Origin of the sequence: Cohnella endophytica (assembly GCF_003628305.1) — a bacterium.
GTDB lineage: Bacteria > Bacillota > Bacilli > Paenibacillales > Paenibacillaceae > Cohnella > Cohnella endophytica.
The window spans coordinates 1-57671 of sequence record NZ_RBZM01000013.1 but is presented as its reverse complement, the minus strand read 5'-3'; the positions used below and the strand labels follow the sequence as shown (position 1 = coordinate 57671).

The 57671-nt window shown below is 53.0% G+C and carries 23 protein-coding genes (1 of these 23 running past the window's edge); 22 read left to right on the top strand and 1 reads right to left on the bottom strand.

Annotation, left to right across the window (positions count from 1 at the left end; all coding sequences use genetic code 11):
* The 15 genes from D7Z26_RS24720 to D7Z26_RS24630 form a co-directional block, all read left to right on the top strand.
* Positions 1–1515, top strand: partial view of an S-layer homology domain-containing protein gene (locus tag D7Z26_RS24720; protein WP_158602434.1) — the 3' portion only. Its footprint begins 2796 nt before the window's first position; 1515 of the gene's 4311 nt are visible here — the last part of the coding sequence; its start codon lies beyond the left edge, outside the window; the stop codon is at positions 1513–1515.
* Between the two features lie 210 nt (positions 1516–1725).
* Positions 1726–7839, top strand: coding sequence for an Ig-like domain-containing protein (locus D7Z26_RS27600; protein WP_199731777.1), 6114 nt, complete (start codon positions 1726–1728; stop codon positions 7837–7839).
* Between the two features lie 193 nt (positions 7840–8032).
* The gene (locus tag D7Z26_RS24690) at positions 8033–11155 is read left to right on the top strand and encodes a hybrid sensor histidine kinase/response regulator (RefSeq protein WP_158602433.1); all 3123 of its coding nucleotides are present in this window, start codon (positions 8033–8035) and stop codon (positions 11153–11155) included.
* Positions 11152–12285, top strand: coding sequence for a response regulator (locus tag D7Z26_RS24685; RefSeq protein ID WP_120979708.1), 1134 nt, complete (start codon positions 11152–11154; stop codon positions 12283–12285). The genes D7Z26_RS24690 and D7Z26_RS24685 overlap by 4 nt, the downstream gene beginning before the upstream one ends.
* Before the next feature lie 158 nt (positions 12286–12443).
* Complete coding sequence (locus D7Z26_RS24680) at positions 12444–15941, top strand: Ig-like domain-containing protein (protein WP_120979707.1); 3498 nt, start codon at positions 12444–12446, stop codon at positions 15939–15941.
* 53 nt (positions 15942–15994) lie between these two features.
* Entirely contained in the window at positions 15995–17860 is a 1866-nt protein-coding gene (locus D7Z26_RS24675) for an S-layer homology domain-containing protein (protein ID WP_158602432.1), read from the top strand.
* Positions 17861–18103: 243 nt separating this feature from the next.
* Positions 18104–23224, top strand: a complete 5121-nt coding sequence (locus tag D7Z26_RS24670) for an InlB B-repeat-containing protein (RefSeq protein WP_120979705.1) — start codon at positions 18104–18106, stop codon at positions 23222–23224.
* Positions 23225–23305: 81 nt separating this feature from the next.
* Entirely contained in the window at positions 23306–24211 is a 906-nt protein-coding gene (gene rbsK / locus D7Z26_RS24665) for a ribokinase (protein WP_120979704.1), read from the top strand.
* A 48-nt stretch (positions 24212–24259) separates the two neighbouring features.
* On the top strand, positions 24260–24457 hold the full coding sequence (locus D7Z26_RS24660) for a hypothetical protein (protein WP_120979703.1): 198 nt from the start codon (positions 24260–24262) through the stop codon (positions 24455–24457).
* A 159-nt stretch (positions 24458–24616) separates the two neighbouring features.
* Positions 24617–28495 (top strand): S-layer homology domain-containing protein, encoded by a 3879-nt coding sequence (locus D7Z26_RS24655; protein ID WP_120979702.1) that lies wholly within the window; start codon positions 24617–24619, stop codon positions 28493–28495.
* A 310-nt stretch (positions 28496–28805) separates the two neighbouring features.
* Positions 28806–30674: a sensor histidine kinase gene (locus D7Z26_RS24650; protein ID WP_158602431.1), complete on the top strand. Its 1869-nt coding sequence runs from the start codon at positions 28806–28808 to the stop codon at positions 30672–30674.
* A gap of 185 nt (positions 30675–30859) precedes the next feature.
* The gene (locus D7Z26_RS24645; protein WP_120979700.1) at positions 30860–36697 is read left to right on the top strand and encodes an S-layer homology domain-containing protein; all 5838 of its coding nucleotides are present in this window, start codon (positions 30860–30862) and stop codon (positions 36695–36697) included.
* Positions 36698–36830: 133 nt separating this feature from the next.
* On the top strand, positions 36831–37358 hold the full coding sequence (locus D7Z26_RS24640; protein WP_120979699.1) for a DinB family protein: 528 nt from the start codon (positions 36831–36833) through the stop codon (positions 37356–37358).
* A gap of 341 nt (positions 37359–37699) precedes the next feature.
* A complete protein-coding gene (locus tag D7Z26_RS24635; RefSeq protein WP_120979698.1) occupies positions 37700–39757 on the top strand; it encodes a glycosyl hydrolase family 18 protein in 2058 nt (685 codons plus the stop codon).
* 247 nt (positions 39758–40004) lie between these two features.
* Positions 40005–40712, top strand: a complete 708-nt coding sequence (locus D7Z26_RS24630; RefSeq protein ID WP_120979697.1) for a DNA alkylation repair protein — start codon at positions 40005–40007, stop codon at positions 40710–40712.
* Positions 40713–40797: 85 nt separating this feature from the next.
* On the opposite strand, the gene D7Z26_RS24625 is transcribed toward D7Z26_RS24630, so the two are convergent.
* Complete coding sequence (locus D7Z26_RS24625; protein ID WP_120979696.1) at positions 40798–42027, bottom strand: aminopeptidase; 1230 nt, start codon at positions 42025–42027, stop codon at positions 40798–40800.
* Positions 42028–42359: 332 nt separating this feature from the next.
* Between D7Z26_RS24625 and D7Z26_RS24620 the strand changes: the two genes are divergently transcribed.
* The 7 genes from D7Z26_RS24620 to D7Z26_RS27875 form a co-directional block, all read left to right on the top strand.
* Positions 42360–43367: a L,D-transpeptidase family protein gene (locus tag D7Z26_RS24620; protein WP_158602430.1), complete on the top strand. Its 1008-nt coding sequence runs from the start codon at positions 42360–42362 to the stop codon at positions 43365–43367.
* Between the two features lie 89 nt (positions 43368–43456).
* A complete protein-coding gene (locus D7Z26_RS24615) occupies positions 43457–47776 on the top strand; it encodes an S-layer homology domain-containing protein (protein ID WP_120979694.1) in 4320 nt (1439 codons plus the stop codon).
* Between the two features lie 326 nt (positions 47777–48102).
* The gene (locus tag D7Z26_RS24610) at positions 48103–52767 is read left to right on the top strand and encodes a GLUG motif-containing protein (RefSeq protein ID WP_120979693.1); all 4665 of its coding nucleotides are present in this window, start codon (positions 48103–48105) and stop codon (positions 52765–52767) included.
* Between the two features lie 55 nt (positions 52768–52822).
* On the top strand, positions 52823–53212 hold the full coding sequence (locus tag D7Z26_RS24605) for an iron chaperone (protein ID WP_120979692.1): 390 nt from the start codon (positions 52823–52825) through the stop codon (positions 53210–53212).
* Between the two features lie 38 nt (positions 53213–53250).
* A complete protein-coding gene (locus tag D7Z26_RS24600; protein ID WP_120979691.1) occupies positions 53251–54171 on the top strand; it encodes a DMT family transporter in 921 nt (306 codons plus the stop codon).
* Positions 54138–54470, top strand: coding sequence for an S-layer homology domain-containing protein (locus D7Z26_RS28030; RefSeq protein WP_325050475.1), 333 nt, complete (start codon positions 54138–54140; stop codon positions 54468–54470). Before D7Z26_RS24600 ends, D7Z26_RS28030 begins: the two co-directional genes overlap by 34 nt.
* 117 nt (positions 54471–54587) lie before the next feature.
* Positions 54588–57671 (top strand): carbohydrate-binding protein (locus D7Z26_RS27875; protein WP_158602429.1); only part of this gene is annotated, 3084 nt, incomplete at its 3' end.

Here is a 57671-nt window from a genome sequence, read left to right as displayed (position 1 = left end):
GGTTCCGTTACTTTCAAAAAAGGAAATACGACGCTTGGCACGGCGACGTTGGACGAGCACGGAAAAGCGGAATGGACGACGACGGCTCTGCCTGTCGGCGAAAACGGAGAGATTACGGCGGAATATACGGGGGCGGGCGATCATCTCGGAAGCGCGTCAGCCGACTTGACCGTGACGGTTACGCCCGCGCCATCGAGCGGCTCTGCGCCGGCCAAAGAAGAGATCAAAGTCGACGTGCAGAGCGGCGCCGGCACGAACGGCGCGGTCGTCGCGCAGACGATCATCACCCGTACGACGGACGCAAGCGGCAAGAAAAAAGACGAAGTGAGCCTGACGCCGGAACAAGCCGGGGATGTGATTCGCCAATTGCAGCAGGGCGGCGCCCGTTCGGCAACGCTCGTCATTTCCGACGCGAAGGACGAAGTCGCGGAATTGAACGTCAAGCTCCCGAAAGCGGCTACCGATAAACTCGCGGGAGAGAAGGTCGGATTGTCTATTTTCGCTAACGACGTTCATATCGGCATCCCGAGCGGCTCGATGCAAGGACTGTCCGACGATACGTATTTCCGCGTCGTTCCGATCAAGCAAGAGGACGAGCGCAAGGCGGTCGAACAGCGCGCGAAAACCGAACAAGCGGCGAAACTTGCGATCGGGACCGGAGGCCTTAGCGTCATCGGACGTCCGATGACGATCGAGACGAACATGCAGAGCCGTCCGGTAGAACTCGTGCTTCCGCTCGGAAACGCAAATCTTACCGAAGAACAGAAAAAAGATCTCGGCATCTTCATCGAGCATAGCGACGGGACGAAAGAATTCGTGCGGGGCGAATTGGTCAGCTACAATTCATCAGGCGCGCTTGGCCTGCGAATTACGGTGAGCAAATTCAGCACGTTTACGATCGTGAATCTGCCCGGTTGGAGCGTCGCGTTGTCCGCCACGGCGCATAACCCGTACATTTTCGGCTATGGCGACGGCACTTTCAGGCCGAACAGCGCGATCACCCGCGCCGAATTGGCAGCGATTCTGGTGCGCGCTTTCCCTGTGAAATCCGCGAATACGGCACTTTCTTTCGCGGATGTGCCGGACAAGCACTGGGCGCGTTCGGCGATCGCCCAGACTACGGCGGCAGGACTGCTGAAAGGGTATCCTGACGGCACCTTCAAACCGGATCAGGCGATAACGAGAGGCGAGATGGCCAGTATTGCGGCCAGGCTGCTTGGCGGCTCCGATGCGAACGGCGCAGGCGACAAAGGCGGCAGCTTCGCCGACATTAAAGGTCACTGGGCGCAGGCTTCCATCGAAAGGGTGCAAGCTGCGGGTATAATCGTCGGTAATAGCGACGGCAATTTCCATCCTGACGACAAGCTTACGCGCGCCCAGGCGGTAGTTATCGTCAATAAGCTGCTCGGATGGAAGCCTCAAGCTTCCGAACCTGCGAAATGGACGGATGTTCCTGCGGCGCACTGGGCGTTTGACGCGATCCAGGAAGCCTCCGGCCAGGCCGTGAAGCATTAGACGCCATTAAAACATAGCCATTTGCAGCGAACGCTGCCGGAAATGGCCTATACCAAACAGGGAGACGCGGCTGATGAGGCCGCCGTCTCCCTGTTTAGTATTAAATCGTCCGACGCGGGTTCCTTTTTATGTGTTGCAACAATTTTGCAACATCACCCCTTTTATAATCATCGTACAGTAAATCAGCATGAAGGCGGGTGGAGGATAACAATGATCAAACGTTGGATATCGATCGTCATCGTATTTTCTATAATTTTGGCTACAATTCCTCAAAAAGCTTTTGCAGATTCTCTTGACGGGTGGAATATCCGGAGTCCGTTGCCTACGAGTGATCAATTAAGCAGCATCGCATTCGGAAAGAGCACATACGTGGCGGTAGGGATCAATGGAACGATTGTGACCTCTCCCGACGGAGTAAATTGGACGAAACGATCAAAATCAAGTATCAACACCTATCAACTGCTTGGCGTCACATTCGGGAACGGTATTTTTGTGGCGGTAGGGGTAAACGGAACGATTCTAACCTCCAGCGACGGAGTGGACTGGACGAACCAATCAAGCGGTACGACCAAATATTTAACGAGCGTCGCCTATGGAAACAACAAGTATGTGGCGGTAGGGGCTAATGGAACTCTTGTAACTTCGAGCGACGGAACGAATTGGACGGCGAATCAAGCGCTCGGTCAATCGAATGCTCCTGAAGGCGTCACTTTTGGGAACAACAAGTTCGTGGCTGTTGGTGGTGGCGGAATAACCTGGACCTCCAGCAACGGAACGAGCTGGACGGTGAACCCAACAATCGGTTCTCCGATATTTCTATATGGGGTTTCCTATGGAAGTACCAAATATGTGGCGGTAGGTATAGATGGAGCCATCTGGGCTTCTGGCGACGGAACGACTTGGACGAAGCAAACGAGCAATACTTCGAATACTCTAAATGATGTCGGTTTCGTCAACAGCACGTTTGTGGCAGTGGGTGACAATGGAACGATTGTGACCTCCAGTAACGGAACGAGTTGGACGAACCGGACAAGCGGCTCTGGCACAACAAATAATTTGCAGGGCGTAACTTTCGCAAGCGGCAAATATGTTGCGGTAGGGGCGTTAGGAACGTTATTGAACTCCAGCAATTTGACGAACTGGACGAATCAAATGACAGGCTTTACGGCTAATCTAGGCGGGGTTGCCTACGGTAAAGGGACGTATGTAGCGGTAGGGGAGAAAGGCGTGGTCCTAACCTCCACCGATGGAGTTAACTGGACGAGTCGAACGAGCGGAATTACGAGCACCTTAGTTGACGTCACCTACGGAAATGGCATTTTTGTGGCTACAGGGGGGGGCGGGGAGATTGTGACTTCCAGCGACGGAGCGAGCTGGACGAGTCGAACGAGCGGCGTTACGGTTACTATAAATGGCGTCACCTACGCCAACGGCAAGTTTCTGGCCGTAGGGTACAATCAAAATATTTTGACCTCCATTGACGGAGAGATCTGGACGAGAACGAACGGCCCCGTGAGTTCTCCGCTAAGAGCAATCACCTACGGAAATGGCACATTCGTGGCGGTGGGAGACGTGGGAGTAACCGCGAACTCCAGCAACGGAGCAACTTGGTCTAGCCGATCGATGGGCAGTTCGATTTATCTATATGGAGTCGGCTATGGAAATGGCACGTTTGTGGCGGTCGGGCAAACTGGAAAGATTGCAACCTCCAGCAACGGGGCGATCTGGACGAGTCAAACAAGCGGAACTACGAATCTACTATCCGGCGTAACCTACGGAAACGGCTCCTTTGTGGCGGTGGGAGAGAAGGGGACGATATTGACCTCCAGCAACGGAGTGAATTGGACAAATCGTTCAATCGACACTGCCAGTGGTCTATTAGGTGCTGCATTTGGAAACAACACCTTTATGTTAATAGGGGGAGGCGGTCTGATCGTGCAAACCGATCCCGTGCCTCAGCCCATTAATAGCGTAAGCGTCAGTCCGGATAGCGCGAGCGTAATGCAAGGAGGAAGCAAGCAACTTGCGGTTGCGGTAGATGCGAATGTTGGCTTCGCAACGACGGTTACCTGGTCGAGCAACGACGTCGGCAACAAGGTAGCGGTGAGCAACACAGGGAACGTGACCGTCGCAGCCGATGCAACGCCGGGAGATTATACGATCACGGCAACGTCAACGGTGGATGAAAGTAAAAAAGGGACGGCAACGATTACCGTCACTATAGCTCCGGCAGTCAACAGCGTAAGCGTAAGCCCGACTAGCGCTAGCATAGTACAAGGAGGCAGCGAGCAGCTCACGGCGACAGTAACGGCGGTTGGCGGTGCGGCGACGACGGTCAATTGGACGAGCAGCGACAGCGGAAACAAAGTGGCAGTGAGCGTGAGCGGTTATGTAACGGTCGCGGCCGATGCCACGCCGGGCATTTATACGATCACGGCAACGTCAACGGTTAACAGCGGCAAAAAAGGAACGGCGACGATTACGGTCACCGAAACGCCGGCAATCTTAGGAGTAAGCGTCAGCCCGCCTAACTTTAGCCTGGCGCAAGGAGGCAGCAAGCAGTTCTTGGCTGGCGTAGCTTCGGTTGGCGGCGCGGATAGGACGGTCACGTGGACGAGCAGCGATGCTAGCGACAAGGTGGCGGTAAACGGTAGCGGCTTCGTAACGATCGCGGCGGATGCCGTGCCGGGCACGTATACCCTTACGGCAACGTCTACTGTAGACAGCAGCAAAAAAGGAACCGCGACGATAACGGTCACCGCGGTGCCGGCAATCACCAACGTGAGCGTTACACCGGTTAGCGCAAGCGTCGTGCAAGGAGGCAGCAAGCAGCTCGCGGCTAATGTAACTGCGGTTGGCGGTGCGGCGACGACGGTCACGTGGACGAGCAGTGACGATAACAAAGTGGCGGTGAACGGCGCAGGGAAAGTGACGGTCGCAGTCGATGCAGCGCCGGGAGATTATACGATCACAGCGACGTCAACGGTAGACGTTACTAAGAAAGGCACCGCTACCATAACGGTCACCGCAGTCGTAGCGCCAGCCATCAACAGCGTAACGGTCAGCCCGACTAGCGCCAGCGTGGCGCAAGGAGGAAACAAGCAACTAGCGGTCGAGGTGGATGCGGTAGGCGGCGCATTGACAACCGTCACGTGGACAAGCAGCGACGCCGGCAACAAAGTGTCGGTGAACGGCACGGGCTACGTAACGGTAGCAGCGGATGCCGTACCGGGCACTTATACGATCACGGCGACGTCGACGGAGGATACAACGAAGAAAGCCTCCGCGACGATAACGGTCACAGTGGCGCCGATAACACCGGCAATCACCAGCGTGAGCGTTACCCCGACTAGCGCCAGCGTGGCGCAAGGAGGCAGTAAGCAGCTCACTGCGACAGTCGCGGCTGTTGGCGGCGCAGCGGAGACGGTCGAATGGACGAGCAGCGACGCCGGCAACAAAGTGTCGGTGAACGGCACGGGCTACGTAACGGTAGCAGCGGATGCCGTACCGGGCACTTATACGATCACGGCGACGTCGACGGAGGATACAACGAAGAAAGCCTCCGCAACGATAACGGTTACCGCCGCGCCGATAGCACCGGCAATCACCAGCGTGAGCGTTACCCCGACTAGCGCCAGCGTGGCGCAAGGAGGAAACAAGCAGCTCACTGCGACAGTCACGGCGGTTGGCGGCGCGGCGGATACGGTCGAATGGACGAGCAGCGACGCCAGCAACAAAGTGTCTGTGAACGGCACGGGCTACGTAACGGTCGCAGCGAATGCCGTGCCGGGCACTTATACGATTACGGCGACGTCGACGGAGGATACAACGAAGAAAGCCTCCGCGACGATAACGGTTACAGCGGCGCCGATAACGCCGGCAATCACCAGCGTGAGCGTTACCCCGACTAGCGCCAGCGTGGTGCAAGGAGGAAACAAGCAGCTCACTGCGACAGTCGCGGCTGTTGGCGGCGCAGCGGAGACGGTCGAATGGACGAGCAGCGACGCCGGCAACAAAGTGTCGGTGAACGGCACGGGCTACGTAACGGTCGTAGCGAATGCCGCGCCGGGTACATACACGATAACGGCGACGTCGACGGAAGATTCCAGTAAAAAAGCAACGGCGACGATCACGGTCACGGCAGCGGCTACTTATACGATCGCTGCCATAACGAATCAAACGTTATCGGACCTAACGCAAGGATACGTCTCTAGCGCTAAAGAAGCGAGAACCGTTACCCTCAATAATACCGGCACCGGCAATCTGACGAATCTGACGGTAACCCTTAGCGGCGCGAACGCGAACGATTTTGAATTTACGGTGCCGAGTTCATCATTAAATAGCGGTTCATCGACAACCTTCGATATTTTTGCAATAGACGGTTTGTCTGCGAACACTTATACGGCAACGGTCACGGTATCAGCGGATCATATGACTCCCGTCTCGTTTACCGTTACGCAGTCGGTAAATAGGCCGAATGCTCCCGCCAATCCGCAAAATCTGACCGCAACAAGCGATGACCGTCAAGTTACGCTGAGCTGGAGCGCAGTATCGGATGCGACGCAGTATCATATTTATATGGCAACGGATGCAGACCCCGATAACTTCGTCAAAGTCGCGACGGTCTCTTCTTCGCCCTACAGCGTAGAGAACTTGGTCAACGGCACGGGCTATCGCTTCGTGGTCAAGGCGGAAGGCCCGGGAGGGCTAGGCGGGGCGTCGAATCAAGCGAGCGCGACTCCGTCTACCGTCCCGGGAGCGCCGACGAACATAACGGCAGTCGCAGGCGACGGGCAAGCGGTTATCACGTTTACGTATCCGACCGATACCGGCGGAAGCGATATTACGGGATATGAAGTGACCGCTTCGCCGGGAGGCGTTACGGTGATCGGAGGAACAAGTCCGATTACGCTTACCGGATTGACGAACGGGACGAGCTATACGTTTAATGTAAAAGCGATCAATGGAGCGGGCAGAAGAAGCGATGCCTCCGCGCAATCGAACGCCGTTGTTCCGATAGTGTCCGTTACGCCATCTCAGCCTTCTGTTCCAACGACACCGGCCGATACGAATCCGGACGTTGATATCCTTGTTAACGGGAAAGTCGAAAATGCGGGCACGGCCACGATCGCGAAGAGAAACGATCATACCGTAATTACGGTGGTCGTGGATCAGAAGAAACTGGACGAGAGACTTGCCGCGGAAGGCCGGCATGCCGTAGTCACGATTCCGATCAACAAAGCATTCGACATCGTCGTTGGCGAGTTGAACGGTCAAATGGTGAAGAGCATGGAAGACAAGCAAGCCGTTCTGGAAATTAAGACGGATACGGCGACGTATACGCTGCCGGCGCAGCAGATCAACATCGGCGCGATATCCAAACAGATGGGCAAGTTAGTCGCCCTGCAAGACATCGTGGTGCAGATAGAAATCGCCGCGCCGACAGCGGATACATGGAAGGTAGTAGAGAACGCGGCAGTGAAAGGCACGTTCACGCTTGTGCTTCCGCCGCTGGATTTTACGATTAGAGCCACATACGGAAATACAAGCGTTGAAGTATCGAAGTTCAACGCTTATGTGGAAAGATCGATCGCCATCCCGGTCGGAGTCGACCCGAACAAGATTACGACAGGCGTCGTTGTCGAGCCGGATGGAACGGTTCGTCATGTACCGACTAAGATCGTTATCATCGATGGCAAGCATTACGCTCAGATCAACAGCTTAACCAATAGCACTTACTCCGTCGTCTGGAATCCGCACGAATTCCAAGATGTCGCGAACCACTGGGCGAAAGCCGCCGTAAACGACATGGGATCGCGGATGGTCATTGAGGGGACGGGCGGCGGCCAGTTCAGTCCCGATCGCAATATTACCCGATCCGAGTTTACAGCCATTCTTGTACGCGCATTGGGATTGAAGCTGGAAAACGGAACATCGGCGTTCTCCGACGTGAAGACGACGGATTGGTTCAGCAGCGCGATCAACACGGCATACGCGTATCAGTTGATTAGCGGGTTTGAGGACGGTACGTTTCGACCAAATGATAAGATTACCCGAGAACAGGCCATGAAAATTCTCTCCAGAGCGATGACGATTACCGGACTGAAAGCAAAGCTGTCCGCTCAATCGGAAGAGGCAACGCTTCGTCCGTTTGGAGATGCGTCAAACGTATCCGGCTGGGCGCAAAGCAGCGTTGCGGACAGCGTGCAGGCCGGGCTTGTATCTGGACGAAAAGCCACCGAGCTTGCGCCGAAGGCACTCATCACTAGAGCTGAGGTCGCAACCATGATTCAAAGACTATTGCAACTATCGGACTTGATTTAAACTGAGGGAGGGGGCGAGATTCGCCCCCTTTTTTACGTCTATATGATATCTGTACGCGAATGGTCCGCTAGGTCAGGCAATTTACGCCTTGCGCTTAATACAGTTATAATTAGTCAGTCTAATTTTGACGAATATAGTTATAAACGATAGATTGCCGGGTGAGGATATGAAGACGGAGCGGGAAACGGGTACAATGAGAAAACAATTGACGCTACTAATCGGCATGAGTGTTATCTTCACCATCGTTACATCGTTATTCATCTATGGATGGCTAAATCCTACGGTTCAGTACCCGGAAGCACGAGGCGGGGTATTGGACGCCAGACAATGGAATTTTGCGAAGCAAGGGATTGTACCGTTGCGGGGAGAATGGGAATTTTACGAGAACAAGCTGCTGACTCCGCAAGATTTCAACGCCAATGGCAAGGCACTGGAAGCGGAGCGTATAATCGTTCGTGTTCCTGGAGGCTGGAAGGATGTCGTTTCCTCCGGTAGCGGATTTGGTGCGGGTACGTACCGTCTGCGAATAGAGGTTGGCGATCCGGATTTTTATAGCCTTAGAGGCAAAAAAATGCGGATGTCCAGCCACATCTATATTAACGGATCGGACCTCGGCGGTACCGGAAAACCGGATTTGTCGGCGGATGGATTCGTACCTAGCAATCTTCCGTTTTTCGGTACGGTCAAAGCGGATACCGACACCATCGACATCATCATTCAGATAGCCAGCTACCGCTATCTGGAAGGCGGATTGGTGCAAACGCCGGAATTCGGTTTAACGGCGGATGTATTGGCCAGGCGCGATAATGCCCGTCTGGCGGATATGATCGTCATTACCACGATGCTGGTATTCGGGTTTTATTTCGCGGGTATGTTCAAGCAATGGGAGAAGGAGCCTTATCTCGCCTTTTTCAGTTTGTTCTGCTTGTCATTAGGGTTGTTTTTCAGCTTCGACAACGAAATCGTCATGGCAACCCTGTTCCCGGCGATGTCCTTCCTACTCTTGCAGAAAATGCTCTTTATCCTTCCTTACGTTTCCATCTTTTCGTTTGCCTTCTATGTCTATCTGTACCTGGACCCTAAGGGGAACTTGGAATATAAGTGGCTGAGCCGGGTTTTTTATGTATGTCTGGCCTTATTGATTGGGATTCCGAACGAATATTTAGTCGATATTCTTTGGCTCGGGATCGTTCTGCAAATCACCGCGTTCGCCTTCATTATTCGCTGGATATTCCGTTATCGGAATGGCGGGGTTCAAGTTTACTATATTTTGTTGGGTTTATTTTTCCTTATCATTAGTTGGGTGTATGCCCAGACGCGTTATCAGTTGGCGTTGGACAATCCTTATTCGATGGTCGTAACGCCGCTGCTTCTCGTTCTATCGCAATCGTTCCTCATGTCGGACAGGGCTCGCGAGGTGTTATTGCGGAACGAGCGATTGGCCGAGCAACTCATTGCCCACGATCGCCAGAAAGACGAGTTTCTCGTCCACACGTCCCACGAGTTCAAGACGCCGCTTCACGGCATTATTAATCTCGCTCAGGTGGTCATCGATCAGAGCGGAGAAGAGATGGGGCAGCGGCATCGAGAGAATCTGAAATTCATTATTTCCCAGGCGACCCGCCTGTCTACGCTGGTGAACGATATTATCGATTTTCAGAGCTTGAGGCGCGGAAGCCTGATGTTCCACAACCGGTTGTTCGATGTCAGCGGCACGGTGCAGGCTACGCTCGAAGCGCTGCAATTTTTGCGCAGGAACGATCAGGTGCTGTTGGTCAATCAGGTGCCTCCGGGAACCTTTTATCTGTTCACCGATGAGAACCGGCTAAAACAAGTTCTCGTGAACCTGGTCGGCAATGCCTTGAAATTTACGGAACGGGGAAGCGTGGCGGTTGCAGCAGAGTCGCAAGAAGACGGGTTGCGTCTGACGTTTGCGGACACCGGCGCCGGGATGAGCGAGGAGCGGCAACGGGGGCTTTTCGAAGGCAATCTGTACGAAGGCGGCGGAGAGCCGACGGATTCGGCGTTTCAATCTTCCGGTCTGGGGCTGAAAATATCGAAGGCGCTTGCGTTGCAAATGGGCGGCGATCTGGAATTGAAACGGTCGGAGCCGGGAAGGGGAACCGTGTTCGAGCTGCGACTGCCGGAGGCGATGGCAACGCAGAGGGAACAGGGGGTCGCCCAGGCGGAAGCCGCTGCCGGTCTGGAGCCGCGGTTGTCGCCCGGGGCAAGCTCATCGACGACGGAAGAGGCGTCGCCGCATGCGGCGGATCGATCCGGCGAGGTGAAGATTTTGCTGGTGGATGACGATCCCTCCAACATCAAGGTGCTGCAGGAGTTGTTTGCGTCCAGTCGCTATCACGTTCTCGTGGCGTACAATGGAGCGGACGCGCTCAAGCTGATCCAGCAACATCGCGGCGAACTGTCGCTTGTTCTGCTCGATGTGATGATGCCCGAACTCTCCGGGTATGAAGTGTGCAGGCGTATTCGTGAGGAGAACCCGTTATACGAGCTCCCCGTTTTGCTGCTGACGGTACGCAACTCGCCGGCGGATATCGCGATGGGTCTCGAGGCGGGAGCCAACGATTTTCTGGTGAAGCCGTTCAGCGGCAAGGAATTGCTGGCCCGGGTGCAGACGTTGCTGCAATTGAGGGAAGCGGTCGAGCAGGCCATACGCATGGAGACGCTGTTTCTGCAATCGCAGATCAAGCCGCATTTTGTCTACAACGCCTTAAGCGGCATTATCTCGTTATGCTACAGCGATGGAGCGCGGGCAGGCAAACTGCTGGGCGAGTTCAGCAACTATTTACGGCTCAGCTTTGATCTTGATCCCCGTCATGCCAAGGTCAGTCTGAATCGCGAGTTGTCTCTCACCAAATCCTACATCGAACTGGAGAAAGCCCGTTTCGGCGCGCGACTGAATGTGGAATGGGAGGTGGATGTCCGGACGGAGACGCTGATTCCGGCGTTGATCGTGCAGCCTTTGGTCGAAAATGCGATTCGCCACGGCGTAATGAAGCGAATGTCGGGAGGCACGGTGGTCATCCGGGCGAAGTTGGAGCCGCAGGGCTTGCGGATTGCCGTTCAGGACGATGGGGTCGGCATGTCCGCGGAGCAATTGAATCGAATTGTGAAACCGGAGAGGCTGGATGGAAGCATCGGCCTGATCAACGTACATAAGCGGCTGATGAACGAATTCGGACAAGGCTTACGGATCGAGAGCACTCAGGACAAGGGCACGACAGTCGCCTTCCTGATTCCTTCCCGCTCGCGAGCGGCCGTAGACCCTGACGGAGAGGCGAGTGAAACAGGATGATGAGAGCCATTATCGTAGACGACGAATCGTTGGTTGCGGAGCAAATCGATAGAATGCTGGTCCATGCCGGTGTGCAGGTGCTGGGATGTTGCGTGAACCCACACGAGGCGCTCGGAATGGCGGTAGCGTTGAAGCCCGATGTGTTGTTTCTGGATATCGAAATGCCGGAGCTAAGCGGACTGGAGATTGCGGAGCGGGTATATGCGGACAAGCTCGACATGGAGGTCGTGTTCATTACCGCTTACAATCAATACGCTATCGACGCGTTCCGGGTGAATGCGCTCGACTATTTGCTGAAGCCGGTGATGGAAGAGGATTTGCGGCGTTCGCTGGAACGGGTGGGAAAAAGACGCAAAGATCGCTCGGGGGTTGCAGGAAAGATCGTTAACCGACAATTGTCGGCCTCTCTTTTTGGCAAACTCTCCGTATATGCAGGCGATGATCCCGAACCGGTGCGCTGGGTGACGTCCAAATGCGCGGAGCTTTTTGCTTACATGCTCCTGCAGCAAGGAGCTAAGGAAGTAAGCAAATGGCAGTTATTCGAGGCGCTTTGGAACGAGAAAAATATGGAGAAGGCGGACATCAATCTGCGAAGCACGATCAGCCGGCTCAATAAGACGTTGAGGGATCTCCGGTCGGACGTGGCGTTAGTGTCAATCAGAAACGGATATAGGTTGACAATATCCGATGGTGCGCTCGTTGCAGACGCCGATCAATTGGAGCGTTTCGCCCTTGAATCCGTCGAGATCGGCCCGGAAAACTTGATTCGCGCCGAGCAGCTCATCTATCGTTGCAATGAGCCGTTTCTGCAGGAATTCAGCGGCGTATGGTGCGAGCCTTACCGGGACCGGTATCGTCAATATTTTCTTCATCTTGGAGGCAAGCTGCTTTCGTTTTACGAGTACGCGAAGACTGAACCTCTCAAAGCGCTGCATTTGGCGGAAATGTTAGTTGGCCATGATCCTTATAACGATTCCCTTCGGGCGGCGGCGTTGAAACTCCATCATCAGCTTGGAGGTCGGAAACGGGCGGCCGCTTATTATGAAGCATATGCAAAACTTTTGAAATCGGAGTTGGGCACGGAGCCGGGAGAAGCGCTTACTGCTTTACTTCATGATTTGACCGATTGACCTAATCGTTTTCGAAGGAACCTGTGATCCTGTGGATCGGGTTCCTTTTCTTTTTGTCACATTTTTGCAACATCGCACGGACTATAATGTCGTAAGATGTATGATTTTGTCGAAAAAATATTCATGTTTAAGCATCATGATAAGAAAGGGACGGTACTATGATTAAAACATTAACTCGTCTACGTAAGAGACGCAGCGCCGGATTCGCGCTGCTGCTCGCCATCGCGCTTGCCTTTCCGCCTGTGGCTCGAGCGACCCCGCTTCCTAATGGGATAGCACCGCCGGTCATGAGCAACGTAGGATGGATTGCCGCGCCGATTGCCGTTGCGTTGGATTCCTTCTCGTTCGAAGCAGGAAATCATTATCCGCAGTTGACCGGTTCGGTAAACGTTACGGCTACGACGGATAACCCGTCTATTGCCGTAGCTTCCGCGGCTGACGGCACGGTTCGCGTTCAGGTGAAGTCAACGGGAACGACGCGTTTGGCTATAACCGGAACGGAAGCATCCTCGTCGGCACTCACCGACCATCTCCAGATGAAAGTGACGCTTCTCGGCGATACGGACGGCGATGGGGTGCTTACCTCGGCAGACGTGCTTTATATTAATAAAGTCGTAAACTCGAAGCTTACGACGACCGACGAGGAGAAAAATCGGCTCGACATCAACCGCGACGGCCAGATCACGTCCGCGGACGCGATTCTGCTAATGAACAGCTACGTCGGCAAAACGCCAGTAACCGGAGGCGTGAAATTCCTCGTCTCGTTGTCCGACGTCAATGATGCTCCGGTCGCCGAACAGGCCGCCATTTCGGGAACCATTCAGACCGGACAAGCTCTGACGGGAACTTATCGTTATCTTGATCCCGAGAACGATGCCGAAAGCAACTCCGCTTATCAATGGTATCGCGGTTCGCAAGCGGACGGCATCGGCAAAACGACGATTGCCGGGGCGACTGGCAACCAATATACGGTTCAAGATGCGGATGTGGGTCAATATTTATTTTTCGCCGTTACTCCGGTCGATGCGAAAGGCGCCGCGGGCTCTGCCGTGGTGGCAGCCACCGGTAGCCTAGTCCTGGATACGACTCCTCCGGTATTGGCATCGACTATACCTGCAGCCGGTGCGGCGAAAGTGGATTTGAACGCTTCGCTTTCGGCGACTTTTAGCGAGCCGGTTGAAGCTGCCGACGGAAAATCGATCATCGTTCGCCGCTCGGCGGATAACGTCGCGGTGAGGACGTATGCCGCCAATGATACGACTAACGTGACGATTAGCGGTCGGACCGTCGTCTTCCTGAATCCGGGGCTGGACGGAGAGACCTCCTATTATGTGGAGATCGATGCCGGAGCGTTCCTGGATTTGGCGGGCAACGAGTTCGCCGGTCTTAACCTCGAGTCCTCTTGGAGCTTCATGACGAAGGACGTTGCGGCGCCGGTCGCAATATCGACAACTCCTGTCAACCAGGGGATGACCGTCGACAAGACGGCAGATTTCAGTTTGACGTTTAATAAGCCTGTCGTTGCGGTCGCAGGCAAATGGTTATCCATTCGTGACAAAGCCGATGACAGCGTGAAAGCTTCATATGAAGCGAACGACAACTCCAAGGTAATCGTAGCGGGCACGACCGTGACCATTCAGAATCCGGGTCTGGACGAGAAAAGCTCGTACTATATTGAAATCGAAAGCGGAGCTTTCGAGGATGTCAGCGGCAACTCTTTTGCAGGTTTAAGCGGCAATGCGGCGTGGACGTTTACGGTGCCCGATCTGACCGCGCCGACGGTCGATTCGACGACGCCGGATAATGGCGGGACCGGCGTAAATCGGTCGGACGATCTGACGGTTACCTTCTCCAAGCCCGTAGTGGCGGTCGCCGGCAAAACGATTCTCATTCGCCGCGCAACCGATAACAGCATTCTGAAGACTTATGCCGCGAATGACGCGAATGAAGTCGTCATTAGCGGCGCAACGGTGACGCTGAAGAGTCCGAATCTGGAGGACGGGGCAAGCTTCTACGTGGAAATCGACGCCGGAGCGTTCAAGGATGCGGCGGGCAATGACTTCGCCGGACTCAACGGATCGACGGGTTGGAGCTTCGCGACGGAAGATACGATCGCACCGTTCGTTTCCTCTACGACGCCAGCGAACAACGCTACCGGAGTTTCCAAGACGGCTGATCTGAGCGTGACGTTTAACGAACCGGTAATTGCGGTCAACGGCAAAGCGGTGACGATCCGCGATGCGTCGGACAACTCGGCATTCGCCACGTATACGCTAGGCACCGACTCCGAAGTGACGGTGAGCGGCGGCGTTCTGACGATCCAGCACAGCGCATTTGCAGAGCTGCAGCGCTATTACGTCGAGATCGAAAGCGGCGCGTTAAAAGACGCGGCGGGCAACGGTTTTGCCGGCATGACAGGCGGTGCGGCATGGAGCTTCGAGTCGTTGGATTCCAGAGTATTGAGCGCTACGCCGGGCGTACCGCTGGTAGAAAGCAATTTGGGGACCGGCGCCTATTTGATTCTCGACATTACGGGCGATACCTTCTCAAGCGACATCAAGGAGCAAGACTTCCGGTTAAATCATGCGCCGCAGGGGCTTGAGATCGATTTGGTCGGAACTATGAACCCGAATACAGCCTTTGTGTTGTTTGACTTCGACGGCACGGATTTCGATACGTCGATCACGGACTTTTCCGTGACCGCTCTGCCGTCGGCGCTGACAAGCGGCAAGACGCTTACATCGAATACGATGACCATTACGGCGGAAGCGAAACCGACCCCGAATATAACGGGAACAACGCCTGCCAACAATGCCGTCGATGTTGGCGATGCCGCTAATCTGACCCTCGTATTCGACAAGAACGTGACGGCTGCAGCCGGCAAAGCCATTACGATATACAAAAAAGCGAATGACAGCGTGTTTGAAACCATTATGGCAAACGATACGACGAAAGTTTCGGTCAGCGGCGGCACGGTAACGATTCAGCACAATCCTTTCGTCGGCAATCTGGAGTATTACGTGCTGGTAGATGCGGGAGCTTTCACGGCAAACGATGCGGGCAACGCGGCAATTACGGACAAGACGGTCTGGAATTTTAAAATCGCGGCGCCTGCGCCGGATATGTTCATCTCGGAGTTTCTGCGCGGTTCGGGCTCCCATCAGGTTGCCATAGAGCTGTACTATCCGACGGCAGCTTCGCCCAACCCGGCACCTGCCGATACTTATTCGCTGTTCGTTTATCAGTACAATACGGCAACCTCAAAAATGGTTGTTGCTGAAATCAATATCGGATCAGGCCACCCTATATTTCGGACGGTGCCGTATATTATTATCGATAGAGCCTTTGATGATTTTATGGATGTGACGAAACCCGCAGACTTTTCTTCAACTGGCTATCCATATGTTAATAATGCCGACGTCTTTTACGATTATCCGGCGAATGTATACCTCAAGGCGCTTGTGCTCAAAAAAGGATCGCAGGTCGTCGATGTCGTCGGAGATCCGAACGCCACCGGTCCGGGAAGTTTCCTGGCGAGCGGCGGAACGCTCGTCCGCAAATCGGGCATCGCCGGCGGTTCCAAGATTTACGAACCCTTACAGTGGGATGTATACCCTGTTAACACGTTTAATAAAATCGGCAACCATACGCCATAAAGCCCGATTTCAGCCAGGATTCATTTACGATTCAAGAACGGAGGCTTTAAATGATGCTTATGAAGAGAAAGCTCGTCCCAACTACTATTCGTTTTCGTCTTGCGCTTGTAATCCTACTGCTTATCTCGCTTGCGCTTCCCTCGATTCCGAAGGCATCGGCCAGGTCCGACGAACCACTGCAAGTGACGATCGGCAATGTTTCCGCCCTAATCGGTCAGGAGATACAGATTCCGGTGTCCATCGGACAACCGGTGCCCGGTATCGGGTCCTATGGAATACAGATCAATTTTGATAAGTCGGCGTTGGAAGCCCTAAGCGTCTCGCCAAGCTATGGGAGCGGTGGGGAAGATTGCGCCGTCGCCGAGGAAGGCTGTTTTCGTTCGGCAGTCAACAACGAGGAAGGTTGGATTCGCGCGATCTGGGCGGATGCAACCGGAGGCGACCGGCCGATTGCAGCCGCGCGCGAGCTGTTTAAGATTCGGGCGAAGGTGAAAGGCAGTTCGTCGACCGGCGCAAAGGCGCTGTCGGTTGACAGAAGCGATATTTCGAACCTGACGTTTACCGATGCGGACATGCACAAACTGAACGTGCAAGTCACGGAAGGCAAAGTAACGGTATCGCCTGCCGCGGGGCCCTCTACCGCCCCTGCGCCTGACGAGTCGAGCAAGGTGAAAGTCATCGTCAACGGCCAGGAGCAACCTGACTCGGCGACGATGACCAGAACGAAAGTGAACGACCGGACGGTAATTACGATTCATGTCGACGAGGACAAGGTGATGCAGCAGCTGAACGACAACCGGTTGAAGACGTTGTTGCTTCCCGTTGACGAATCAAACGCGGCGGTCATAGGCGAGTTGAACGGCAAGCTGGTTAAAGCGATGGAGAACCAGGGGGCAACGGTGGCAGTTCGAACGAGCCGCGCCAACTATACGCTGTCTGCCGACCAGATCAACATCGACGCTGTCGCCTCGGCGTTCGGCAAACAAATTCCGCTTCAGGATATCAAGATCAGCATTATCATCGCAGGGACCGAGCCTGATCGAACGTTGCTTGTAGACAGTGCGGCTGCAAGCGGCGGCATGAACGTGATCGTCCCTCCGGTCGAGTTCCGAATAACGGCAAGTTATAACGGGCAGTCCACTGAAGTTAGCCAGTTCAATCGTTATGTGGAACGCGCTGTCGCTTTGCCGAACGATATTGATCCCAGCCGAATTACAACCGGCGTCGTTCTAAACGAAAAAGGTAAACTGGTTCATGTTCCGACGAAGATAACGCAAATCAACGGACATTATTACGCTTTAATCAACAGTCTCACTAACAGTACCTATACGGTGGTCTGGAATCCGAAAACGTTCGCCGATACGAAGTCGCATTGGGCGCGCAATGAAATTAACGACCTGGCATCGCGACTCGTTATTCAAGGAATAACTGATGAGACATTCGCACCGGATCGGACGATATCGCGCGCTGAATTAACCGCGGTTCTGGTTCGAGCTCTCGGTTTGCACGAAGGGAAAGAGGGGGCGCGGATTCGCTTCGCGGACGTCGGCGATCACGATTGGTTCCGGGATGATGTCGTTACTGCGGCTTCTTACGGTTTGATCGAAGGTTATCCGAACGGAACGTTTCGTCCGAACGCCAAAGTTTCCCGGGCAGAAGCGATGGTCCTCCTGAGCAGGGCTGCCGCGATTGCCAATCTGAAGCCAGCAACGGCAGACGAGACGGATAAGTTGCTTGAAAGATTTACGGACCACGCCGGCATCGGTGATTGGGCGCGTACGGGTGTCGCATCCGCAATCGAAATGGGCATCACTCAAGGCACGGACAATAAGCTGTTGCCAGCTCAGCAGATAACGCGAGCGGAGTCGGCCGTTATGATCAGAAGGATGTTGGTTCAGGCGCAATTAATCAATTCATAAAACTTTTGATCGACAAATTGAATGATCGTTTGGAATAAGAAACGGCTTTTCCAGTCATGGGAGAGTCGTTTTCTTTGCGTTTTCGTCGTGAATATCTCAACAACCTCACATGAAGCGCTTTCTTTTCAGTTTACCTAAAGTTAGCCCATGTAAATTAAAGGTTGATCAAGTCGAGCTGACGAGAAACATGCCGAGAAAAACGGATGCTAGAATCGGAGTTGCATTCAATTGGGAGGTTTAGGAATGAAGGGAATATGGAAAAAAGGATGGATGACAAAGCCGACGATCCTGATCGCGGCAATTGCAGTCTTTCTGGGACTGCTTGCCGATGGCGGAAATCGTGCCGAAGCGTCGGTATACAGTTGGGAGACGGTTGGAAACGCCAACTTTTCGGATGGTATGGCCGTCGGTACATCGCTTAGCGTAAAAGGCGGCACTCCTTATGTAGGTTACATAGATAACGGAGGTTCCGCCAACAAGGCCATGGTAAAAAAGTATAATAGCGCCAGCGGCAGTTGGGAATCGCCATGCAACATGAAGTATGGAACGAGAAATTCCGCCTATCCCTCGTTGGATGTCGATCAAGGCATTCCTTATTTCGCGTTTCAGGATGGCGAGTCGCAGAGCAACAAGAAAGGCAGAGTGTTGACGTGCCAAAATGGCGGCGATTGGGAAACAGTAGGCGGCGACTTTTTTTCCGGCGGTGCCGCGGATTACGTATCGCTCAAAATCGATAACGGCACGATTTATGTCGCCTATTCGGACGGCGCGAATTCCGGCAGAGCAACGGTAAAGAAATTAAATAACGGCAGTTGGGAAACGGTAGGCGGCGCCGCGGTTTCGCCGGCATCGGCAGGGAACGTATCGCTGTATATAGACGGTGGGACCCCTTATGTCGCCTATACGGACGGTGCAAATTCATGGAAGGGCACGGTGATGAAGTACGATGACGCTAACGGTTGGACACAGGTAGGGAACGACACGTTCTCGGGCAGCACGAGCGCAAACTATTTATCGTTATACGTGGACCATGGTACCCCGTATGTAGCCTATTACTATATGGCTATTCCCAATTTCTATTCTGTCATGAAGAAACTCGATGCGGAGTCAGGAAGCTGGGTGACGGTTGGCAACGGTCCATTTTGGAATAGCAGTATCTCTGCAACATCAGTGTATGTACTCGATGGCGTTCCTTATGTCGCCTACTATGATCAAAGCAAGGTTGTCGTCAAAAGACCGAACGAGAGCGGTTGGGAAAAGGTTGGCGTCGATTTCAATCTATCATCCTCCCCGTCGTTGGATGCTTATGACGGTACGCTCTACGTAGCAACGTCAGCCAGTAAGTTATCGGTAGCGAAGTTGGTTATCCGCTACAACATTACTTACGCGGCCAACAACAGCACGGGCGGAACGGTTCCGGTAGACGGCGGCGTATACGACAATCGCACTAGCGCGACGGTAATGAATAATACGGGGAGCTTGTTGAAGACGGGCCATACGTTCGCGGGGTGGAACACGAAAGCGGACGGAAGCGGAACGAGCTACTTGCCGGGAACTTCGTATACGTTCGATAAAGCAGACGCGACGCTATATGCGAAGTGGGACATCAACAAATATAGCGTTAGCTTCATTAGTAACGGCGGTTCGGCAATAGGCGCGCAGATCGTTAGCTATGGCGGCGCGGTAGTGCGGCCTAGCGATCCTGCGAGATTGGGACATACGTTCGACGGCTGGTACGCGGACGAAAATTTGCAAACGCCTTATGCGTTCGGGACTCCGATCGGCGATTCCGACATTGCGCTATACGCGAAGTGGAAGATCAAAAGCTACGCGGTTACTTACAACGGTAACGGCAATGACGCCGGCAGCGCGCCGGCTGCAGGCAACCCTGTCTACAATACGAGCATCACGGTGTCCGGAAACTCCGGAAATCTCGCCCGTACAGGCTATACGTTCGCGGGATGGAATACGAAGGCGGACGGCAGCGGAACGAGCTACGCGGCGAACGGAACGGCGAATTTCACGATCGGCGCGGCGGACGTGACATTGTACGCGCAATGGACGGCGAACAGCTATACCGTGAGCTTCGATAGCAAAGGCGGTTCGAACGTAAGCAGCCAGACCGTGGACTTCGGTCAAGCGGTCAGCGCGCCAAGCGATCCGTCGAGGACGGGCTATACGTTCGGCGGTTGGCATGCGGATATTAATTTGCTTATTCCATACTCGTTCACAACGCCGATCGGCGCAACCGACTTCAAGCTGTACGCGAAGTGGATCATTAATAGCTACCGAGTTATCTATAACGGCAACGGGAACACGGGGGGCAGCGTGCCAGCCGGCGGCAGCCAGGAGTTCGGTAGTTCCGTCGTCGTGCAGGGTAATGCAGGAAATCTGGAAAAAACAGGCCATACATTCGCGGGATGGAACACGGAAGCGGATGGAAAAGGAACGAGTTACAAAGAGGATGACGCGTTTACCATCGGCGCGGCGGACGTCACGCTGTATGCGGCGTGGTCGGTTAACCGCTACGTGGTTACTTACGACGGCAATGGCAGCGACGGAGGCAGTGTTCCGGCAAGCGGCAGCCACGACTACCGTTCGAGCGTCGCCGTGCCGAACAACACCGGAGACCTGACATTAACAGGCTATTCGTTCGCGGGATGGAACACGGAGGCCGACGGGAGCGGAACAAGATACGATGTCGGAGATACGTTTGAAATGGGAGCGTCCGATGCCAAGCTATATGCAATGTGGACGATCAACCGTTACTCGGTAACTTATCACGGAAACGGAGCTACGTCCGGAAGCGCTCCGAGCGACAGTATCAATCACGTTTACGACACGAGCGTTAACGTAATGGGCAATACGGGAAATCTGGCGAAGACGGGTTACACGTTCACGGGCTGGAACACGGCTTCGGATGGCAAAGGAACAAGCTATGCGGCGGACGGAGCCGCTACGTTTACGATAGGGGCCGACCATGTGACGTTATATGCGCAATGGACGGTCAATAGCTACACCTTGGAGTATAGGGGATCCGACGCTGATTCTGGCAATGCTCCGACTGACAGCAACAGATACGATTACAACACGAGCGTCACCGTTAAGGGCAATACGGGGAACCTGGTGAAGAAGGGTTACACGTTGGCGGGCTGGAACACGGCATCGGATGGCAGCGGAACGAGCTACGCGGCGGATGGAGCCGCGACGTTTACGATGGGTGCCGGAGATGTGGCGCTATACGCGCAGTGGACGATCAACAGCTACACCGTGGCGTATAACGGAAACGAGGCTGATTCCGGCATCGCTCCGATAGACGGCAACCGCTACGATTACAACACGAACGTTATCGTAATGGGCAATACGGGCGACCTGGAGAAAACAGGCTATACGTTCGGAGGATGGAATACGGCGCCGGACGGCAGCGGAACGAGTTACGCGGCGGACGGAACGGCGACGTTCAAGATCGATGCGGGGGGAGCGACGCTGTACGCGCAGTGGATAGCTAACAGCTATTCGATCGGCTATAATGGCAACGGCGCCGAGTCCGGCAACGTGCCAAGCGTCAGTAGCCACGATTACAACACGAGAGTCACCGTGCCGGGCAACGCCGGAAATCTTAAGAAGACGGGTTACGCGTTCGCAGGCTGGAACACCGCGAACGACGGGAGCGGGACAAGCTACGCCGCGGGAAGTACGTTCTCCATGGTCTCGGGCGATCTGACGTTATACGCGCAATGGCTAAGCAGCAATGCGATGTTGGCAGACTTGTCCGTAGATCAGGGGCAATTATCGCCGACGTTCTCGCAGTCGATTTTGAATTACAGCCTGGAGTTGGATTATACCGAAACCGAAATAAGCTTAAGCCTTACAATAGCGGATTCCAGCCAGGCGATCTCGGTAACGGGAGCCGCGTATCAATCGGAAACGGGAGGGGTATATTCCTATCGGGCTTCGGAATTGAACTTTGGTCCTACTCCGATTCGCATTGCGGTAACCGCCCAAGACGGCACGGTAAATACGTATACGATAACCGTGAATCGCGTATCGGGCAACAACGCCGACTTAGACGGACTCCTGTTGTCCAGCGGCACGTTAAGTCCCGTTTTCAAGTCTGAGAGAACGGACTACGTTTCCAATGTGGCGAATGGCGTATCGAGCCTTACCGCAACGGCGACGGCATCCGATCTTCGCGCGACGATAACCGTAAACGGGAAATCGGTCGTTAACGGCCAATCAAGCGATGTCATCGATCTTGAGATAGGCGATAACCCGGTTACCGTCGAAGTGACGGCGAGGGATGGCACGATGAAGAGCTATACGGTAATCGTGAAACGCGCATCCGGTAATAGCGGCGGCGGTGGAGGCGGAATGCCGAATAGCGACAAAGTAATCGCCGCGGACGGCCAACTCACGCTTCCTGTCGGGCGGGAGGGCGAAGTTCGCTTGGGAGATGCCGTTACGGTGACGATTCCGGCCGGAGCTTCGGCCAAAGAACTGAAAATAACGATCGAACAAGTGACGAATACGCAGAATCTGGTTTTGAATGGCGCCGTTCTCGCTAGTCCCGTCTATGAGATTCTGAAAAATTTCTCGGAAAATTTCAGCAAGCCGGTAACGCTCACGCTCGCATTCGATCCGGCAAGCCTGAAGAGCAACCAACGTGCGGCGGTCTTCTATTATGACGAAATAAAGAAGGTTTGGGTGAAAGTCGGGGGCAAAGTAAACGGAAGTTTCATTACGGTAGACGTCGATCACTTTACGAAGTATGCCGTGCTGGCCGTTGAATCTACCCAAGAGGTGCCGGGAAATTCCGCGGTCCCGACTGACTTTACCGATATTTCCGGACATTGGGCGGAGGCGAAAATCAAACAGGCGGTAAGCGATGGGATCGTTACCGGGTATCCGAACGGAACGTTTAAACCGGGATCTACGGTGACGCGCGCTGAATTCGCAGTGATGCTGATGAATGCGTTGAAGCCGCAAACGGAAGGAGCGGAACTGACTTTCGCGGATACGGCGAAGATCGGTGCCTGGGCGCAGAAAGCGGTCGCGCAAGCGGTGCAAGCGGGCATTATTCACGGTTATCGGGACGGCACTTTCAGACCGAATGCGGAAATTACGCGCGCAGAGATGGCGGTGATGGTTGCGAGTGCGCTCAAGCTGTCTATCGAATCGAATAACGCAACCGATTTTGCGGACGACAAGAATATCCCGTCATGGGCGAAAGGCGCGGCGGCAGCAATAAAGAAACTTGGTATAATAGAAGGTAAAGGCACGAACGTTTTCGATCCTAATGGTCGAACAACAAGAGCAGAAGCCATAACGGTCCTGCTGAGAATGTTGGCGCAACAGAGCAATTAAAGCCATAAACGAAGGGTTAATCATCCGATCCCAACGTGTTACTGGTCGGGAGCGTACAATTTTAAGGATCAGGTGAAGATTATGGCTAACGTATTCTCTATTGGAAGCTTGAATATGGATATCGTCTATCAGGTTTCCGCCCTTCCGAAGCCGGGAGAGACGGTCCAAAGCTTGTCCCGGAAGCTCTTTCCCGGAGGGAAAGGAGCTAACCAGGCCGTAGCTGCAGCGCGTAGCGGCGGTTCCGTCCGGATGATCGGAGCCGTGGGTTCCGATTCGTACGGAGAATCGCTAATAGGCGCGCTTCAGGCCGACGGCATTCGGACCGATACGGTTCTTCCGACCGAGGGCGACACGGGTACGGCATTCATTACCGTGGACGCGCATGCCGAGAATCATATCGTCTTGGCGGCCGGGGCTAACGGCGGGCTGTCGCCTTCCGATATTCCGGAATGGATCTGGGGAGAAGCGGACCTGATCATGCTGCAGAACGAAATTCCATGGAAGGTGAATCGGCATGTGCTGGAAATTGCCCGAAGACGGGGCATTCCCGTCATCATGAATGCCGCGCCTGCCATGCAAATGGAAGAAGACGCGTTCCCGCTGATCCCGATTCTGGCCGTGAATGAAACGGAGTTGGAAACGCTCAGCGGGCAGCCCGTCAGGGAAACGGCCGATGCTCGTGCCGCGGCGGCGAGTTTAATCGGGCGTGGCGTCGACAACGTGCTTGTCACAATGGGTAGCCAAGGCTCCCTGTGGGTGTCGCGCGGAGAAGACGAGATCTGGTCGCCTGCCTTCCGCGTCGAGCCGGTAGATACGACCGCCGCCGGCGATACGTTCATCGGTGCTTTCGCCACGGAGTTCGCTTCGGGCGTTCCTACCTCCCAGGCGCTTCGATTCGCGTCGGCAGCGGCCGCTATCGCCGTGACCCGAGAAGGAGCGCAAATCTCGATTCCTAGACGGGAAGAGATTGTGCCATTTATCAATTAATTAAGTATAAAGCCGACCTCATTTGGTCGGCTTTTTTGCGTCGGGGAGATGGCGGGATCCGAATCTGCCGCGAAAACCCGCCCAAGCGAAGACGGAACGAAAGCCGTATCCCGAATGATCCGCTCGTGCGTAAGGACGCCGGCGTTAAAATCGGTTTCGATCGAAGGTTCCGGATTCGCGTTATTATTCAAGTACCCGTTCGGCAAATATCCGTACCGCAATCTTCTTATCAGAGAGAACGATTAAGATGTAACTCCGAATATGAATCCACAACCGCAAGAGGTTGTGGATTTTTGCATTTCCTCGGCATGCTTCTACAGCGGAACTTCGTCCGGTATTTTGTGAGAATTTTGGGAGAGCGCTCTTATAGACTTTTGAATTAAATACTAGGAATGGAGAGTTCTTATGAAGTTAAAATCATTGCGGATTGTGGCATCGATTACGATGATGCTATCATTATTTCTTTCTCCTACGGTCTCGTTCGCGACAACGGATGCTTCGCAGATAAGCCCTGCGGGAGCTCATCCGGTTAAAGTCGTGTCGGCGGAGAGCTTTGCGGTTGCTCTAGATGCCGAAGGAGCGGTGTGGACATGGGGAAAAAATGACCATAATCAGCTGGGTACCGGCGATTCTGCCGATCGTCCCTATCCGGTCCAGGTTACGATTAGCGGCTCGCCGAAGATCGCGGATATTGCCGCGGGACCGAATTACGCCTTGGCTCTAGATAGCCAAGGCAATGTGTGGGAATGGGGGACGTTGTCCCCCAATCCTAATAACATCTCCAACGGTACCCCTACATTAGTGAATGGCCTAAGCGGCATCCAACAGATCGCGGCAGGCCAAACGATGGCTATGGCGTTAACGGCCGATGGGAAAGTGCTGACATGGGGCAGCAATTATTTTCCGGGAGAGCTGGGGCAAGGAACGGGAGTCTCGTTTAGTCTTACGCCTTCGCCGGTTGTGACGGACGAGAATGGCACGGTATTGACCGGCATTAAACAAATCGCCAAGGGCAATCTGGCATCCTATGCTTTGAAGAATGACGGAACCGTATATCAATGGGGTCTGATAAATTTTCAGCGCGGTGAATCGACTTTCGTTGCCGCAGTTGTCGACGGCGTGAACGGGGCAACCGCGATTGCTTCTAACCCGAATGCGGCATTCGCATACGCCATCGCGAGCGGAGGTGTCTTTGCCTGGGGGCGAAACAGCGGCGGTCAATTGGGTACTGGGAACACGATAGATTCCTATACGCCTGTCCAGGTGACATCTTTGAACGGCAAGAGCGTGAAATCTTTAAGCGTCGGCGGGGCCCACGTGCTTGCGCTCATGAACGATGGCTCTGTTTGGGGCACGGGAAATACCTCGCGAGGACAATTAGGGGATCCTCAAATCTATTGGCAAACGACCGCATTCACGAAAATCACGACCGTATCCAACGTAAAAGCTGCATATGCGGGTGTTAACAATTCCTTCTTCATCAATCAGGATAGCACTGTCGTTGCAAGCGGGTCGAACTACGATAATAATACGCACATGTATGGTCAATTAGGTGTGGGCTACAATTTCGATGTGGCGCGTATCCCGTTGCCTATGATTCCTTTGGCGTCATCTTACGATGCAGGGCCAAAGCCATTGAGGAACGTTTCTATCCAAGTTGTTGATAATGATCAATTAAAGTTTACGTACGATATCCCTGCTTTGTCGAACTTCGATAAGATCTATTTCGACGTGATTCCGCTTGGAGGAAGCGCCGCAAGCCTGAGCGAATCAACCTTCAGATACGACTCGCCATATGGCGTTACCGGCGTAACGCATACGCTGTATGGTCACTTGCGGCCCGGGACGTACATCGTAAAGATCCATACGGGATATACGGGTGACCATTCCGTTTCGGAATCCGTAACCTACGATTATAACGGCGCGGGATATACGGTCATTCCGGGTACCGTGACGTTATCCGTGCCGGTGAAGGAATGGAACACGTCAACATCGACTGATCCATCCGCTTCGAACTCCGGTTCCGTTTACAGTGCTCCCGTTGCCGGGATTACGGTCACGGTGACGTCCGATAATGATTTTAGCAATAAGATGACGGCCGTCACTTCGACGGATGGAGTTGCTGAATTCCCTCAATTGTACCCTGGTCTTTATCATGTAAGCATTATAAACGGCATAAGCGGTGAGATAGAGAAGTCGATTGTTAAGGACGCGGTTTTCGTATTCGGCAGCAGGGTTTCCCATACGCTTCAGATCGTTTCCGATACGCAGCCGACTGATTTCATTTATCGGCCAGATCGTGATACGCCGTCTGGGAAAATTGGCGGCTCTTTCTATTGGTATCCCTCATCTACACCTTCGCAGACGCAGGACTATCGTTTTTATTTCGAAGATGGCCAAGGGAATAAGCTGGGCGATATGATTGGCGAAACGCCGCATCATACGGAATGGACGAATTATTACTTCGATGTACCAGAATCTGAAACCGAAAACGAAAACGATATTCCAGCCGGAGCCATTGGGATTCGTTTATACACCTTTGACGGGACATCCGAGCATATCACTCCGGTTTTCGCTAGTCTTTGGAACGATGCCATGCAACCGCTGGATGCTTCGATGCAAAGCACGGATTCCACTGGAAACAATCTGAGCGGTATCCTCAAGTGGAGTGCGGCAACCAGCGAGTCGGGGATAGCAAGCTATGTGTTAATGCCCGACTTCCGGACGATTTACGGTAATAATGAACACAACGACCTTAGAATCGCGGAGATCCCGGCAACCGGAGCTGCCGCATACTCTTATGACTTGTCCGATTTCCTGCTGTTGGATAACTACAACTCCCCGTCGTATGCCAACCAGTACATGATCGGCGTGGCAAACGCGATGGGACAATTATTGGGCTATTTGAATTCCAATCACCAATTGGTTCCCTATGCTGCCCCTGTTGAGATCAAGCCTTATTCACCCGATTCGGGCATGGGCGGACACGCGGGCGGCGGTACCGGCGGAGGCTCGCAAACCTCACCGTTGCAACAGAATAGCGACGGTAGCCTTTCCGTCATCCCGACGACAACGGTTACCGATTCCGGCGGGCGCAAGGTTTCGCAAGCCGACATCGCTTCGAGCGCGATTCTGGAAGCGCTGGATCGTCTGTCTCCCGTTGGCGATCAAGTGATATTGCAAATTCCATCAGACGGATGGGACGATTTCGAGCTTGTTTTCGAAGCGGAGCTTTTCCGTAAGCTTCTGGACAGAAACCCGAATACGGTACTGGTGATTCAGTCGAAGTTTACGGCCTTTCATTTCCCTGCCGGCACCGTTCAAAAATCGCTCGAAAAATTCGGCGTATCGTTAACCGGCGCTCATGTAAAGCTTCGCATGTCGAAGAAGAGTATGGCCAACGACGCGCTCTTGCTTCAATTAGGAGCATCGTCCGTTACGACGCCGATAGATTATAAAATGAACTTCATCGAGAAGAACGGATCCGATCATCCCCTCGATCGGTTTGATTCGTATACGACGCACTTCTTAACCGTGCCGAGTTCATTAAGCCATGTCTCGTTTAGTCATCTGGCCGGCGTGATGGTCGATCCGTTAACGGGCAAATACGTTCCCGTACCGGCCGTATTTACGAAAGATTCGAACGGCAATCTGCAGGCGCGGATCTATGGGAAAAATAACGCGGTATACGCCGTGGTCGAAAATAGCAAAACGTTCCCCGACATCGAGACCAGTTACGCGAAAGAAGCCATTCTTGCGCTGTCTTCCAAATTCGTGCTGAACGGTTACGAGGACGGGAGCTTTAAGCCGACGAGAACGGTGACGCGCGCCGAGTTCGTCGCGATGCTGACGCGAGCGCTCGGCGTCATACCCGATCGCGATAACCCGCAAGGCTTTTCGGACGTGAAGGCTAACGATTGGTTCGCGCGATCCGTCGGGGCTGCGGTGAAGGCGCATCTGATCAGCGGTTACTCCGATGGAAGCTTTAAACCGAATGCGGAGATCAGCAGAGCGGAAATGTTTCAAATGATCTATAACGCCATGCGTTCGAGCGGATTGTGGAAGGAAACCGTATCCCCGGCGGAAATCGACGACATTCTCTCCCCCTATGCCGATCATGGCAACATTCCAGGATGGGCGAAAGAAGCGATGGCCGTAGCGATTAAGTCAGGGATGACGAACGGTGCGGCGGACGGTCAACTGGCACCCGGCATGAAGGCGGACCGTGCCCAGAGCGCTTCGTTTTTGTATCGGATGTTGCGGAATCTAAATCTAATTAACTAGGAGGAGAATGGCGGGTATCCAAACCGCGCTCGTCCCCGATATTTGATAGAATTGCAAAGAAGCTGCTGAAGAAATCATTCAGCAGCTTCATTCTATAAGGAAGTGAACGGGGAGGGGGGTTGTAAATACACGAATTATTGCTAAAATTCAAAGTAATTATAGCGCTATCAGAGAGGGAATTGTCATGCGAATTCTGAGTCTCATGATCCTGATATCTATTTGCTGCGCGTTAGGGTTCTCTCCCGCCGTCAGCGCTGCGGGAACCACAGGGAGAGCAGAACTTTCAATTGCAGATAACGAAGGCAGTTATTTGATTAACGCTCAAATGGAAATATTGGAAGACGCGCAGAGACAATGGTCCATTGAGGATTTGCAATCACCGGCGTTGCAGCAGCTGTTTCAACCGGCTAGAGGTAAATCCTCTTTCGGATATTCGTTATCCGCATATTGGGTCCGCTTCACCCTTAAAAATGATTCATCCAACGAGAAATGGGAACTCACCGTGATCAATTCTCTAATGGATAAAATCGATATGTATCCGTCGGAGCCGCTGATCACCGAACACCGACTTTATCCTTCCTATGAGATTACCTTGCCGCAAGGACACGAAACTACGATTTATATGCGTTTTGAGACGTATGGTTCGATGATCATTCCGCTTCGTTTAGCGGCGCAATCGACCGTGTACAACAAGATGTCCAACGAGTTGCTGTTCTATGGGATCTATTACGGGATGATGCTGGTTATTGCGATGTTCCTAATCGTGCTCTATTTGTATACTCGCAATAGAGCCTATTTCTACTATATGCTTAATGTCGTGATCTTCTGTATCGTGATGTTAATCTGGAACGGGTTTACGTTGCCCATGTTCGGTACGAGTCGATTGACAGGGCAGGGGTTAGGAGAGGGAATATGGCATAGTCCGTCCGCTGTATATGATTTCTTTTACATTCTCGGTCGCTGGTCGGGTAGCTTGTTTTTAGCAAAAATATTGTTTCCCCGCAGTAACTCGCCCACGGCTATGTGGATTTGCCGATTCTTGAACGTAACCTGCCCGATCCTTTGTTTGGGCATCCTATTTTTGTATCCGCTCGGTTTGGCGCAATATGTATTTTGGTTCAAGTATGTCAGTTTATTGTTGTCGGTTGTCATTGTCGTTCTATGTGCGAGAAAAGGGGATCGTATCGCCTTCTATCTTGCGATTCCCAAAATACCGGTCGTATTAGTAGCTATCGTTCCTAAAGCGCTGTTGCTTTACGGCCTGCTGCCCAACAATGTATTCACTCGTTTCGCCTCGCAGTTCGGTTTGCTCGGCGACTTTGTATTTATCGCGATTTTGATGTATGCGCTCATGAATCAAATGCGCAAAAAGGAAGAAAACGCGCAGCAAGAGCTGGTACAGACGCTCTCCGATTGGAATGTAAACTTGAAGAGAACGGTGGAGGAACGGACGGAAAGCTTGAAGCGCAGCAACGATGAGCTGATGGTTTCGGAAACATTCCGCTCGCAAATGCTGCAAAATATTTCGCACGATGTTCGTAGCCCGCTCTCTTATGTACAGAGCGGCATTGAAGCCCTGATCCAGAAGTTCGAAACGAGACCGGAGCATCATGAACGAATTCTGAGAAATGTTCATGATAAGGTTCTTGATATTAACCGGTTTATCGACGATTTTTTGGCTTTGAGCCACAGCGAGGTTGCTTCGGGAAGCGAAGATCTGCGGATGGTCATTTTCTATGATTGGTTTGAGGGGATAGGCAAGGAACTGGCGGCAGACATCGAATATACCGGACGGAGATGCACGCTCGCGATTTCACCATTCGCTGCGGACGCAGATGTCTGGATGGAGCCTTATCTGATCAAGAGGGTGCTTTCCAATTTGGTCGACAATGCTTGCAAGTTTACGCCGCCGGACGGCACGATCACTTTGCAGGCTTCGCTAGAGAGCAATTCGGTCTGCATTATGGTTGGAGATACCGGTTATGGAATCGGAGCAGAGCAGGCGACGCACATATTCCGACGACACTATAAGGAAGGCAACGCTCAAGGTAGCGGACTTGGTCTTGCGATTGCCAAGGAAATTGTTGAACGGCACGGCGGCGAGATTTGGGTAGAGAGTGAGAAGGGGAAAGGAAGTCGGTTTTATTTCACGTTGCCTGTCGTTGGCGAAGGAAAATAAACGTTGTGCGAACTCCGAGAGTCCTTAGGGCTTTCGGTCTTTTTTTGTTGAAAAATGTTGCAGTTTACCCCAATTTAACCTAGGGCGTTTAGTATTTAGTCGAAAGAAATCGGAATGGATATCAAGCCCATATCTTGCAATGCTAACAGGCTGACAATTTATTTGGATCGAAAGGCGGAAAGGAAATGGAAAGGAAAAAGAACGGTTGGGGGAAGCGAATTGTTATTAGTGTGCTTGTTTGTAGTTTGTTTGCACAGTTCATACCGATTCCCGGTCAATCGAATGTAACGGCAGCGGCAGAGTTATTCGCGGCATTGGATAAATCCGAAAGTTCGTTGCCCGCAAAGACGGATATCTCCGGCCATTGGGCGGAAAGCGCAATCCGGACTTGGCTTCAAGAAGGATTGGTTAGCGGTCTGCCGGATGGCAGTTTTCATCCGGACAGCAAGGTTACCCGGGCAGCATTGGTAGTGATGATTAACCGTGCTTTTCAATACACGAAGGCTGCAACAAGCTCATTCTCGGACATATCTTCCGCGAAGTGGTATGCCTTGGACGTTGCGCGGGCGAAAGAGGCAGGGTATATGCAGGGGGATGGGAAAGATTTGTTCCGTCCGGAAGCATCCGTTACAAGGGAAGAGGCGGCTGTTATTATTGCGCGATTGCTTAAGCTGGATACGGGAAGTCATACCGAATCCGCGAAATTCGCCGATGCCAAGAGCATTGCGAATTGGAGTCGCGGAGCCATTAGCGCGGTCGTAGCGGCTGGAATCATGAAGGGTTATGGCGGGAATGTGTTCAAAGCCAAACAACCTCTGACGCGAGCCGAGGCGGTCGTCATCCTGGATCGTGTCCGCAAGCAAGCCGATTTACCTACGAATCCTTCAGCACTTTCATCCTCAATAGACAAAGCGGGAACATACGGACCTGCTTCCGGAATAGAAACGCTTGCGGGCAATGTGGCGATTAACGTGCCGAACGTCGTGCTGAGGAACGTAACGATAAAGGGAGATTTGTTGCTCGGAGAGGGGGTCGGGGAGGGCGACGTCACGCTTGAACGCGTTGTCGTCGAAGGCACGACGACGATCAAAGGCGGGGGTAAAAACAGCGTACACATTATGGATTCGACGCTGACCCGGGTGTTCATAACGAAGGTCGACGGACAAATTAGGGTCGTTATCGAAGGCTCTACGGCCGTCGATCAAGTGACGGTAGAATCGGGCGCCACGCTGCAAGTCGCAAGCGGAGGCGGAGCCAGTTACGGTACCGTAACGGTTTCGACGACCGGCGAAGTGACGTTGAACGGCGACTTTCCGAACGTCGTACTCGTAGCGGCGGCGCAATTGACCGTAACGAGCGGCAAAGTCGGCAATTTAACTTTAACGGATCAAGCGGCGGGCGCAGAGGTTACTTTGCAGAAAAACTCGCAAGTAGGCACCGTGAATGCGGGCGCGGCAACGACGATTAAGGGGGACGGGAAAATCGATACGGCGTCGGTTACGGCGGCGGGCGTAACGATTGTCCAAAAGCCGACGAAGACGGTCGTTGCGGACGGCATTTCCGCCAATGTCGGCGGAACGGTGACGCAAGGATCGGGATCGGGCGGCGGACCGACAAGTATCGGGGTTACGGTTACGGTCAGTAATCCGTCGGCTGGCGGATTCGATCTGCTGCTTACGCCTGCGGTTCCGAATATGACGAGTACGAATCTCATCATGGTGAACGCCGACGGGATGCCCGCGCTCGTATCGAAGCTTCGAAGTACGGATCAAGCAGGCGCGAATTACAAAGCAGAAGGTTTCCTGACGGGTGGGGAAACGTATACGTTATCGTTTGCGAAGCCAGGATATACATTCGGCGCGAGCAAGACGGTATCGATTCCCGACGTGCCGGCGATCACCGGCGCACTGGTCAGTCCCGAATTGACGAAGCTGACGCTGTTGTTCAGCAAACCGCTGGCAAGCTTGCCGACGGCGCCTGCGGGCTTCACGCTCACGGATTCCGGTGCTCCGGTCGCGATTACGGGCGCGACGCTGTCGGAATCGGCTACCCGGCTTGAACTCGCGCTAGGTACGTCTGTTAATCCGATTTCGTTGGAGCTGAAATATGCGCCGGGCACGATTCGTTCCACGGATAATAAGGCGCTTCCCGCTTTAACCTGGCGGTCGTTTACAAACGGCAGCACGCCAGGCGGCAGAGCGGCGTATAATCGCATGCTGGGGATGACCGCCGAGCAGACGGCGACGGATTTGAAGGACAATGCAAGCGTGGATGCGAGCGTCGCGGCCAAAGCGTTAATCGAAGGTGGCTACAATACGAACGCGCTCATCAAAGCGCTGAATACCGTTTATCGCATCACCAACGAAAACATGCCCAATCTGCTCTTGCCGCAAGGCATTAGCGTCTATCATCTGCTGATCGGCATGAAAGAAGCTGGCATTCTGAACATACAGAATCTGGGCAAAAATTTCAGTTATTTGGACGGCCAGTCCGACGACTGGGTCAGAGCGCTGAAGCAGGCGGAATATACCGACCTTCAGGTCGTGGCCAATAGCTGGTTTTTCCCCAACGTTAAGCTGGCAGAATCGATGCGCAAATATTACGACACGAGCAACGAAAGAGCCGCGAAATTATTCGCAACTTACACTTACACGACCTTCAGCAACGATGTCGGACGCGTGTTGAAGGAAGTTTACGGGAACGAAGACTGGCAAGCCGTCTCGGCGCTGAAAGCCGCAGGTATTAATGCGAGCAAGGCGGGCCAAGTGCTTAAAGATATTTATACAGCGAGCCCGGCACGCGCTGCCGATTTGCTTAAAGAGTTCGGATACGCCAAGGCGGATATCGGGGCGATGTTCCTGCAGGATTACGGCGTGACGCCTGAGGATACGGTAAAAGCGATGAGCGGCGCGGGATTTACGATCGGCGAAATCTTGGTAAGTCTCGGTTACGCGAGTAACCCAGTCGCCGCATTGAGAGGTTCGTTTACGGCGGAGGAAGTTTATAACTCCCTGTATTCTCTCGATCACCGGATCGATACCGTCGTCTCCTCTATGAAAAATGGCGGCTTTTCGGCCGTCGAGACGGCAGGCGCGCTGCTGCTGGCGAACCCGGATATCAATACGAAATCGGCCCTGATGGCTCAATTGATGCAGACGGACTCTTCGTCACTCGCGACGTATCGCTACGATGTGGGCGAAGCGGCGAACGCGGTCCGCAAGAAGCTTGGCGGCAGCCTTGCGGAGATTGCGGCTTTGCTGACCCAGTTCGGCGCGACTACGGTCACGACGATGCGACCGGGCCAAGTGACGGTTGTCGCCGGCCTTGTCCGAGCCGGGTTTAACTCGGGCGATATCGTGCAGTGGCTTGCACCTTCGAACACGCTTACTCAGCCGCAAGCGACCAACATTGTACTCGAGCTGCGCAATGCAGGTTATCCGCTATCCAGTTTAGGAAACGTGATGAAATCTTTGTCGCTTAAAGTCTATTCGTCTTCCAACAGTCCGAATCTGATCAGACTACTCGCTGCGAGCGGCTTGAATACGACGACGAGGGAAACGATTCCGGGTTATTCCGCGACGGACATCGCCAAGTTTTGGGTCGGGGCGGGTTATGCGAACTACCGGGACGCGGCCGTCGATATGCAACTCGTGTTTAGCAAAATCGATGTAGCGCGGGGGATCGCGGAAGCGAGCGGCTACTCGATGGTGGACATGCTCCTCTTTTTGAACCAAACCCGGATGTTCCAGGGCGCTACCGATGTCCCGTTCCTGGGGCAGGTCCTCAAAGATATATACGGATTGTCGTCCGACGAAGCCGTTCGGGCACTAAAGGGCTCGAACGTTTCCATCATGTATGATTTCTTTACGATAAAGGATATCTTGCAGCGAGCATACGGCCATACCGATACGACGACCCTCATTCGGGATTTTGCGGCCGGCGGATTCACGATGAATCAGATCGGCGACGGGTTGGTCTTGAACGGAGCAGCCTTCAAGGCTGCTGGCTACAGCTCGACGGAAGTGGCCAAATATTTGTTATACAAGCGGACCCAAATGAACGATATGCCGTTGGCGCTGCACACTCTCGGCTATGCTTTAAATGAGGTCACGACGGCGCTTTACAACTTGTATTCCGGAGTCCAAGATCAGGTTGTCACCCAGGTGACGGCTTGGCTAAGCGACCCGCGCTTGGGCTATCGTTCCGAAGACGTTACGACTGCAGTGACCGCCGTATTCAACATCAATCCGTTTTCGGCGATGGCTCAGTCGCTGTTCCGGGGTAACTACTCGGCAACGCAGGCGGCCGTAGCGCTCAAGGATTTGTTCCCGAGCACGGATTCCGTCGCCATGGCGAGAGGACTCAAAGCTGTCGGATACTCGCGGGACAACGTCCTTGTTGCAGTCTTCCAAGCATTTTGCGACGGTTATATTTATAAAGAAGGCGCACTGTCGACAATGGACAACGTCATGGCCGTCGAGTATCCGGAAGTGACCAATCGACTCGAGGCTACGCTTAAGGCATCGGATGTTCGTACGGCGAAATATGCGATTAGCGTCATGAAGTCGCTTGGTAAATCGTTCGAAGAAACGATAGGTGTGCTTGAACACGTGTATGGATTGGATTCTTCTGCTGTGTTGGAAGTTATGATGGCCAATCGGCTGTTCGGCTTGGACGAGCCAGGAATCGTGAATAAAGTCGGCGCGTATTACGGAATTGATCCGGTCGTGCTTCATATCTCCTGGATGGCGTCGCATCAATACAAAGCTTATGACGTTCTGGCAGTCGTGCAGTCGACCTACCGTAATCTCGACGGCGTAACGATCGCCCGATTGCTGAATCAAGCGGGTTATACGAAAGAGAGTATCCTGTTTGCATATGATTATAACTTTCACGGCAACTACGTGAATGAGATGGCGCTTGTTATGGTGCAATTGTTCGGCAGCAGCGACATGCAGAGTGTCGCGACGGAACTGCTTCAATGGGGTTACAAGGGACTGCTCGTTTATCCTGCGCTCAAGGGGGCATTCCCTAACAAGTCGCAAGGCGATCTTCTTGTTGCGATGAAGCAGGCGGGTTTCACAGATCTGTTTGATGCCATTCGTTATAATATAAGCAACGGGGATGCGACGGCGATCATGCAGTTCCGCAACCTTGGCTTGAGTTTGTCGAATGCCAACTATTTACTGAGAGGTATATGGCAGTACAGCCTGCGCGACACCCTTCGTTATCTGATCGAGGTCGACTATCCGCTTTCCGATATCGGACGGATACTAGCGGAGCCCGATAAACTTGTCAAGGAGTTACGTGCCTTGAATTATCCGATGGAGACGGTCGTCAAGGTCGTTTATGGGGCGGACCCACGCCCGAGCATGCTGGTCCAATACTTGTACAATAACGGATATAAGAATATCGATGATCTGGTCAAGGCACTTAAGATTGTGAATTGCAATCCATACGAATACGCCATTAGCTTGTGGTTCGGCCCTCAAGGCCCATGGACTTTGGCGACGATTGCCCAAGCGATCGCAAGGAACTCGACGCTGACGCTCGAACAACTGGGACAATCGTTGATGCAGTCGTACAACAATCGCAGATATTTTACGGATATGCAAGTTTACGAGGCGCTCAAATCGGTCGCCAATATCGGCGTGAGCTTCATCCAAGCGGATCTGGACAGCGCGATCAGCGCGATGCTGACCGATCTCTCCGAGGGGATACCGTTTGCGATTATGTGCGAAGCGGGACTCAGCTCTAACGATGCCGCCCGCGTCATGAAGAAACTCGGCTGGGACTGGATACCGGCGTGCATCCAACTGGTGCAGGCGGGATACGGCGCCGGCGATACGTGGGGCACGCTTTGGGACGTGTATCATAACGAGCTCGGTTTTCAAATTTTGAACATCATGTCCTCAGTCGCTCCGCTCGCATCGCTTGGTTTGGCCGACAATCTGTCCACATTGCAGTCTGTTACGAGGGCCGCTTTAAGAAAGGCGATGATGAATTACTTCTTGAGTCATTAAGAATGAATTACAAAAGCGGCGTTCCTTGAGGGACGCCGCTTTTCGTTCGCGGATATTGTATGATGTTGCAAGAACTGTAATTCTGATAGAATATACACCAGTTCCGGGTGGCTAGAGTGGAGGAGCAGGAATTATGAACTTTAATATGAAAGAAGCGATTGAGGTTCTGGAGCGTACGCCGCAAACATTGGAGTATTTTTTAACCGGTTTATCCGATGGATGGTTGCAATGTAAGGAAGGCGAAGGAACCTGGAATGTCTCCGAAGTGATCGAGCACCTCATCGAAGCGGAAAAAACCAATTGGATCCCAAGGTTAGAATTCATTATTCAAGAAGGCGAAAGCAAACCATTCCCCTCATTTGATCGTTATTCTCACTTAAATGAAAAGGCAGAGAGTTCGATCGAACGAAAGTTGCTTGCATTCAAAACGATTAGAGCACTGAATGTTACCAAAGTTAAGGAGCTCATCGTACCTGAATTGCATCTTGAACTGACGGGTTCCCACCCGGCATTCGGCGTAGTGAAGTTAAGAGAACTGCTTTCTACGTGGGTTGTTCATGATTTAACGCACACTGCGCAGATCGTACGGGTAATGGCCGAGAGATACAGGGCGGACGTCGGGCCATGGCAAGAATATTTGGGCATTTTGAAAAAGAAATGATGACCCGGGAGGAACGTCGCCAGGCGTTCTTCTTTTTGCATAACAATCGCGAAGGATAAGCGATATTTATCCCGCCAGTGCATGATCGTCCCCTTTTACGAATGATTTTACCCCTTATAATTAAAGAACACCCCTACAGACACCCATTTTACATCTCACAATCCCCGAATCTCATCGTAAATACTTCTATGTCCTATTCAAACGATCAACCGAACTAGTATCCGACGGGTTTCCCTTCGGTTTTTTATATTCTATTAAGGAGGTGATAGATCAGTAATATTATTCGTCACAGCTTCATTGGAAGCGGTTTCAAACTATGGGAGAAGAGGTGGATTTAAGAAATGGAACTACGCGGAGCAGTGGTTCGAAAAGTGAATGTCGTCCTGTTGGTTGTTGTTCTCATCCTATCTTTGTTTTCCTCGTTGGCGTATGGCGTGCAGAAGGCGGAAGCGGCCTCGAGTTATAAGATCATCGGTTATTACCCCTCTTGGGGGGCTTACGGAAGAAATTACAATGTCACGGACATGGACGTCAGCAAGGTGACGCATATCAACTATGCGTTCGCGGATATTTGCTGGAACGGCATTCATGGAAATTCCGATCCGACGGGGCCGAATCCCGTGACTTGGTCTTGCCAGGACGAAGTAGGTACGATCAACGCGCCGAACGGCACGATCGTCCTCGGCGATCCGTGGATCGATGCCCAGAAATCGTTCCCGGGGGACACGTGGGATAAGCCGATCAAAGGTAACATCGGGCAACTGATTAAGCTCAAGCAGGCTAATCCCAGTCTGAAGACGATCATCTCCGTGGGGGGATGGAGTTGGTCGAACCGGTTCTCGGACGTTGCGGCCACCGCAACGACCCGCGAGACATTCGCTAACTCCGCAGTTAACTTCATACGGAAATATCAATTCGACGGCGTTGATCTTGACTGGGAATATCCGGTCGGCGGAGGGTTGGCGGGCAATAGCGCAAGAGCGGCGGATAAGCAAAACTATACGCTGCTGCTGCAGAAAATTCGCGAGAAGCTTAATGCGGCGGGTACGGCGGACGGGAAAACCTATCTACTGACGATTGCTTCGGGGGCGAGCCCGTCGTTTGCGCAGAATACGGAGCTCGGCAACATTGCCGCCGTCGTCGACTGGATCAACATCATGACCTACGATTTCAATGGCGGCTGGCAGACGGTAAGCGCGCATAACGCCCCGTTGTACTACGATCCTGCCGCCGCTGCGGCAGGGGTTCCGAACGCGGCGTCGTTTAACGTAGCGGCCGGAGTTCAAGGCCATCTGGATGCCGGCGTCCCGGCAAGCAAAATCGTGATGGGAACGCCGTTCTACGGTCACGGCTGGGCCAATTGCGCAACGGGCGGCAACGGGCAATATCAAAGCTGCTCGGGAGTGTCCAATGGGACATGGGAAGCCGGTTCGTTCGATTATTCCGATCTGGAAGCGAACTATATCAACAAGAACGGGTACGTTCGATATTGGAATAATACAGCCAAAGTACCCTACTTGTACAACTCGTCCAATCGCACTTATATTTCTTATGACGATGCAGAATCTTTCGGGAATAAAACCGCATTCATCAAAAGCAAAGGACTTGGCGGCGCCATGTTCTGGGAGTTTAGCGGAGACCGCAACAAGACTCTCTTGAACAAGCTGGCCAGCGACCTGGCAAGCACTGGAGGCGCGGACACCACGCCGCCAACGGTACCGGGCAACCTTCAATCGACGGCCAAGACATCGAACAGCGTAACTCTCTCTTGGAATACATCTACCGATAACGTAGGCGTTACGGGTTATACGGTCACTTACGGTTCGACCAACGTGAACGTCACCGGAACGAGTGCGACGATTAGCGGTCTTGCGGCAAACACTACGTATACGTTCACTGTGAAAGCCAGGGATGCGGCCGGCAACGTCTCGGGTCCAAGCAACGCGCTTTCCGTAACGACGAATCCGTCAACGGGCGACACGACTCCGCCGACGGCGCCGACCAGCCTGCAGGTAACCGGAAAAACATCCTCGAGCGTAAGTCTGGCATGGAACGCCTCCACCGACAACGTGGGCGTGACGGGTTATACGGTCACTTACGGCTCTACCAACGTGAGTGTCACCGGAACGAGCGCGACGATTAGCGGGCTTGCCGCCAGTACGTCGTATACATTCACTGTAACGGCGCGGGATGCGGCGGGCAACGTCTCGAACGGAACCTCGATTACGGCCACGACCGATGCAAGCGGAGGAACCGTGAGCGCTTGGGCGCCGAACGTAAGCTATAAAGTGAACGACCTGGTTACCTACGGAGGCAAGACGTACTACTGCATCCAAGCCCACACTTCGCTTACGGGCTGGGAGCCGCCGAACGTTCCGGCATTGTGGGGATTGAAGTAAATAGGAATAGCAGCCCTAGAAAGTAAAACCTTATAAGGAGATGGAGCAGGGATTCGACTTCCATCGCCTCCGCCATGTAAATCCACAACCTCAAGAGGTTGTGGATTTTTGTATGTTCCTTCGCTTATATGAGAAGAGAGGTAGCATGAAGCGATGTCAACAGTATTGATGTATAATTGATATAAAGATCAATGGATACAACTACTGCGGGGAAAACCCAACCGGTAAGGGAAGGAAGTGTTTAACATTGGATTTAGAAATGGTTATGCAGGAGCTTGAAGCTCTCGGCAAGGAACGGACCAAGAAAATCTACGGATCCAATGGCGCGCGCGAACCGCTTTTTGGCGTGGCTACCGGAGAGATGAAACCCATCGCCAAGAAAATAAAAATCGATCAATCGTTGGCCGAGCAGCTTTACGCCACGGGGAACTATGACGCCATGTATTTTGCCGGCATCATCGCGGATCCCAAAGCGATGACCGAAGCGGATTTCGAGCGTTGGATCGATTCGGCTTATTTTTATATGCTGTCCGATTTCGTGGTTGCGGTAACTTTGGCGGAAACCGATATCGCGCAAGAAGTAGCCGACAAATGGATCGCAAGCGGCGAAGAGCTGAGAATGTCGGCGGGTTGGAGTTGTTACTGCTGGCTTCTGGGCAATCGGCCGGACGGCGAATTTGCCGAAAGCAAGCTGACCCGACTGCTTGAGCTTGCGAAGAATACGATTCACGAGGCTCCCGAACGAACGAAATACGCGATGAATCAATTTATTTACACGGTCGGCGTATCTTATGTACCGCTCCATGAGCATGCGGTCGAGACCGCGAAGGCGGTAGGCCCGGTCGAAGTCAATAAAGACAAGGCCAAAAGCAAGTTTCTGAACGCCGCCGATACGATTCGGAAGGCAGTAGATAAAGGACAAATCGGCTTCAAACGTAAGCATGTCAGATGCTAGAAGGATCTTCATTCGCGAGATCCGATAGATAATAAACCCTCGCGCATATGCGCGAGGGTTCTTTACGTTCAAGATGGTTTGTTTCTTAGAACGCCCAATTGCCTTTGCGGAAAACCGGCTCGATCCGGCCATCTTTCGCGATGCCGTCGATATCCATCTCGGCCGAACCGATCATGAAGTCGACGTGCAGGATGCTCTGGTTAAGACCGGCTTGTTCCAGCTCCTCGCGGGACATGGAAGTGCCGCCTTCCACGCAGGTCGGATACGCGTTGCCCAAAGCCAGATGGTTGGAAGCATTCTCGTCGAACAAAGTATTAAAGAAAATAATGTTCGAATCGGAGATCGGAGACCGATGAGGAACGAGAGCCGCTTCTCCCAGATATCGCGAATTGTTGTCCAAATCCAGCATCGTTTTCAGGGAATCGTAACCCTTCTCGGCCGAGAAATCGACGACGCGTCCGTTCTCGAACGTCAGGCTGAAATTCTCGATCAAGTTTCCTTGATAACTCAGCGGCTTGGTGCTGCGTACGACTCCGTTCGTGCCGTCTCTATGCGGCGCCGTATAAACCTCTTCCGTCGGCACGTTCGGGTTGAACGTATTGCCGCGCTCGTTATTCGAGATGCCTCCGTTCCAGAGGTGGTTGTCGGGCAACTCGATGACGAGATCCGTTCCCGGAGCGCGGTAGTGAAGCTTCTTGTACTGTTTGCCTTCCAGATAAGCGCGCTTGGCGAGAAGGATGCGATTATGCTCTTCCCAGGCTTGAACGGGGTTTTCTTCCTTGACGCGAACCGCGCGGAAGATCGCTTCCCATAGCGCTTCCACGGCTGCTTGCGCCCCTAGCTCGGGGAAGACCAGTTTGGCCCAGTTTTCCGAAGGAGCCGCTACGATGGACCAGGTCATTCTTTTCGAAGACATGTATTTTCGGAAAGTGGCGAGAGCGGCCGAGGAGACGCGCGAGTAGTCGGCAATCCGCTTCGGATCGATGTCCTTCAGCAGTTCGGGATTGTCGGAATTGATGAGCAGGTAGGCTCCGCCTTGCTCCGCTAATTCCGTCATGGCTAGCGCCCGCCACGTCGGATATTGCTCGAACGCTTCGTCCGGCGCAAGACCGTACGTCAGCTTCGTAAGGCTTTCGTCCCGCCATTCGACGTGGACCTTCTTGGCACCATCTTCATAAGCGCGCTTAACGATCGAATGAACGAGCTCGGGAATATGAATGGGGGCGTTGATCCATAGATCCTGCCCGGGTTGGATGTTCACGGCGGTTCTGACGATAAGGTCGGCGTATTTTTCTAAATCTACGATGGTTGGCATGTTTAACTCCTCCTGACTAAGAAAAGTGTAACACTTAGGGGATTGGGAACCAAGTCAAAGTGAATAAAGGGGCAGGGAAATTGTCCGCCAAGCACTATAGAGCGACGGCGAATCTCTCCTACTCGCGCACCAGAGCGTAAGCCTAACTGATCGGTCCGCAAGAACCTGCCTCCGGGCAGGTTCTTTTCGTCGTATCCTCCGTCAGCCTCAATTATCCGGGCGATATGCCGAAGCGGCAGGATTCCCGCCGAATCGCGACGAAAGGAGGGGATCGAATCTATCAGGCAGAAGGTGTGGGAACGTTGGGCAAGCATGCGAAGTGGGTCTTAAGTATGGTGTTATTAGTGTTATTAGCAATGGGATTAACGGCGGTACCCGAGACGACGAACGCTTTGGCGACGGGAGCGTCAGCGATTAGCGTGTCGTATGACGTCTCGTCGGGAGAAACGCTGTATGGCATCTCCAAGAAATTCTATTTGACGGGGGATTACGAGCAAGTCGCGAAAATCAACGGGTTGAATCCGAAAACGGCCTTACGAGCCGGGACGACGGTGACGTTGCGGAATCCGGCGGTTCTAGGCCAGTACGCGGTCCAGCCGGGGGACACCCTGTATGCCATAACGAACCGATTCTTCGATCGCGACTGGTACTTGAACATTCTCATGGCGTACAACGGCATCGCCGATCCGAATACGGACTTGAAGGCAGGCATGACGCTACGCGTCCCGATTCCGGCAGGAGAACGCAGGCATGCCGTGCGAAAGGGCGAAACGCTTTACGGCCTGTCGGCGACGTATTTTGATATCCAAGACTACCGACAGGCGATCGCCGTGTTTAACGATATCCAGAAGACTCCGGATTCGATTCAAGCCGGAAAGACGTTGCTCATTCCGAACCCCTATTACGGCGCTCCGATCGGCAAAACGGCAAATGAAGCAAAAGCGCTTTCCGTCCGGACTTTGTCTATCGAGATCGACCTTACGCTCCATCGGTTGTCCGTCTTATCCAACGGCACGGTGACCAAGCGCTTCGACATCGCCAGCGGGAAGAAGAAAGGACTAACGCCGACCGGAACCTTCGAGATCGTCACGAAGATCAAGAACCCGTGGTATTCGGCCAAAGGCATTCCTGGCGGCGACCCGACGAACCCGCTCGGCAGTCGCTGGCTCGGACTGAACGTGCCGAACACGCAAGGGACGAAATACGGTATCCACGGCACGAACGCCCCCGCGTCGATCGGCACGAACGCCAGCGCGGGCTGCATCCGGATGTTGAACGAGGACGTCGATTGGCTATACGATTCGGTGCCCACGGGGACGAAGGTGACGATCCGGGCCTAAATGGCTTTGGGAGTATTTTGAGAGCGGTGGATGTTATCTTCGACAGCGTCGAACTGATTTTAACGCTAAGTCGAAGGAGAGATTGAGGGATGGCAAGAAAAAGGAAGCTCCGTTCGCTGTTAACGGCGTTGGCGCTGGCGATCGCGTTGCAGTCCGCTGCGGTGTGGGGAACGCCGACGAAGGCGGAGGCAGCGGGATTAAGAACTTGGCAGTCGATCGGAAACTTCGCCGTCGCGGGAAGTATTTTCGATTCCAAGATGGTATTCGGAGGCGGCTCGCTGTGGCTAGCTTGGCTAAATGGCGATCGATTGTACGTGAACCGCTTGGCCGACGGCGGCTGGGTGCGGGAGAGCGCGGACGCATACGCGATCAGCGGCGTTTCGTCGTTCGATTTCGCGGTCTCGCCCGAAGGACAGCCATACGTGGCATATAGCCGATCGAACGACGAGATCGCCGTCGCGCGGGAAGAGAGCGACAAGACGTGGTCCGTGGGGGATACGAATCCATCGGTCAAGACCCCCTATCCACTGAAGATGTCCGTAGACGGGACTGGTCGCGCCTACGTGGTCGCCATCGGATTGGACGACAGGCCGACCGTGGCTATTACGGACGGCGATGGCTGGCTCGACCCGGAACCCATCTCCGGAGGGGCGGGTTATATGCCCGACGTCGCCGTCGATGCCGGGGGACTGCCCGCGGCTGTTTTCATGAACAAGGAGAGCGGTTTTTACGAGCCGATCGTCAAATCCCGATCGGCGGATGGTGCGTGGCACGATCTTGGAATGTTGACTCCGAGCGGCAATTACCCGGAGCTGCTGTATGCTTCCGATGGCGCGCTGTATTTGTTTTACAATACCAATTATGACGGTATCTTCGTATGGAAGCGGGACATGTCGGGCGCTTGGACGAACATCGGACATTTTGCCGGATTCAACGGTTCCATGGCGGTCGATCCGACCGACGGACGCCCGTTCGTGGGATATATCGACTCCTTCGATCCGGGCGGCACGTTGCATGCGGTCAAATGGGACGGCACCGCTTGGAACGCGCTCGGCTCCCTCGCCGTTCGCGATTATTCTTGGTACAGGCCGATCACGGTCACCGTCGGAGACGATGGCACGCCTTATATTGCCTATACCGACTCCGACGGCAATCTGGGCGTGCTCGGATTCGTGAAAAGCACGACGCCGCCGGCGCTCGTCGGCATGTTGCCGGAGAACGGCGAAGAGAGTTTCGCAGACGACGGCAAGCTGGAGCTGACGTTCGACGGACCAGTGAGGGGCGTCGCGGGCAAGAAGATAACCGTCTGCGATGCATCCTCCGCGTGCGAGACCATCGACGCGGCAGGAGTCCGGGTCATCTCTGGAGGCGAGACGGTCGAGATCTTACCGGACGGCCATTGGCCGGGGAAAGCGACGCTTACCGTGAGTATCGAGGCCGGGGCATTCGTGGACGAGAACGGCAATGCGTATGAGGGTCTGGCGGACGGCGACTGGCGATTCACGGTAAAGGCGAGTCCGCCTCGCCTTGCAGAGAAGGAGCCTTCGGGAACGATCGCCGCCAACCATCCGGTTTATTTGCTGAAGTTCGACAAGGAGACGCTCCCCGCCGACGGTTACATCACGGTGTATCGGGCTTCGGACGATCAGGAGATCGATCGCATCCATGTCGTCGAAGGCGATGCGTCGCCGGAGGACGGTTGGCTGACGTTCCTGGGCGATGCGGTGTTGCCGCAGGACGGTTGGCTGACGTTCCTGGGCGATGCGGTGTTGCCGCAGGACGGCGAGAGTTACTACGTGCTGATCGACGGGGACGCCTTCGTGGACGCGGAGGGAATTCCGTTCGCAGGTCTTTCGGACAAAACGGGATGGACTTTCAAAACCGTGAACGAGAACGTGCTTCAAGCAATCCCCCCGTTATCCCCAGCCAACGGCTCTTCCGGAGCGGCTAATGTCGAGAGCCTTAAGTTGACCTTCAGTGGCGCGGTCACCGCTGTCCAAGGGAAGAAGATCCTGGTCTTCGTCGGCAACGGAGACGAACCGTTCGCGGAAGTGGACGCGTCCGCCGCGACGGTGGAAGGAGCGAAGGCGACTCTCCCGCTGCCCGAGCGGCTACCGGCAGGCAGTACCGTCTTCGTGTTCGTGGAGCGGGGAGCATTCGCGGATGCCGACGGCAATCCGTTCGCCGGGATCTTGAGCAGCGACAACTGGCGATTCGATACGGCGTCCGCGCCCCGAAAGCCGACGATCGACCGCGTGCAAGCCGGGGACGGTCAGCTCGTTGTTTATTATACGCCGGGAAACGACGGCGGAAGTCCGATCACGACGTATAAGCTCCGGCTGCTCAAAGACGGCGTCGAGGTCGACTCGACCGACGTACCGTCCGATCAGCTCTCCATGACGTGGAGCAATTTGCAGAAGGGAGGAGCTTACGTCGTGGAGGTCGCGGCGGGCAACACCTGCGGGATTTCCGATTACGCTTCCGCGACGGCCTCGCCTTACGGCGCGCCGGGCGCTCCGACCAGCGTGACGGCCACGGCCGATGATGGAACGGCGAGCGTCGCCTTCTCGCCTGGGCCGCTGTTCGGCGGCACGCAGGCGACATACGAGGTCGTCGCCTGGGACGGCTTCGAACAGCTTCGGACGGTGACGGGCTCATCCAGTCCGATCTCGTACGCCGGACTGACGAACGGCCGCAGCTATACGTTCGCCGTCACGGCGGTGACGGAGTTCGGGCGATCGCCGCAGTCGGCGCGATCTCAAGCGGTTATCCCTTCCGGACCGCCGGAGCCGCCGACGGGGGTTAGCGCCGTTGCGGGGGACGCGTCCGCGACCGTGACGTTCGCCGCGCCGGCGCGCGACGGCGGCAAGCCGATCACGGGCTACAAGGTTACGACATGGAACGGCGGAACGGAAGTGAAGACGGTCGACGTTGTCGGAACGTCCCTCAGCGTGAAGGTGAACGGCTTGACGAACGGCACGCCTTATATGTTCACGGTAAAAGCCGTGAACGAGAAGGGAGAATCGATCGCCTCGTCGGCTTCCACGCCGGTCACGCCGAACGCCTATAGCGGCGGCTCGCCGGGGACGGGCGGGGGAGGAGGCGGCAACGGAGGCGGTTCCGTGCCGGTCGCTCCGGGCGGCATCTCCGTCATTGCTGGCGGAATCACGCTCGGCACGCTGATCATGGACATGAAGAAGGAAGGCGACAGAACGATCCAGACGCTGGATATCCCCGATGCCTTCATCGCGGGAGCGATCGCCAAGCTCAAGGCGGCAAGTATCTCTTCGTTCCGAATCGACATTCCGGATGCGCCGGAGCCGATCGATCTGCGGATCGTCAAGTTCTCGGCCGAAGCGGCTAAGCGACTATCCGAAGCGGGTATCACGCTCGGCATACGCGCTTCGGAGGTAGGAATCACGATGCCGCCCTCGTCGCTTCAGGGCGTATCCGTTCCGGTGGAGTGGAAGATCGAACCGATCCGGAACGGAGCCGAGCGCACTCGGCTGGGAGAGCGGGCCGGTTCGTCGGCGATCGTCGCCGGCCAAGCGGGAGGCGGCGCTTTGCAAGTGCGGGGCACGCCGGTCCAGATCGACGCCTCGCTTCAAGGCCGGGCGTTCATTCTGACGTTGCCGTTCGGGCAGTCCGAAGGACTTCGCGTGTTGCCGTCCGATACGGGCGTCTATGTCGAACATAGCGACGGCACGATCGAGCTGTTGCGGGGAACGTTCGATCCGGATGGCAATAAACCGTCGATCGCTTTCAAAGTTAATGGCTTCAGCACGTTTGCGGTCGTCGGCATCGCAGGCTGGGACGCGTTCTCGTCAAGCGGGAAGCCACATGACAAGGGCATCGCCTATATCGGAGGTTACCCCGGAGGCTTGTTCAAGCCTAACCAGGGACTGACAAGAGCCGAAATGGCGTCCATCCTAAACAAGCTGTTCGGCAGCGGAGAAGCGAGCAAAGCTTCGCAGGCACCTTATCCGGATATTCCCGTGAAATATTGGGCGCGCGATGCGATCGCGGAAGCCGCCCGCCGAGGTTGGATGAAGGGCTCGCCCGACGGGCGTTTCCGTCCGGAAGCGGCGTTGACCCGCGCCGAGATGGCGACGTTGCTCGCTGCCTTCGGTCCGCATAGTGAACCGAAGCAAGGACAACAGACTTTCTCGGATATCCAGGGCCATTGGGCGGAAACCGCCATTCGAAGCGCGCAAGCGAACGGCTATCTGAACGGATACGCGGACGGCACGTTCCGTCCCGACCGGACGTTGACGCGCGCGGAGGCGGTGGCGATATTAAACAGGCTGCTCGGACGGGAAGGCAAAGGTTCGGGGACGCCGGTCTTCTCCGATGTTCCGGCCTCCCATTGGGCGTTCGAAGCGATTCAGGCCGCCTCGTCGTCTCCGTAAAAGGACGCGTAAGAAGTCCGGGAACGGTCTCGAAAGAACAGGATGCCTTACCTTCATTGCAAGGGTGGGTATCCTGTTTTCCTATATAAAAAAGCTTTTTGGTAAACAGAGGGAGATCCATATCGCTTGCGAGGTAGCGTCGGTCTTTTTGAGTGGAAGTATCTCGATATTATCGATAATACGGGCGTTCAGCAATTATATGTAAACCGCGGAAGCTTTGATGCTACGCGGTTTTTGTCTTTTTCTTGTCGAATCTTTCATTATTCTTTTATTGAGCTTTAGTAGAATTACTGAATAAGTTTCGTACAGTGGAAGGGGAAATAGGAATGCGTATGTCGGTAAAAAAAGTGATGCTATTGATGCTGACGATAATGATCGTGCTAGGCACCGTCCCTGGCGGGATTTTCGGAACGGGGAAAGTTTCTGCGGAGGATGCCAGTGATTTTTCAGGAGGAGATGGTTCGTCTGGCAACCCTTATCTTATCGCAACAGCAGATCAATTAAATAAAGTCAGAGGCAGTTATTTAAATGCGAACATTTATTTCAAGCTAACAGATCATATTGATTTGAGCAGCTATGCGGGCGCCGGCTGGGATCCGATCGGTGTTCCTGGATCATCGCCGTTTTACGGCCACATAGATGGCAATGGATATAAAATAACAGGATTGAAAATGGATAATAGCTCAGGTGTAGGTTTGGGTTTATTTGGCGGTATTGGGACGGGTAGTTTTGTTGCGAATATGAAATTGGAAAATGTCTTAATTAAAGGGACAAATATCGTAGGTGGCTTGGTTGGTTATAACGACGGGGGAACAATTGAGAATAGTTTCGTCACAGGTAGTGTAAGCGGAACATATGAGATAGGCGGTTTGGTTGGCCATAACCTCAATGGAAAAATTAGCAACAGCTACACTTCAGCGGAATTGCGTGGATCTGCTGGTGTAGGTGGTTTGGTTGGTATGACCGAGGGAGGAATAATAGACAATAGCTTCACCACAGGGAGTGTGGGCGGTTTACAAGATATAGGCGGCTTAGTTGGCCACAACAACCACGGAGAGATAAGTAACAGTTACACCTCAGGGGATGTGGACGGAGGAAACAATAATAGCAATGTAGGCGGGTTGGTTGGTATTAATCGCGATGGAAAGATCGCCAACAGCTATACCTCAGGGAAAGTGAGCGGTGGAAATAAGAGTAACAATGTAGGCGGTTTGGTTGGTATCAATACCGATGGAACGATTACCAACAGCAGCGCTTCAGGTAATGTGAGCGGTGGAAATAATAGTAACAATGTAGGAGGTTTGATTGGCTATAACCTCAATGGAAAAGTTAGTAACAGCTACGCTTCAGGAAAAGTAGTCGGATTTAATAAAACAGGCGGTTTGATTGGCATCAACGAACGCGGAGAAATCAGCGGCAGCTACGCCTTAGGGGATGTGATCTGCGGACGCATCAGCGCTAGTGTAGGCGGTTTGATTGGTTACAGTGTCGATGGAAAGATTATGAACAGCTACGCCTCAAAGGAAGTGAGTGGGACGCTTGAGGTAGGCGGTTTGGTTGGCAAGATGGAACGCGGAGAGATCAGCGACAGCTACGCTTTAGGAGATGTGAGCGGAGAAATTTATTTAGGCGGTTTGGTTGGTTACAATGACGATGCCAAGATCAGCAGCAGCCACGCCTTGGGCAATATTAGCGTTAACGGAGGAACTGGAAGCAGTGGCATAGGCGGTTTGGTTGGCACCAACATGACCGGAAAGATCAGCTATAGCTACGCTTTAGGGAATGTGAGCGGTGGGAGCAAAGGTGATAGAGTAGGCGGCTTGGTCGGAGACAATAACCGCGGAGAAATTAGTAACAATTACTCTTCAGGGATTATTAACGGAAGTGACACTGTAGGCGGCTTGGTTGGCAACAACCAATTTGGAACAATCAGCACAAACTACGGCTCAGGGAAAGTGACCGGATTAAATCGGGTAGGCGGCTTGGTGGGCTGGAACTTTGAGAGTACGATTAGCAACAGCTATGCTTCAGGGCAAGTTAACGGAAGTGACACTGTAGGCGGCCTGGTTGGGTACAACCAGAGTGCGAAAGTCAGTAATAGCTACTCCTCCGGGAATGTAAGTGGAAGCTCCATGGTAGGCGGTTTGATCGGTAAGAGCTTATCTGGAATAACGGACAATAGCTTTTACGACGTACAGACAAGCGGGCAATCTAGCTCAGAAGGGGGCGAAGGCAAATCAACTGTGCAAATGCAAAAGCAAAGCAATTATGAAGCGGATAGCGCGAATTTATGGGACTTTATGAATATATGGGCGATAGATTCCTTGCATAATGGCGGCTACCCTTATTTGCGAGTTTTTCAGGTTTACCTAGACTATAACGGGAATGGCAATAGTAGCGGACAAGCTCCAACTAGTCAGTCTTATCCCTCAGGAGCAACAGCCAGCGTATATTCGGGGACAATAGATTTAGTAAAGATGGGGTACGTCTTTGATGGATGGAGCACGCAAGCGAATGGTGGAGGTACACCCTATAAGTCGGGTGATTCTTTTACAATAACGTATAATACAACTTTGTATGCGAGATGGTTAAGCAGTGAGGCCACTTTGACCTCCAGGTTGGGGGTCGTAAGCACAGGTGGAGCGATGACCGAAAGCATAACGAACGTTCCGAGCGGAACAACGTTAGCCGAATTAAAGGCGGCGATCATTCCAGCGGCGAACGCAACTTTCGAAATTTATGATGCAGATGGGACAACGATTGCAACAACCTTGGCTTCTGGCAAAAAGGTTATTGTCACCGCGCAAGATGGAACAACGAAGGTGACGTATATCGTGACCGTTGTGCCGAGCAGCGCGGCAAATATCACGTCATTCAGTTTTGCTGAGCAAACCGGAACGGCAACGATTGATGCGGTCGCGCACACGGTAGCGATTAAAGTGGCTTATGGCACTAACGTGACCAGCTTGAAGGCTGCGTTCTCTTTATCGGCAGGAGCCTCGGCGATGGTTGACTCCGTAGTGCAAGCGAGCGGAACGACCGCTAACGACTTCACGGCTCCGGTCACCTATGCATTAACGGCGGAGAATGGCAGTACGCAGAACTGGACGGTCGCCGTAACCGTTGCAGCGAGCAGTGCGAGCGAAATAACGGCATTCAGCTTTACTGAGCAGACCGGAGCGGCAACGATTGATGCTATCGCGCACACGGTAGCGATTAAAGTAGCTTATAGCCCTAACGTAAGAAACTTGGTGGCGAAATTTAATTTGTCTGCCGGGGCTTCAGTGAAGGTGGGCACCGTGGATCAAGTGACCGGTGTTTCCGCTAACGACTTCACTCGCCCGGTCGTCTATATCGTGAAAGCGGCGAACGGCAGCACGCAGAAATGGACGGTTACCGTGACCGTTGCGGCGAACACCGAGAAGGAGATCACACGATTTTTCTTTGATGAGCAAACCGGAGCGGCAACGATTGATACGGTCAAGCATACGGTAGAGATTGAAGTGGCGTTCGATTCCATCTTATTTCTACTTTATCCAAAATTTAATTTGTCTGAAAAGGCTTCGGCGATGATTGACGGCATAGATCTAGAATTCTTCATACCCCCTATCGATTTCGGTAGCCCAGTCACTATGGTAGTCAAGGCGGAGGATGGCAGCACGCAGGACTGGACGATCCTCGTGACCGTTGCGGCGAACAGCGCAGCCACGTTGACCTCTACGATCGGGACCGTAAGCGCTGAAGGAACGACGAATGAACGCATCACAAATATTCCGTACGGGACAACGCTTGCAGCCTTGAAGGCTGCGATCACCCCGGCAATGGGTGCAACGTTCGAAATCTACGATGCAAACGGAACTACCGTTGCGAATACCTTAGCTTCTGGCAAAAAGGTTATCGTAACCGCACAGAATGGCACGACGAAAGTTACTTATGTCGTGTCCGTGAATGTAGCACCGTCTGTCGGGGGTGATGGCTCAACGCCTTCAAGTGACGCTATATTAAGATCGACGGATGGCAGACTGACGCTTGCGCCAGGTAAAGCGGGCGAAGTTAGTTTAGACAATAGGATCGTCGTTTCGATCCCGGCCAATGCTACGGACAAAGATGTAAAATTAACAATCGACAAAGTGACGGAATCGCAGAAGCTTCTCACGAACAATGAAATTTTAGTTAGCGCGGTATATGAAATAATGAAAAATTTTGCGGAAAGCTTCAAAAACCCCATCACGCTTAGCTTTACGTTTGAACCTGCTAGCTTGAAGAGCAATCAAACGGCGGCTGTTTTCTATTATGACGAAGTGAAGAAAAGCTGGATTGAAGTGACGGGAGGCAAGATAATCGGCAATCAGATTACCGTGATGGTCGATCACTTTACGAAGTTTGCGGTATTCGCTGTAGATCACAAGGCTGATGTGCCGACAGACACAAAACCTACGATTAACTTGAGCGATATTTCCGGACATTGGGCTGAGACTGCGATTAAGCAAGCGGTTGGTAACGGAGTCGTCACGGGTTATCCTGATGGAACGTTTAAGCCGAATCATATCGTGACGCGCGCTGAGTTTACGGTTATGCTGGTGAATGCTTTAAAGCCGCAAGGAGCAGGAACAGGAACAGGAGAAGCATTGAACTTCACCGATGCGGCGAAGATCGGGGCATGGGCGAAGAGCGCAGTGTCGCTAGCGGTGCACGCTGGCTACATAAAAGGCGATGAGGGCGGGACTTTCCGTCCGAATTCCCCCATTACCCGCGTTGAGATGGCAATGATGGTTGCCAATGCATGGGGTTTGTCTTTGGAAACGAATAGCTCATCTGGTTTTACGGATGACCAGGATATTCCGGCGTGGGCGAAAGGTGCAGTTGCAGCCATGAGAAAGCTTGGTCTTGTAACAGGCAGAGGAGGAAATAAGTTCGCGCCGGTAGCGAGTACGACAAGAGCAGAGGCCGTTACCGTTCTTTTAAAAATGCTGGCTCAAAAGAGCCAGTAGAGTAATAATAGAGAAAGAAAGATATCCGTATCATTAAAGTTTGGAGCAAACTTACATGAAAGAAAACAAAATCACTTATGAGTCGATCGACGAGTATATTTCGACGTTTGCACCCGAGGTTCAAGCTATTCTTCAGACGCTAAGGGAAGCGATAAAAGAGTCGGCACCTGACGCGAAGGAAAAAATCAGCTATCAGATGCCTACGTTCGAGCTTCATGGAAATCTGGTGCATTTTGCAGCTTTCAAAAAACATATCGGTTTTTATCCGGGCGCGAGCGGAATCGATGAGTTCAAAGAGGAAGCAAAAGAATTTCACAAGTCGAAGGGAACATTACAATTCCCGTTCGATAAGCCGCTTCCCTATGACCTCATAAGCAGAATCGTTAAATACAGAACGGCAAGAAACATTGAAAAGTTCGAAAGCAAATCGAAAAAGAAGAAGTAAAGTCATCGAATAGGGCGAATAGGAGAATGGTAGACATCATGAATGAATTATCGAGATCCAAGACCATTAGCCTGATCGCTTTTCTTGTTCTCGTATGGGGAATATCGTGGCCGATTTATAAACTCGCATTAGAATATACGCCGCCTCTTCTGTTCGCCGGATTGCGCACATTAGTTGGTGGATTGCTATTAATCATCGTTTTTTGGTCCAAACGGAAAGAAATCCACTGGAAAACTAGCTGGCCGATCTATCTGATTTCATCCCTATTTAACGTTGCTCTCTTCTATGGGTTGCAGACCGTCGGAATGATGTATATGCCATCGGGACTGTTCTCGGTTATCGTGTATCTCCAGCCTGTCCTTGTCGGGATCATGGCTTGGTTATGGTTAGGGGAATCGATGACGGGAATAAAAATCGCGGGCTTGATTATCGGGGTACTTGGCGTAGCGGCGGTTAGCGCGGGAGGATTATCCGGGCATATCGCTGTCCTGGGCATCGTTCTCGCGCTTTTTACCTCTCTTAGTTGGGCTATCGGTACCATTTATGTCAAAAAAGTAAGCCTTCGGGTAGATTCCGTATGGCTGGTGGCCTTTCAATGCACGTTCGGTGGCATTGCTCTTACTTCCGTCGGTTCGGTTACGGAAAAATGGTCGAACATCGTCTGGAATGAGCATTTAGTCATTGGCCTCGTCTTTGGAATCGTTCTTGGAATATCGGCCTCATGGATCGTTTATTTCAAGTTGGTGAACTCGGGAGATGCCAGCAGGGTCGCTTCTTATACCTTTCTAGTGCCGCTCATTTCGGTGGTTAGCGGAGTGCTGTTCTTGAAAGAATCTTTTTCTATTTATCTTTTGGCGGGGCTAATTCTCATCGGAATCAGTATTTATTTGGTCAATCGCAAGCCCAAACGCAGTCGCTTGTCCCAATCTCTTGCAGACGGCTTAGTGAACGCCAATTAGAGATCCTCAATTATAATTTTCAAGACCAAGTCTCCTTTTTCAAGGGGGCTTTTTCATTCGATTTTAACAACGGCGACAGTCATTCGGTTGTTCTGAGCGATGTTGGCGGTCACTGGGCTGGAGAAGCCATAGGGAAATTAGCCAGCGCCGGGGTACTTGCCGGTTACGGAGACGGAACATTCAAACCGAACAAAACGATCAGCCGTGAAGAAATGGTCATTATCCTGTCCCGTATCGTGAAGAGAAAGCATGATTCCGGCACAGTACCTATAGACCATCGCCAAAGTGCTTGGATATAAATAGATGCAAGCAATGCTATCTGACATAATCTGGACGTCCCATAAATAGAGTGAACTATTACATTTTCCCGTTGCCGAAGAAATGAAATGTAATAATCTACTTTAGGAGAGTTCCATGTGAAAAAAAAACCTTTTTTCGTTGCGTGGGCTATCATTTTACCGTTGTTATTGATTGCGAATATGATTGTACCTTTGCAAGCGGCGCATGCGCTCGTTGAAAATCTAGATATGACTACCCAGCATAACGATAACCAACGAACAGGCGCCAATCTGAAAGAAACAATCCTTACGACTTCAAATGTTAACGCAAATAGTTTTGGTAAATTGTTCTCTCAGCAGGTGGACGGACAAATATATGCGCAGCCATTGTATCTGTCGAATATGGATATTGGCGGTAAGGTTCGAAATGTAGTTTATGTTGCCACTATGCATAATACGCTATATTGCTTTGATGCCGATGACGGAACCATTGGACCGTTATGGACGAAATCGCTAGATCCGTCCGTAAGACTACCCGATTCAAACATTGGACCGGAAGGCTACTCGGATATTAGAAACGAAATCGGAATTTTGGCCACGCCCGTAATTTCCAGAGAGAATAACGTCATCTATGTAACGCTCATGACGGTAAATTCAACAAAAACAAAGTATAAACACAGGCTCTATGCGATCGGTTTAACGGATGGAAGCATCAAAACCGGACCTGTCGACATAGCGGCAACGGTTGCTGGCACTGCAGAAGGAGGCAAGACCGTTAGCCTGGATAGCCGGGTTCAATTGCAACGTACTGCCCTGACGTTAGCAAACGGAAGAATTTATTTCGGCTTCGGCAGTATCGGGGATAATGGGAATTATCATGGATGGGTATTGGGTTACAACTCGGCAACGCTTGCTCAAGAGGTAGCATATACGACATCGCCTAACGGAGGATGGGGAGGCGTATGGCAATCGGGCCAAGGAATAACGATCGATTTGGCAGGGGATCTGTATTTTTTGTCCGGCAATCTTTCCACCGATACGGTTGATAATGTCATTAATAAAGGAGATAGCGTCATTAAACTAAGCAAGAATGCGCCAACCGTAACGCTTGATTGGTTCATGCCCTACAATTATAAAGAACTGGATCGAGATGATCTCGACTTAGGATCAAGCGGAGCTATGCTCATTCCAGGTACTAATCTAATCATTTGCGGAAGTAAAGAAGGAAAGCTCTATCTGTTAAATACGAACAATCTCGGAGGATTCCATGCGGGAAGCGATTCTCAAATCGTGCAAAGCTTGCATATTTCCGATGGGAATATCCATGGCGCGCCAATCTATTGGGAGGGGCCGAGGGGTAAACAAATTTATGTGTGGGCTGAGGGGGATACCCTTAAGGCATTCGGTTATAACGGAACGATGCTTAATTCGGTCCCCAATTCGCAAAGCGTCGTGAAATTGCCGGAGCAGACGATGCCCGGAGGTTTCTTAACCGTCTCGGCGGACGGAAGCAAGGCAGGAACAGGCATAGTTTGGTCAAGTACGCCTCTAAAGGATGATGCAAACCATTCAACCGTAGAGGGCGTTCTAAGAGCTTTCGATGCAAGCGATCTATCCCATGAACTATGGAATAGTAAACAAAGCGGTAATCCGAACGATATTTTCAATTTTGCGAAATTCGTTCCGCCGACCGTGATGAACGGGAAGGTTTATATGGCTACTTTTTCGAATCGATTAGATGTATATGGGCTAACTAGCGGTACTACAGCGCCGCCTATAACGAAGCTTGAAGCGGAAAATGCCGATCTTGTTATTGCTAGGATAGCAACGGATCATAGTAATTATTCGGGCACCGGATTCGTCGATAATTACAACACGGGTAACATAGGGGCAACGACGACGTTTACGGTCAACATGGCAAACGCCGGGCCTGCGAATATAACGCTAAGATATAGTAATGGAATGGGAGTTTCCCAAACTTTAAGTCTTTACGTGAATGGCGTGAAAATCAAACAAACATCGTTGCCGGCTACCGCGGACTGGGATACTTGGGGCGACAAAGCGGAATCGCTAAATCTCGTTGCCGGAGTCAACACGATTGCTTATAAATACGATGCCGGAGACACGGCGAATGTGAATTTAGATTATATTTGGTATGCGGGTGGATCGACACCGACACCGATACCAACACCAACACCGATACCAACACCAACACCAACACCGACGCCGACTCCTACTCCTACGCCAACACCAACGGCGACCCCTACGCCAACGCCAACAGCGACGCCGACGCCGATAACCCAGTTGGAAGCGGAAGACGCGGATCTGGTCATCGCCAAGAAAGCGACGGACCATAGCAATTATTCGGGCACCGGATTCGTAGACAATTACAACACGGGTAACATAGGGGCCGCAACGACGTTTACGGCCTATATGGCAAGCGCCGGACCCGCCAATATAACGCTAAGATATGCGAATGGCTCGGGAAGCTCCAAGACATTAAGTCTTTACGTAAACGGCGTGAAAATCAAACAAACCTCGCTGCCGGCAACCGCGAATTGGGATACTTGGGGCAACAAAGCGGAATCGCTTACCCTTAAAGCTGGCAGCAATACGATCGCTTATAAATACGACGCCGGAGATACCGCGAACGTAAATTTAGACTATATTTCGTATGCGGGAGGCACTTCGCCGCCACCGACTCCGACGACAAAAGCTGAAGCGGAAAATGCGGCATTGGTAATCGCTAAGAAAGCCACTGATCATAGGAATTACTCGGGCACCGGTTTTGTCGATAATTACAATACGGGCAACATCGGGGCATCAACGACTTTTACGGTCTATACGGCAAGCGCCGGACTCTCGAATGTAACGCTAAGGTATAGCAATGGAATGGGAATCTCCGAAACCTTAAGCCTTTACGTGAATGGCGTAAAAATCAAACAAACGTCGCTACCCGCAACCGCGAATTGGGATACTTGGGGCGACAAGACGGAATCGCTGAACCTTAATGCCGGATTCAACACGATTGCTTATAAGTACGATGTTGGAGATACGGCAAACGTGAACTTGGATTATATCTCTTTGGCAGGCGGACCAACACCAACACCAACACCAACACCAACACCAACACCAACACCAACACCAACACCAACACCAACACCAACACCAACACCAACACCAACACCAACACCAACACCAACACCAACACCAACACCAACA

Excerpts from the sequence above, each read along its gene's own strand:
- D7Z26_RS24670 (WP_120979705.1), top strand. The coding sequence starts at position 18,104 with ATGAAGGGAATATGGAAAAAAGGATGGATGACAAAGCCGACGATCCTG.
- D7Z26_RS24640 (WP_120979699.1), top strand. The coding sequence starts at position 36,831 with ATGAACTTTAATATGAAAGAAGCGATTGAGGTTCTGGAGCGTACGCCG.
- D7Z26_RS27600 (WP_199731777.1), top strand. The coding sequence starts at position 1,726 with ATGATCAAACGTTGGATATCGATCGTCATCGTATTTTCTATAATTTTG.
- D7Z26_RS24620 (WP_158602430.1), top strand. The coding sequence starts at position 42,360 with ATGGTGTTATTAGTGTTATTAGCAATGGGATTAACGGCGGTACCCGAG.
- rbsK (WP_120979704.1), top strand. The coding sequence starts at position 23,306 with ATGGCTAACGTATTCTCTATTGGAAGCTTGAATATGGATATCGTCTAT.
- D7Z26_RS24600 (WP_120979691.1), top strand. The coding sequence starts at position 53,251 with ATGAATGAATTATCGAGATCCAAGACCATTAGCCTGATCGCTTTTCTT.
- D7Z26_RS24625 (WP_120979696.1), bottom strand. The coding sequence starts at position 42,027 with ATGCCAACCATCGTAGATTTAGAAAAATACGCCGACCTTATCGTCAGA.
- D7Z26_RS24685 (WP_120979708.1), top strand. The coding sequence starts at position 11,152 with ATGATGAGAGCCATTATCGTAGACGACGAATCGTTGGTTGCGGAGCAA.
- D7Z26_RS24680 (WP_120979707.1), top strand. The coding sequence starts at position 12,444 with ATGATTAAAACATTAACTCGTCTACGTAAGAGACGCAGCGCCGGATTC.
- D7Z26_RS24645 (WP_120979700.1), top strand. The coding sequence starts at position 30,860 with ATGGAAAGGAAAAAGAACGGTTGGGGGAAGCGAATTGTTATTAGTGTG.
- D7Z26_RS24660 (WP_120979703.1), top strand. The coding sequence starts at position 24,260 with ATGGCGGGATCCGAATCTGCCGCGAAAACCCGCCCAAGCGAAGACGGA.
- D7Z26_RS24655 (WP_120979702.1), top strand. The coding sequence starts at position 24,617 with ATGAAGTTAAAATCATTGCGGATTGTGGCATCGATTACGATGATGCTA.
- D7Z26_RS24635 (WP_120979698.1), top strand. The coding sequence starts at position 37,700 with ATGGAACTACGCGGAGCAGTGGTTCGAAAAGTGAATGTCGTCCTGTTG.
- D7Z26_RS24690 (WP_158602433.1), top strand. The coding sequence starts at position 8,033 with ATGAGAAAACAATTGACGCTACTAATCGGCATGAGTGTTATCTTCACC.
- D7Z26_RS24610 (WP_120979693.1), top strand. The coding sequence starts at position 48,103 with ATGCGTATGTCGGTAAAAAAAGTGATGCTATTGATGCTGACGATAATG.
- D7Z26_RS24605 (WP_120979692.1), top strand. The coding sequence starts at position 52,823 with ATGAAAGAAAACAAAATCACTTATGAGTCGATCGACGAGTATATTTCG.
- D7Z26_RS24675 (WP_158602432.1), top strand. The coding sequence starts at position 15,995 with ATGCTTATGAAGAGAAAGCTCGTCCCAACTACTATTCGTTTTCGTCTT.
- D7Z26_RS24615 (WP_120979694.1), top strand. The coding sequence starts at position 43,457 with ATGGCAAGAAAAAGGAAGCTCCGTTCGCTGTTAACGGCGTTGGCGCTG.